Consider the following 55,881-nt stretch of genomic DNA (forward strand, 5'->3'; position numbering starts at 1 on the left):
GCAGTCGCTGCTGAAAAGCTGTCGGTCATGCGCCCCGCCGTTTCTCGCGGCGGCCTTCGCTGCCGGTACCGCAGGAAGCGAAGGGGGCGAATCTTAACGCCCCCATGCCCGCGCCGCAAGGGGTAGGCGAAAAAAATCCGTCTGTCGCCAGCGGCTGCCACCCGCTCGCAGCCGCCAGCGCGCAACGTGTCGCCACTTATTTGTTCTTGAAGACGGGCTTGCGCTTCTCCACAAAGGCCGCCATCCCTTCCTTCTGATCTTCGGTCGCAAAGAGCGAGTGGAACATCCGGCGCTCGAAGTGCACCCCCTCGGCGAGCGTCGTTTCGTACGCGCGATTGACCGCCTCCTTGGCCATCATGACCGCAGGCAGCGAGTACTCGCTAATCGTCGTGGCCGCGGCGAGTGCTTCGTTCAGGAGATCCGCGGCAGGAATCACGCGAGACACCAGGCCCGCGCGCTCCGCTTCCGCCGCATCCATCATGCGAGCGGTCAGGCACAGATCCATGGCCTTCGCCTTCGACACCGCACGCGGCAAGCGCTGCGTGCCGCCGGCGCCGGGGATCACGCCCAGCTTGATTTCAGGCTGCCCAAACTTCGCGGTGTCCGCGGCAAGGATGATGTCGCACATCATCGCCAGTTCGCAGCCGCCGCCCAGCGCAAAGCCCGCGACGGCCGCAATGATCGGCTTGCGGATCGTGCGGATCGTCTCCCAGTTGCGCGTGATGTAGTCGCCCTTATAGACGTCCATGAAGCTATAGGTCGCCATCATGCCGATGTCGGCGCCTGCCGCGAACGCTTTCTCGCTGCCAGTGATGACGATCGCACCTATGCCCTCGTCGGCGTCGAACGCCTTCAGCGCCGCGCCCAGTTCGTCCATCAACGCGTCGTTCAGCGCGTTGAGCGCCTTCGGACGGTTCAACGTGATCAGGCCGACTTTGCCACGCGTCTCGACCAGGATGTTTTCGTACCCCATACGTCCTCCTTCCTTCAAAGAAAAGTCCCCAAAAAAATTTTTCACGCCGAAGTTTGACTAATGCTAACATTCACCAACCAACCGGTCGGTCAATTAATTGACACGGGCCTCCTCCAACCTCTCAATCAACGTTGAGCCATGACACATCCGTTGTTCGCCAAGCACGAAGCCATGCTGCAAAAAGCGCTTGCAGCCATCGAGACGCGCGGCTACTGGAGCCCGTTCGCCGAAATGCCGAGCCCCAAAGTGTACGGGGAATCCGCGACCGCAGACGGCGAAGCCACGTTCAAAGCTCACCTGAATCGCACCTTCGAACTCGACCAGCCGGGCACCGGCGAAACCGTCGGCAGCGAGACGTCGCCGTTCGGCTTCGCGCTCGGTGCGCGCTATCCGAAGTCGACGCCCGATCAACTCATCGAAGCCGCTCAAAAAGCGCAACGCGACTGGCGCGCCGCCGGCCCACAGGCGTGGGTGGGCGTGAGCCTCGAAATTCTCGAGCGCCTGAACCGCGCGAGCTTTGAAATCGCCTTTAGCGTGATGCACACGACGGGCCAGGCGTTCATGATGGCCTTCCAGGCCGGCGGCCCGCACGCTCAGGACCGCGCGCTCGAAGCGGTCACCTACGCCTGGGACCAGCTGCGCCGCATTCCCGCCGACGCGCACTGGGAAAAACCGCAAGGCAAGAACCCGCCGCTCGCGATGCAAAAGCGCTTTACCGTCGTGCCGCGCGGCACCGGTCTCGTGCTCGGCTGCAGCACGTTCCCGACCTGGAATGGCTACCCCGGCCTGTTCGCCGATCTGGCGACGGGCAATACGGTGATCGTCAAGCCGCACCCGGGCGCGATCCTGCCACTCGCAGTGACCGTGCGCATCGCGCGCGAGGTGCTGCGCGAAGCCGGCTTCGATCCGAACGTGGTCACACTGCTCGCAACCGACCCCAATGACGGCGCGCTGGTCCAGCAACTCGCTCTGCGCCCGGAGATCAAGCTGATCGACTTCACCGGCAGCACGCAGAACGGCGACTGGCTCGAACAGCACGCGCGCCAGGCGCAGGTCTACACCGAGAAGGCCGGCGTGAATCAGATCGTGATCGATTCCGCGGCCGACCTGAAGGCCGCCGCGCGCAACATCGCCTTCTCGCTCTCGCTCTATTCGGGCCAGATGTGCACGGCGCCGCAGAACATCTATGTCCCTCGCGACGGCATTCAGACCGCCGAAGGCCACGTGAGCTTCGAGGCCGTGGCACAGGCAATCGCCGGCGCGGTGCAGAAGTTCGTGGCCGATCCCGCCCGCGCCGTGGAAGTGCTCGGCGCGATCCAGAACGAAGGCGTCACGGCGCGCATCGACGAAGCGCGCAAGCTGGGCACCGTGCTCGCCGACAGCCAGTCGCTCGAGCACCCGCAATTCGCCGGCGCGCGCGTGCGCACGCCGCTCGTGCTCTCGCTCGACGCCGCGCGCGACGCTGCCTCGTTCACGCGCGAATGGTTCGGCCCGATCTCGTTCGTGATCGCCACTGACTCGACCGCGCAGTCGCTCGAGATGGCCGGCGCAACCGCACGCGACCACGGCGCGCTCACGCTCTCGGTCTACAGCACCGACGACGCCGTGATCGAAGCCGCCCACGAAGCCGCGATCACCGGCGGCGTGGCGCTGTCGATCAACCTCACGGGCGGCGTGTTCGTGAATCAGTCCGCGGCCTTCTCGGACTTCCACGGCACCGGCGCGAACCCGGCCGCGAACGCCGCGCTGGCCGACGCCGCGTTCGTGGCGAACCGCTTCCGCGTGGTTCAGAGCCGCGTTCATGTTGAACCGAAAGCGGCTCCCGTTGCAGTCGGCTGAACGGCCTATGCCGTTTGGCCGAATGGCGCCCCACTCCCCGTCCCCCTAGCATGCAAGGCATGAGCGCATTTCCGCGCTCATGCCGCAGGAATCCGAGATGACCGAAGCCTATATCTGCGACGCGATTCGCACTCCGTTTGGCCGCTACGGCGGCGCCCTGAAAGACGTGCGCGCCGACGACCTCGGCGCCGTGCCCATTCGCGCGCTCATCGAGCGCAACCCCGGCGTGGACTGGAGCGCGCTCGACGACGTGCTCTACGGTTGCGCCAACCAGGCCGGCGAAGACAACCGCAACGTCGCGCGCATGGCCGCACTGCTCGCGGGTCTGCCCACGGACGCGCCCGGTGGCACGCTCAACCGTCTGTGCGGCTCGGGTCTCGACGCCATTGGCAGCGCCGCGCGCGCCATCAAGGCCGGCGAGGCACGCCTGATGATCGCGGGCGGCGTGGAAAGCATGACGCGCGCGCCGTTCGTGATGGGCAAAGCCGCATCGGCCTTCTCGCGCGACGCCGCCGTCTACGACACCACCATCGGCTGGCGTTTCGTGAACAAGCTGATGAAGCAGCAATACGGCGTCGATTCGATGCCCGAAACGGCGGAAAACGTCGCGGTCGAGTTCGACATCAGCCGCGCCGATCAGGACGCGTTCGCCCTGCGCAGTCAGCAGAAGGCCGCACGGGCGCAGAAAGACGGCACGCTCGCAGAGGAAATCGTCGCGGTCGAGATCGCACAGAAGAAAGGCGATCCGGTGCGCGTGACGCTCGACGAGCATCCGCGCGAGACGTCGCTCGAAGCGCTCGGCAAGCTCAAGGGCGTGGTCAAGCCGGACGGCACGGTCACCGCCGGCAACGCATCCGGTGTCAACGACGGCGCCTGCGCCCTGCTGCTCGCCAATGAGGAAGCGGCGAGCCAGTACGGCCTGCGCCGCCGCGCCCGCGTGCTCGGCATGGCAACGGCCGGCGTCGCGCCGCGCATCATGGGCTTTGGCCCCGCACCCGCCACGCAAAAGCTGCTCAAGCAACTGGGCATGACGCTCGACCAGTTCGACGTCATCGAGCTCAATGAAGCGTTTGCGTCGCAAGGCCTCGCGGTGCTGCGCGCGCTCGGCATTGCCGATGACGACCCGCGCGTGAACCCGAATGGCGGCGCCATCGCGCTGGGCCACCCGCTCGGCGCATCGGGCGCGCGGCTCGTCACGACCGCGCTGCATCAGCTCGAGCGCACCCAGGGGCGCTACGCGCTTTGCACGATGTGTATCGGTGTCGGCCAGGGTATCGCGCTGGCGATCGAGCGCGTCTGAGCAGCAAGGCAAGAAAAGGAACGGTGTGGTACCCGCCGGGTGAGGCACGCGGCGAACCCGCCTCAGGAGACAGCTTTGCATGGGGTCGCACCAGGCGCTTTGCATGCGGCCGGCGCGAGTGCTGAAACACTCGCTCCGGCGGACAGCTAAAGCGCCAAGTGCGATCGACCGCTTTGCTTGGGGCCCACTCAGCGCTAAAGCGCCGCGTGCGGCCCACAAAGGAGACAACCGATGCCCTACGATGCGATCCGCGTCGAAATCGACACATCCACACGCGTGGCCACGATCACGCTGAACCGCCCGGACAAACTCAACAGCTTCACCCGCGCCATGCACCGCGAGCTCGCCGCCGCGCTCGACGAAGTCGCCGCTGCCGGCGCGCGCGCACTCGTGCTCACCGGCGCGGGCCGCGGCTTCTGCGCTGGCCAGGATCTCGCCGATCTCGACTTCACGCCCGGCGCGATGACCGATCTCGGCGCGCTCATCGAAGAGCATTTCAACCCGCTGATCAAGCGCCTGCAAGCGCTGCCGATGCCCGTCATCGCGGCCGTCAACGGCACTGCCGCCGGCGCGGGCGCGAATCTCGCGTTCGCCTGCGACCTCGTGCTCGCCGCGCGCTCCGCCAGCTTCATTCAGGCGTTCGTGAAGATCGGCCTCGTGCCCGACTCGGGCGGCACGTGGTTCCTGCCCAAGCGCGTGGGCATGGCGCGCGCGCTCGGCCTCGCCATGACGGGCGACAAGCTCGGCGCCGAAAAGGCCGAAAGCTGGGGCCTCGTCTGGCAGGTCACGGACGACGCCGAACTCGCGACGACCGCTACCGCGCTCGCTGCACAGCTGGCGAAGCAGCCCACGCGCGCGATCGTCGCCACGCGTGAAGCGCTGCGCGCCTCGGCAACGAACACGCTCGATCAGCAACTCGATCTCGAACGCGACCTGCAGCGCGAGCTGGGCGCGTCGCATGATTACGCCGAAGGCGTGCAGGCCTTCATCGAAAAACGCGCGCCGCGCTTCGAGGGGCGTTGAGATGAACGCATCGATGTCCACACAAGCCGCGGCGCTCGCCGACATGACGCCCGACGAACTCGCCCGCGCCACGGCGCAAGCCATGTACGAGGCCGACGGCTGCAGCCGCGCGCTCGGCATGGAACTGCTCGAGGTGCGCGCAGGCTACGCGCGCTTGCGCATGGCCGTGCGCCCCGAGTTCCTCAATGGCCACCAGATCTGCCACGGCGGCCTGATCTTCACGCTCGCCGACTCGACCTTCGCGTTCGCCTGCAACACGTACAACGTGAACACCGTCGCAGCGGGCTGCTCGATCGAGTTCCTGCGGCCGGTTCAGCCCGACGACGTGCTCACCGCCGAAGCCGTCGAGCAGGTGCTTTCCGGGCGCAACGGCATTTACGACATCCGCGTGACGAACCGCGCAGGCGAAACCGTCGCCATGTTCAGAGGCAAGTCCGCGCAGATTCGCGGCAACGTGATTCCCGTTGCGGAGTAACGCGGCGCGTCCCGATCCGCACGAACCGCATTCCATTAGTGAAGTTTGAGGAGACATCGATGACTACCCCGCTGCCGCTCGAGCCCATCGAAACGGCCAGCCGCGACGAACTCGCGGCGCTTCAGCTCGAACGGCTGAAATGGTCGCTCAATCACGCGTACGAGAATTCGCCCGTCTATCGCAAGAAGTTCGACGAAGCCGGCGTGCATCCGTCCGAGCTGAAGTCGCTCGCCGACCTCGCGCGCTTCCCGTTCACGACCAAGAAGGACCTGCGCGACAACTATCCGTTCGGGATGTTCGCGGTGCCGCAGGACCAGATCTCGCGCATTCACGCGTCGTCGGGCACGACCGGCAAGCCGACCGTCGTGGCCTATACGGCGCGCGACATCGACACCTGGGCGAATCTCGTCGCGCGCTCGGTGCGCGCGGCAGGCGCGCGGCGCGGCGACAAGGTGCACATCAGCTATGGCTACGGTCTCTTCACGGGCGGTCTCGGCGCGCACTACGGCGCGGAGCGCGCGGGCCTCACGGTGATTCCGTTTGGCGGCGGCCAGACCGAAAAGCAGGTGCAGCTGATCCAGGACTTCCGCCCCGACATCATCATGGTCACGCCGAGCTACATGCTCGCGATCGCCGACGAAATGGAGCGCCAGGGCATCGATCCGGCCACGTGCTCGCTGCGCATCGGCATCTTCGGCGCGGAGCCGTGGACCAACGACATGCGCGCGGCCATCGAGCAGCGCATGGGCATCACGGCGGTCGACATCTACGGTCTTTCCGAAGTGATGGGCCCGGGTGTGGCCTCCGAGTGCGCGGAAACCAAGGACGGCCCGACGATCTGGGAAGACCACTTCTATCCCGAGATCATCAATCCGGAAACGGGCGAAGTGCTGCCCGACGGCGAGTTCGGCGAACTGGTCTTCACCTCGCTCACGAAAGAGGCGCTGCCCATCGTCCGTTATCGCACGCGCGACCTCACGCGTCTGCTGCCCGGCACGGCGCGCACCATGCGCCGCATGGAAAAGATCACGGGCCGCTCGGACGACATGCTCATCATCCGCGGCGTGAACGTGTTCCCCACGCAGATCGAAGAACTGCTGCTCAAGCAGCACGCACTGGCGCCCCACTATCAGATCATCCTGACCAAGGAAGGTCCGATGGACGTCATGACGCTCAACTGCGAGCCCTGCCCCGAAACCGCGCCCGACTATGGCGCGCTCGATGCCGCGCGCAAGGCGCTCGCGTACGACATCAAGTCGCTGATCGGCGTGACGGCGCAGGTGAATGTGCTGGAAGTGAACGGCATCGAGCGTTCCGTCGGCAAGGCCAAGCGCGTGATCGACAAGCGGCCGAAGTAAGCTGCCCGTGCGCGCTCCGCACAGGGAGTCGCGCGCCCATCGTGCTGATCGCACTGCAAGCGTGAGATCGGCACGGTAACGAAAAAGCCGGCAACGTGTGCCGGCTTTTTCACATGCCCACTTCCTGCGCGAGACTTACGAGTTCGGGAACAGCAGCCACATGCGGCCACCCTGCTTCATCTTGCCGGCCAGATCGCCGGCGTCGTCGCCGAGGCCCCAGAAGTAGTCGGCACGCACGCCGCCTTTGATCGCCGTGCCCGTGTCCTGCGCGAACACGAGCCGGTTCAGCGGCGTGTTCGTGAGCGGACGCGTGGTCTGAAGAAAGACCGGCGTGCCAAGCGGAATCGACGACGGATCGACCGCGATCGAACGCTCCGGCGTGAGCGGCACGCCCAGCGCGCCGATCGGGCCATCGGCGCCGCCTTGCGCTGCGCCTTCGCCCGATGGCATCTCGCGGAAAAACACGAAGCGAGGATTGGTGTCGAGCAGCGCGTCGACGCGCGTCGGATTCGCGCGTGCCCATGCCTTGATGCCCTGCATGGTGGCCTGCGCCGGTGTCAGCTCGCCGCGATCGAGCAGCCAGCGGCCGATCGATTTATACGGCTGATTGTTGGTGCCGCCGAAGCCCACGCGCATCACGCTGCCGTCTTCCATGACGACGCGCCCCGACCCCTGCACTTGCAGGAAGAACGCTTCGATCGGGTCGTCGACCCAGACGAGCTCGTTGCCGTTCAGGATGCCCGCGCGCTCGAGCTGCGCGCGCGGCGGCAGCGCGGCACCCGCGCGATAGCCGGAAGGCCAGCGATACAGCGCCGTCTGATAGATGCCGTGACGCGTGCGCGAGCCGTGCAGCAGCGGCTCGTAGTAGCCGGTGACGAGACCGTCGAGCGTGCCGTCGTTGTTGGCGAACTGATAGGGCGTGAAGTAAGTCTCGAAGAATGCGCGTGTGCCGGCGGCATCGAGATCGTCGAGTTGCAAGGCCGCCGTGCACGCGCGCTGCCAGCGCGGGTCACGCGCGAGGCGCGAGCAGTTCTCGCGCAGCGCCGCCGTGGCGCCGATCAGTGAGTCGTCCTGCCAGCCCGGCACCTGCTGCCACGCAACCGGCGTGAGGCGCGCGGCGGCGATCTGCCCGGGCAGCGTGGGTGCGCCCTTGGGCGCGGTGGTGCGCACGTAGCTCGGGCCGCCGCACGCGGCGAGCAGCGCCGCGAGCGAAAGCGCGCCGAACCAGCCGCCAATCCGGCTGCCAACTCGACTACCCAGCCGCGTCGCACGACGGCTCGCGAAAAGGCGGCGCGCGCGTTCACGCACGGCCGTTAATCCCGGGATCACGCCGAAACGGCGGACCGATTCTGGCGCACAATCTGACGCCAACGCGCCCGCCGGTGACGGTGTCAACGCGGCCATCACGCCAGGCCCCCATTCGCGTCCCGAATCCCGCCTACAATCATTGTTCTCGATGGATGCCACCATGTCAGATCTGCTCGACGAATACCCGATGCTCATATTTGGACTGGAAGCGCTCCTTGCGCTGTTCCTGTTGATTTTCATCGTTGTGTGGACCGCGTCAGGCAGGAAAAAGCAAGCCTCGCGCGATAGGCGTGACTAGCAGACCCCGAATACGAATATCGGTTCAAAGACTTTCAGTGCAGCGTGCGCGGCATGCGTAGAACGAATTCAGGTACGGGCGCCTCGAAGCGCTCGGCGTCCTCGGCCACGCAGAAGTATTCGCCGCGCATCGTGCCCACGGGCGTGGCGATCACGGCCCAGCTCGTGTACTCGAACTGCTCGCCCGGCTTCAGAAGCGGCTGGTGCCCGACAACGCCGAGCCCCTTCACTTCCTGCACGTGATTTTCGCTGTCGGTGATGACCCAATGCCGTGCGATGAGCTGCGCGCTCACCTGCCCGGTGTTGCGAATGGTCAGCGTGTACGCGAAGGCGTATTGCCTGCGCTCCGGGTCCGATTCTTCGGGCAGGTAGCGCACCTGCGAGGTCACGCTGAATTCGTACTGGCTCATCCCTGTTCCAATTGCCGGGCCTTTCGGCCGGTATTACGGTCGGCGCACGCGCACACCCGGCGCGCGTGGCCATCATCGTCGAGACGCCCTCTGCACAAGGCGCCGGACGCGCATGGCGCCCGCCCTGCGGGGCACATGGAAGTGCATTCTGCTTGATGCGGACGGCACCCGCAACCCGGCACAGCCCGGGCGCGGACCCGCGGCACACCGTAAAGCCACGCGCGAGAGCGCGCCGCATGCCGCCCGCAACCGGGAAACCCAGCAGGCAGCTCGCCCGCACGCGCGCGGCCTGCGTGGCGCCCGAACGTTCCGCTCTCGCCAACCGATCAACAACACAGGAAACTGGCGCGCGGCGCCCTGACGGTAAAATACGGTTTTTCCGTCAGTTTTCCGATTGCCGCCATGACGCAATTCCGCATCGCCCCCAGCATCCTTTCCGCCGACTTCGCGCGTCTTGGCGAGGAAGTCCGTAACGTCGTCGAAGCCGGCGCCGACTGGATCCACTTCGATGTGATGGACAACCATTACGTGCCGAATCTGACCATTGGCCCGCTCGTGTGCGAGGCGATCCGCCCGCACGTGAACGTGCCGATCGACGTGCATCTGATGGTGCGCCCCGTCGACCGCATCGTGCCCGACTTCGCCAAGGCCGGCGCCAACCTGATCAGCTTTCACCCCGAGGGCTCGGACCATATCGACCGCACGCTCTCGCTGATCCGCGACCACGGCTGCAAGGCCGGTCTCGTGTTCAACCCGGCCACGCCGCTGAACTACCTCGACCACGTGATGGACAAGCTCGACCTCATCCTCATCATGTCGGTGAACCCGGGCTTCGGCGGCCAGTCGTTCATCCCCGAGGCGCTCAACAAGCTGCGCGAGGCGCGCGCGAAGATCGACGCCTACACCGCGCGCACGGGCCGCGAGATCCATCTGGAGGTCGACGGCGGCGTGAAGGTCGACAACATCGCCGAAATCGCGGCGGCGGGCGCGGACACCTTCGTGGCCGGCTCGGCGATCTTCGGCAAGCCCGACTACAAGGCCGTGATCGACCAGATGCGCGCGCAGCTCGCCAGCGTGAGCGCCAACGCCGGCAACGCGCAATGAGCGCGGCCGTCCAGTTCAAGGCGCCGCGCATCGAAGCGGCGCTGATCGACCTCGACGGCACCATGGTCGACACCGCCGACGACTTCGCCGCGGGCCTGAACGGCATGCTCGCGCAGCTCGACGCGGAAGAGACCACGCGCGAGGAAGTGATGGGCTACGTGGGCAAAGGCTCGGAGCATCTGATCCGCAGCGTGCTCGCGCCGCGCTTTCACGCCGAGCACGTCGAGGCGCGCTTCGAGGAGGCGCTCGCGCTCTACCAGGACGAGTACGCGAAGATCAACGGCAGCTACACGCGCCCCTATCCAAACGTGGAAGCGGGTCTCGCCGCCCTGCGCGACGCGGGCATCAAGCTCGCGTGCGTGACCAACAAGCCGCATCGCTTCGCCGTGGAGCTGCTGCAGCAATACGACCTCGCGCGGTACTTCGAGGTCGTGCTGGGCGGTGACAGCCTGGCGAAGAAAAAGCCCGATCCGCTGCCGATGCTCACCGCATGCGAGCGTCTGGGCGTGGCGCCGCAAGCGGCGGTCGCCATCGGCGATTCGGAGAACGATGCGCTTGCGGGCCGCGCGGCGGGCATGGCCACGCTCACGGTGCCGTACGGCTACAATCACGGCCAGCCTGTACAAAAAATTGAGTCGGATGGTATAGTTGCCTCGCTGCTCGACGCCGCCAAGGCTGTCGCAGCGCACAATCTTCTGACCTGAGTCCTGTACTTAACGTCACCTTATCCTCATGTTTCTGAATAAAAAACGGAGTCTGAGCAGCATCGACCGGGGAGCCTGGCCCTGGCGTCGCTGGTCGCGCTAACCTCTCCCGAGGTTCGCTGAAGTCGCGCGCAAGCCCTTCTTCAGCTCCGTTTTTTACTTCGCTGCGCTTTCGCGCGTGTCTCGACTCTAAACTGTTGCGCTAACCCGTCGGCTGGTCTGGCCGTGGTGTTTCGCTGTCCTTGCGTGTGGTTTCGTCGTCCGTAAGTTGTCCTCGACGCGGCCCACCTGCCAGGGCACGCTAACGCCTACGCCTCGCACCCGTCGCCGCGATGCCGCAACCGGCCTGGCAAGCGTTTTCGCGATGCCGGGCAACCTGAGCCACATGAGCCACGAACGTTTCGCCAGCGCAATCAAGCACTCAAAACAGACGCCATCGCGCACACGCCGCGCCCCTTTTTGAGCCGCACTGGGCCCGCACCCGACGTCGCGACCGGCAGCACGCACAGGATCGGAACATGACCGAACTCGAATTTCAGTCCCTCGCCAACGAGGGCTACAACCGCATCCCGCTGATCGCCGAAGCGCTCGCCGATCTCGAAACACCGCTCTCGCTGTACCTGAAGCTCGCGCAGCCCGAGCGCGGCGGCGCCAACTCGTTCCTGCTCGAATCCGTGGTGGGCGGCGAGCGCTTCGGGCGCTACTCGTTCATCGGCCTGCCCGCGCGCTCCTTGATCCGCACGCGCAACGGCGTCTCGGAAGTCGTGCGCGACGGCCAGGTCACGGAAACGCACAACGGCGATCCACTCGAATTCATCGCGCAATACCAGGCGCGCTTCAAGGTCGCACAGCGCCCCGGCCTGCCGCGCTTCTGCGGCGGTCTCGCCGGCTACTTCGGCTACGACGCGGTGCGCTACATCGAGAAAAAGCTCGCCGATACCTGCCCGCCCGACGACCTCGGCCTGCCCGATATCCAGTTGCTGCTGACCGAGGAAGTCGCGGTCATCGACAATCTCGCGGGCAAGCTCTACCTGATCGTCTACGCCGATCCGCAAACGCCCGAGGCCTACACGAAGGCCAAACACCGCCTGCGCGAGCTCAAGCAGCGCCTGCGCGCGACGGTGCAGCCGCCGGTGACCTCGGCGAGCGTGCGCACCGAGACGTATCGCGAGTTCAAGAAGGACGACTACCTCGCCGCCGTGCGCAAGGCGAAGGAGTACGTCGCCGCGGGCGAGCTGATGCAGGTGCAGGTGGGCCAGCGCATCTCCAAGCCGTATCGCGACAATCCGCTCTCGCTCTACCGCGCGCTGCGCTCGCTGAACCCGTCGCCGTACATGTACTACTACAACTTCGGCGACTTCCACGTGGTGGGCGCCTCGCCGGAGATTCTGGTGCGCCAGGAACAGCGCGGCGAAGACCGCATCGTGACGATCCGTCCGCTCGCGGGCACGCGCCCGCGCGGCAACACACCCGAGCGCGACGCCGAGCTCGCGACCGAGCTGCTCAACGATCCGAAGGAAATCGCCGAGCACGTCATGCTGATCGACCTCGCGCGCAACGACGTGGGCCGCATCGCCGAGATCGGCTCGGTGGCCGTGACCGACAAGATGGTCATCGAGAAGTACTCGCACGTGCAGCACATCGTGAGCTCGGTGGAAGGCAAGCTCAAGCCCGGCATGACGAACTACGACGTGCTGCGCGCGACCTTCCCCGCCGGCACGCTCTCGGGCGCGCCCAAGGTGCGCGCGATGGAGCTGATCGACGAGCTCGAGCCCGTGAAGCGCGGCCTCTACGGCGGCGCGGTCGGCTATCTCTCGTTCAACGGCGAGATGGACCTCGCGATTGCGATTCGCACCGGCCTCATCCACAACGGCAATCTGTACGTGCAGGCCGCGGCGGGCATCGTCGCGGATTCGGTGCCCGAGTCCGAATGGCTGGAAACCGAGAACAAGGCGCGCGCCGTGCTGCGCGCCGCCGAGCAGGTGCAGGACGGCCTCGACAGCGACTTCTGAGCGGAGACAAGACCATGTTGCTCATGATCGACAACTACGATTCGTTTACCTACAACATCGTCCAGTACTTCGGCGAGCTTGGCGAAGACGTTCACACGTACCGCAACGACGAAATCACCCTCGACGAAATCGCGAAGCTCAACCCGGCGCGCATCTGCCTCTCGCCGGGACCGAGCAACCCGCAGCATGCCGGCATCACGCTCGACGTGCTGCGCGAATTTTCCGGCCAGATTCCGATTCTCGGCGTGTGCCTCGGCCATCAGGCCATCGGCGAGGCATTCGGCGGACGCGTCGTGCGCGCGAAGACCATCATGCACGGCAAGGTGAGCCAGATCGAAACCGACTGCAAGGGCGTGTTCGCCGACCTGCCGAAGCATTTCAACGTCACGCGCTATCACTCGCTCGCCATTGAGCGCGAGTCGCTGCCCGATTGTCTCGAAGTCTCGGCATGGACCGAGGACGGCGAAATCATGGGCGTGCGTCATCGCGAACTCGAGGTGGAAGGCGTGCAGTTCCATCCGGAATCGATCCTCTCCGAGCACGGCCACGCGCTCTTCGAGAACTTCCTGAAGCAGTCGAAGGCGCGCAGCGCATAACCGGAGCAAAGGAGCCACGACCATGTCCATTACCCCGCAAGAAGCGCTGCAACGCACGATCGAGCACCGCGAGATCTTCCACGACGAGATGCTGCACCTCATGCGCATGATCATGCGCGGCGAGCTCTCGCCCGTGCTCTCGGCGGCCATCATCACCGGCTTGCGCGTGAAGAAGGAAACCATCGGCGAGATCGCGGCGGCCGCGACCGTGATGCGCGAATTCGCGAATCACGTCGAGGTGAAGGACAACTCGAACTTCATCGATATCGTCGGCACGGGTGGCGATGGTTCGCACACCTTCAATATCTCCACGGCCTCGATGTTCGTCGTGGCAGCGGCGGGTGCGAAGGTCGCCAAGCACGGCAACCGCGGCGTGTCGAGCAAGTCGGGCAGCGCGGATGTGCTCGAAGCGCTCGGCGTGAACATCGACCTGCAGCCCGACCAGGTGGCCGCCTCGATCACCGAAACGGGCATGGGCTTCATGTTCGCGCCCAACCATCATCCGGCGATGAAGAACATTGCCGCCGTGCGCCGCGAGCTGGGTGTGCGCACGATCTTCAACATCCTCGGTCCGCTCACGAATCCGGCCGGCGCGCCCAATCAGTTGATGGGCGTATTTCACCCGGACCTCGTCGGCATTCAGGTGCGCGTGATGCAGCGCCTCGGCGCGAAGCACGTGCTCGTGGTCTACGGCAAGGACGGCATGGACGAAGTCTCGCTCGGCGCGGCCACGCTCGTGGGCGAGCTTAAGGACGGCGAGATCCGCGAGTACGAGATCCATCCCGAAGACTTCGGCATGCAGATGGTCTCGAACCGCTCGCTCAAGGTCGAAAACGCCGACGAATCGAAGGCCATGCTGCTCGGTGCGCTTTCGAACGAGCCTGGAACGGCGCGCGAGATCGTCACGCTCAATGCGGGCACGGCGCTTTATTCGGCCAACGTCGCGAACTCGATCGCCGACGGCATCGCGCTCGCGCGCGAGACCCTCGCGAGCGGCCGCGCGCGCGCCAAAGTCGACGAACTGGTACGCTTCACGCAACAGTTCAAACGCTGATCGAACACTGTTTTTGCCCGTATTTGCCCGAATTTCTCCGATAGCCATGAGCGACATCCTCGAAAAAATCATTGCGGTGAAGCGCGAAGAAGTGCGCGCCGCCGAGCAGAGCGCACCGCTCGAAGAACTGCGCCTCCAGGCGAGCGCGCGCGACTTGCGCGACTTCGTCGGCGCTTTGCGCGCGAAGCACGAGAACGGCCAGGCGGCCGTGATCGCCGAAGTCAAGAAGGCGAGCCCCTCGAAAGGCGTGCTGCGCGAGAACTTCCAGCCCGCCGAAATTGCGCGCTCGTATGCCGAACACGGCGCGGCGTGCCTTTCCGTGCTCACCGATGTGCAGTTCTTCCAGGGCAGCGTCGCCTACCTCGAAGCCGCACGCGCCGCGTGCGACCTGCCGGTGCTGCGCAAGGACTTCATCGTCGATCCGTACCAGATCGTTGAAGCGCGCGCGATGGGCGCCGACGCGATCCTGCTGATCGCCGCCGCACTGCAGCCTGGCGAGATGCGTGACCTCGAAGCGCTCGCGCATTCGCTGGGTCTTGCGGTGCTCGTCGAAGTGCACGACCGCGAAGAGCTCGAGCACGCGCTCACGCTGAAGACGCCGCTCATCGGCATCAACAACCGCAATCTGCGCACCTTCGAGACCACGCTGCAAACCACCATCGACATGCTCGACGACGTGCCCGAAGATCGCATCGTCGTGACCGAGTCGGGCATTCTCTCGCGTGCCGATGTCGAGAAGATGCGCGCGCTCTCGGTGCACACGTTCCTCGTGGGCGAAGCGTTCATGCGCGCGGAGCAGCCGGGCGCGGAACTCGCGCGCATGTTCTTCTGATCGCGGGTAAGTGAAAAGCAGCAATGGCTATCGAACGCGAAATCAAGCTCGCGCTGCCGCGCGACCAGGTGCAGGCGGCGTTGCGTCTCTTCGAGGCGCGCGCCGGCGTGCCGGGCCGCGCGGTGCGGCTCGAGAACATCTACTTCGACACGCCGTCGCTCACGCTCGCGCGCGCGAAGAGCGCGCTGCGGCTGCGCCGCGCGCCTGAAGGCTGGCTGCAGACGTTCAAGACCGTGGGCGTCGCGCAAAGCGGGCTGCACGAGCGGCACGAGTGGGAAATGCCCGTCGCGGGCGAGGCGCTCGAGATCGAGCGGCTGTTGCAGGAGTGCGATGAAGCGGGTGTCTCGACCGCCCTCACACAAGCCGCCGCCGCGCTGATCCCGCTCTTTCACACCGATTTCACGCGCACGCTGTGGGTGCTCGAAGTCGATGGCGCGCAAGTGGAAGCCGCCATCGATCAGGGTGAGATCACCGCGGACGTGAACGGCACGTTGCGCCGCGCGCCGATCTGCGAAATCGAGCTCGAGCTGAAAGGCGGTGACGAGGCCGCGCTGCATACGCTCGCCGAAACCCTGACGAAGGCGCTGCCGGGCCTCGCGCCCGACGATATCAGCAAGGCGCAGCGCGGCTACAAGCTGCGCGAAGGCTGAGCACGGCGCGACACGCGGTGTGCCCTTCGCGAACCCAGCCGGATTGAATCGCCGCGCGATTCTTGCGACACTTGCCGCCCATGACCTCCACGAAATCCACGCGCGCCGCGGCGCCAGCGCAAGCCTCGCTCTTCGATGACGAAGCGCCAGAGGCGGCGCTGGCCACGCTCGACGAAACGTCCGCGCCCGAAGTCGATCCGCGCCAGATCACGATCTTCTCGCTGTTCGACGACGACGAATTCCCCGCGCCCGCAGCAGCCCCGCTATCCGCCAGCCAATCCGCAGCAGCCATGCCTGATACGCCCCCAATGTCCCAAGCGGTGTCCAAAGCGGCGTCCAACGCGAACCCCGCGATCACGCGTCTCGAAGACCAGTTCGCCGCGCTGCCCGCCGCGTGGCGCGAGTTGCTCTCGCCGTTCATCGCGAGCGACACCTACGCGCCGCTGTGCCGCTTCGTCGACGACGAGCGCGCCGCCGGCAAGACCGTCTATCCCGCCGATGTGTTCCGCGCGCTGCGCCTCACCTCGCCCGACGAAGTGAAGGTGGTGATCCTCGGCCAGGACCCCTACCACGGTGAGGACCGCGGCACGCCGCAGGCCCATGGCCTCGCGTTCTCGGTGCCGCCGGCGGTGCGCACGCCGCCCTCGCTGCGCAACATCTTCAAGGAGATCGCGGCGAGCCTCGGCATCGAGGCGCCCGCGCACGGCTGCCTCGACGCGTGGGCACGTCAGGGCGTGCTGCTGCTCAACACGGTGCTCACCGTCGAGCGCGCCAACGCCGCGAGCCATGCGAAGCGCGGCTGGGAGCGCTGCACCGACACGCTGATCCACGAGCTCGCGACGCGTCACGAGCATCTCGTCTTCATGCTGTGGGGCGCCCATGCGCAGAACAAGCGCGCGCTGCTCGGCGCGGGCCAGCATTGCGTCCTGGAGGCGCCGCATCCGTCGCCGCTCTCGGCGCACCGCGGCTTCCTCGGCTGCGGACATTTCGCGCAAGCCAACGACTATCTGGCCGCGCATGGCCGCACGCTCATCGACTGGCGCCTGCCGGACACCGCCGAAGTGCTCGCCTGAAGCGCGCCACGCACAACGAAAAACGCCACGAAGCTCGCTTCGTGGCGTTTTTGCTTTACGGCACGCGATGCAGCGCAATGAAGCACTGCTTCGCGGAAAGCGCAGCCGCTCAGGCCGCTGCGATCGCCTCACGCGCGCTCGCGAGCGCTGCGCTGGCTGCTTCCGGGCCCATGTTCAGGCCTTCGGCGTAGATAAAGCTCACGTCGGTCATGCCGAGGAAGCCGAGGAACGACTTCAGGTACGGCGTCTGGCTGTCGTGCGGGGTGCCATGGTACTTGCCGCCGCGCGCCGAAACCACGAACACCTTCTTGCCCTTCACGAGGCCTTCGGGGCCATTCGCCGTGTATTGGAAGGTGATGCCGGCACGTGCGATCCAGTCGAAGTAGGTCTTCAGCTGCGACGAGATGCCGAAGTTGTACATCGGCGCACCGATCACGATGATGTCCGCGGCTTGCAGTTCGGCGATCAGCGCTTCGCTGCGTGCGGCGATGGCCTGCTGCTCCGGCGTGCGCTGCTCGGCCGGCGTGAAGAACGCGCCGAGCACGGCGTCGTCGAGGTGCGGCAGCGGTTGGGCTTGCAGGTTGCGCGCGACAACCTTCGCGCCCGCGTTCGATTGTTGCAGCTTGTTCGTCAGTTCGTTGACGAGTTGCGTCGACTGGGCGCCTTGCGAGCGGGCGGCGGAATTGATTTGCAGGATCGTGGTCATGGTGGCTCCTTCGGGGTCTCAGTTGCGCAACGTTGCGCGAGTGAAGGCATTGTGTTTTTTTGCTGCGCGCCGAAAAAGTAGGCCGCCGATGACGGATTGTTGCAACGATAGAACAATCGCGAAGGCAAAAAGAAAGGCGGCGGGCCGGATGGCCTCGCCGCCTTGCTTGCCGGGAGCGGGCCGTGCGCCCCGCCGCTCCTGCGATCAGGCCGCCAGCCAGCGCTCGCGCAGCGCGCGCGGCGCCGGGCGCTTGTCGGTGACGCTGAGCTTGTAGCGCGCGATCTCGGGCGTATCGAGGGTCAGACGCGCGACGCGCAGCTCATCGCGGCGGAACGCGTGGATCTCCACCTTGGCGCCGGGCTGGTAGCGCGCGAGCAGCGTGTCGAGATTCGCGCCGGTGACGCGCAGGCCATCGAGCGCCACCAGCGCGTCGCCGGCCGAAAGCCCGGCCTTTTGCGCCGCGCCGCCCTCGTAGACGACCGCGAGCGTCGCCTCGGCGCCGCCGCGCAGGCGCGCGCCCAGCGACGGCTTCGCGCCGCGCTCGGGCTCGCCGTCGAGCTGCACGCCGAACGGCTCGAACAGCGTGGCGAGCGGCAGGTCGCGCGTGCCGTGCACGGCATCGGCGAACAGGCCGCCCAGTTCCACGCCCGTGGCTTCGGCGATCAGCGCCTCGACATCGTCCTCGCCCACGCCCACCGGCTTGCCGCGATAGAAGTCGCGGCCATAGCGCTGCCACAAGAGGCGCATCACGTCGTCGAGCGACTTGCGGCCATTGGTTTGCGCGCGGATGGCGAGGTCGAACGCGAGCGCGACGAGCGAGCCCTTCGTGTAGTAGCTCACGATCGCATTCGAGGCGTTCTCGTCCTGGCGGTAGTACTTGACCCATGCGTCGAACGAGCTTTCGGCGACGCTCTGCTTCAGGCGGCCCGTGCCGCGCAGCACGCCGCTGACGGTCTTGCCGAGGAGCCCGAAGTAGTCGTCGACGGAAATGAGGCCGCTGCGCAGCAGCATCAGGTCGTCGTAGTAGGAGGTGAAGCCCTCGAACAGCCACAGCAGCGAGGTGTAGTCCTCGCGCGTGAGGTCGTACGGCGCGAACGCGTCAGGCTTGATGCGCTTCACGTTCCACGTGTGGAAGTACTCGTGGCTGCACAGGCCGAGATAGGTGCGATAACCGTCCGTCATCTCGGGCTTGCCCTTCACGGGCAGATCGGTGCGATTGCAGATGAGCGCCGTGGACGCGCGGTGCTCGAGCCCGCCGTAGCCATCGCTCACGGCCTGCGTCATGAACACGTAGCGCTCCATCGGCGCGCGTTTCGTGCGCGGCTCGAAGAGCGCGATTTGCGCCTCGCAGATCTTCTTCAGATCGGCGGCGAGGCGTTCGGTATCGAGCGCCACCACGCGGCCCGCGATCACGATGTCGTGCGGCACGCCGTGCGCCTTGAAGCTCGCGAGCGTGAATTCGCCGAGCGTGACGGGGTGGTCGATCAGCTCGTCGTAGCCCGACGCCGTGTATTCACCGAAGCCATAGCGCTTGGTGCCGCGTGCCTCCGCGAGCGCGGTGCCGACGCGCCAGTGGCGATACGCGTGGCCGTCGGGGCGCTGGATGTCGACCACGTGTTGCGCCCCCTCATGGCCGAGCGCCGCGAGAAACACGCTCGTGCCGTTGAAGAAGCCGACCGTGTCGTCCAGATGCGCCGCACGCACCGACATGTCCCACGCATAGACCTCGTAGCGCAGCGTGAGCGCGCCTTTCACGGGCGCGGCCTGCCACGTGTGCTTGTCGGTCTTGCCGATACGCACCTTGCGACCCGCTTCGTTGGTGGCGCGCACCGTGACGATGTTGCGCGCGAACTCGCGCACCATGTAGCTGCCCGGAATCCAGACGGGCAGCATGAAGCGCTGGCCGTCCGGCGCGGGATCCTCGACGGTGAGCGTCACTTCGAACAGGTGCGCGGCGGGGTTCTTCGGGATGATGGTGTATCGGATCGGCTTCATCGGCAGGATCAGTGACGGGTTTGGTGAGCGATTGAGGCGAGCGCTGCGCCACTGGCAACCAGTGTCTGCAAGGCGCGCTCATGCGCGGCAATCGCGAGCATTCGGAATAATCGGTGGACAAAAAAGGCACCGGCCGCAAAAGCGGCCGGCAGGTTCGGTCGGGGCTTCAGCGCGCGGCGCTCAAGGCGCTTTCGAGCCGGTCGGCGCTAACCGCGCCCGGCAGCCGCGTCCCGTCCGCCAGGATCACGGTGGGCGTGCCGGTCACGTTCATCCTCGCGCCGAGCTTCAGATTGCTGTCGATCGCGGCGGTGTTGCAGTTGCCCGAGGCGGTGGGCGCTTTACGGTCGACCATCCACGATTCCCACGCCTTCGCGCGGTCGGTCGAGCACCAGATCGACTTCGCCTTCACCGTGGAGTCGTTGGACAGCACGGGGTACAGGAAGGTGTAGACCGTCACGTTGTCGATGGACTTGAGCGTGCTTTCGAGCTGATGGCAGTACGGGCAGTTCGGATCGGAGAACACGGCCATCTGGCGTTTGCCGTTGCCCTTCACGACCTTCACCGCGTTCTCGAGCGGCAGCTTCGAGAAGTCGACCTTGTTGAGCTCGGCGAGGCGCGCTTCGGTCAGGTTACGGTGCGCCTTGGTATCGACGAGGTCGCCCGTGAGCACGTAATCGCCGTTGGCATCGCTGTAGATGATCTGCGTGCCGAGGTTCACCTCATAGAGGCCGGCCACGGGCGCCTTCGTGATGCTCTTGATGTCGCCGCCGTCCACCCCGAGGCGCGACTGCAGTGCGGCCTTGATCTTGTCGGTGGTCTGGTCGGCCTGCGCCGAGCAGCCGAGCACCGAGGCGAGCGCCGCGAGAACGATCGCGGCAATGCGAATACGCTTTTGCATGTGATGCTTCCTGAATCTGGGACGCCTGGCGCAAACCGCGCACATTGCGTTCCGGGTGAAATTCGGGCATGGCCAGATATACGCCCATTCTAAGCTGCCCTGAACTGGAGCAACCGAAATACCCGCTGTGACCGGCGCAGTTGATGGCGCAACGGGTGGAGTTCGACGGGGTGGTGCCGAGAGGGCCAGCGCCGAGACGGCGAGCTCGCCGCTGCGCCGCGGCTTCGTTGCTCAGCCGAGCGCCGAAGCCACCAGCCAGCGCTTGACGAGTGGCTGCGCCCCGACGAACGCCATGCCCGTGTTGCGCAGCACGCGCGCGAGCGTGCCCGGCACCGAGAAAAGCCGCTGCAAACCGTCGGTGGCAATGACGAGCTTCTGGATGTCTTCGCGGCGGCCGCGCTCATAGCGGCGTAGCAACACCGTATCGCCGAGGTCACGAAATGCTTCCTTCTGCGTGATGACGTCGACGAGCGCGGCCACGTCGCGCAGCCCCAGGTTCACGCCCTGCCCCGCGAGCGGGTGAATCAGGTGCGCGGCGTCGCCGACCAGCGCGACACGGGGCGCGATCAGGCGGTCGACGGTCTGCAAGGCCAGCGGGAAACCGCGCGCGGGCGTGACGCACTCGAGCGCGCCGTGCAGCTTCTGCGTCACGCGCTCGACTTCGGCCGCGAGCTGCTGCGGATCGAGCTTGAGCAGTTCATCGGCGTGCTCCGTCTGCGCCGACCAGACCAGCGAGACGTGCTGGTCCGGCAGCGGCAGCAGCGCAACGATCTCGCCGTCGCGGAACCATTGATACGCACATTCGCCGTGCGGCCGTTCGGCGCGGAAGTTGGCGACCACGCCGGTCTGCCGGTAGTCGCGCCGCTCGACCTTCGAGCCGATCTGCGCGCGCACCCACGAATGCGCGCCGTCGGCGCCCACGGCCAGATCGGCCTCGATCGTGCGGCCGTTCGCGAGACCGATCACGGCGGCGTCGGGCTTCACGTCGAGCGTCTGCGCACGCGCGTCGATCCACGTGAGATTGGGCTGGAAATGCAGCGCGGCATCGAGCGCGCGCTCCACCAGCGACGACTCGGCAATCCAGGCGAGCTGCGCCACCGAAGCCTGATACGCGGAAAAGTGCAGCTCCGCGGCGGCGTCGCCGAACACGCGCATGTCGTAGACGGGCGTGAGGCGCGCGGCGTCCACGGCCTGCCAGACCCGCAGCCGCTCGAACAGCGCGTGCGAGCTGCGCGAGAACGCATAGACGCGCGCATCGAAAACGGCGCCGGCGGGCAGCGGCGCGCACGGCTGCGCGAGCAGCGCCACGCGCAGGCCGCCCTGAGTCAGCGCGAGCGCCGCCGCCTTGCCGACGAGCCCGCCGCCGATCACGGCAACGTCAAAGGTCTGGTTGGTTGAAGTCATCCGCGCATTATAGCTGCGGGGGGTAGTCTGACAGGGCCGGATGGGCGGCCCGCCAAGTGGTCAGTTGCGGTGGGGCAAGAGCGCGGTGAGGTGTCGCAGGTCTCATGCTGTGCAGCCCGGGGAGACCCCGGTTTCCCCTTCCCACGCGTCGCAGCCGGCGAGGACCGGCTGCGTCCTTGAAGTCGCCCCGCCCCACGGCGATCAACGCCGCCGAACGGGTTACAATTGCCACTTTTCGAGCACAAAATCCGTACGAATTCGTGGGCCTCGTGGCCGCATGCGTACGTTTTGTCTCGTCCCCGAATTCCCCTTGCGGCTGTCGCGTTCCGGTCATCGCCGGACTGCAAACGACACGACGACCAGCCGTAACCAACTGATTCAAAAAGGTTTTCCATGAGCCTCAAATGCGGCATCGTCGGCTTGCCCAATGTCGGGAAGTCCACCCTGTTCAACGCGCTGACCAAGGCCGGCATCGCGGCTGAAAACTACCCGTTCTGCACGATCGAGCCCAATGTCGGCGTGGTCGAAGTGCCGGATCCGCGCCTGAAGGCGCTCGCCGAGATCGTCAAGCCCGAGCGCGTCGTGCCGGCCGTGGTCGAGTTCGTCGATATCGCGGGTCTCGTCGCCGGCGCGAGCAAGGGCGAAGGGCTCGGCAACCAGTTCCTCGCGAACATTCGCGAAACCGACGCCATCACGCACGTCGTGCGCTGCTTCGAGGACGAAAACGTCATCCACGTCGCAGGCAAGGTCGATCCGCTCGCCGACATCGAAGTCATCAACACCGAACTCGCGCTGGCCGACCTCGGCACCGTCGAGAAGGCGCTCACGCGCTACTCGAAGGCCGCCAAGTCGGGCAACGACAAGGAAGCGGCGAAGCTCGTGGCCGTGCTCGAGAAGGTGCGCGCGCAGCTCGACCAGGCCAAGCCCGTTCGCGCGCTCGACCTGAACGAGGACGAACAGGCGCTCCTCAAGCCGTTCTGCCTGATCACCGCGAAGAAGACCATGTACGTCGCGAACGTGAAGGACGACGGCTTCGAGAACAACCCCTACCTGGACACCGTGCGCAAGCACGCCGAAGCCGAAGGCTCGCCGGTGGTGGCCGTATGCGCGGCGATCGAAGCCGAAATCGCCGACCTCGACGACGAAGACAAGATCGCGTTCCTCGCCGACATGGGCATGGACGAGCCGGGCCTCGACCGCGTGATCCGCGCGGGCTTCAAGCTGCTCGGCCTGCAAACGTACTTCACGGCGGGCGTGAAGGAAGTGCGCGCGTGGACGATCCATGTGGGCGACACGGCACCGCAGGCAGCGGGCGTGATCCACACCGACTTCGAACGCGGCTTCATCCGTGCGCAGACCATCGCCTTTAACGACTATGTCCAGTTCAAGGGCGAAACCGGCGCGAAAGAAGCCGGCAAGATGCGCGCCGAAGGCAAGGAATACGTCGTGCACGATGGCGACGTGATGAACTTCCTGTTCAACGTTTAAGCGCGACGCCCTTTTTCCTCCCGTTTCCAAAGACACTCTCATGGCCCAATACGTCTTCACCATGAACCGGGTCGGCAAGATCGTGCCGCCCAAGCGCCAGATCCTGAAAGACATCTCGCTGTCGTTCTTCCCGGGCGCGAAAATCGGCCTGCTCGGCCTGAACGGCTCGGGCAAGTCCACGCTCATCAAGATCATGGCCGGCGTCGACAAGGACATCGAAGGCGAAGCCACGCCGATGCCGAACCTGAACATCGGCTATCTGCCGCAAGAGCCGCAGCTCGACCCCGAAAAGACCGTGCGTGAAGCGGTCGAAGAGGGTCTGGGCGACGTGTTCAACGCGCAGAAGAAGCTCGACGAGATCTACGCCGCTTATGCCGAGCCGGACGCCGACTTCGACGCCCTCGCCGCCGAGCAGGCGAAGTACGAAGCGATCCTCGCGACCACCGATGGCAGCGCGGAACAGCAGATCGAAATCGCCGCCGACGCGCTGCGTCTGCCGGCATGGGACGCCAAGATCGGCAATCTTTCGGGCGGTGAAAAGCGCCGCGTCGCGCTGTGCAAGCTGCTGCTCGAAAAGCCCGACATGCTGCTGCTCGACGAGCCGACCAACCACCTCGACGCCGAATCGGTCGAGTGGCTCGAGCAGTTCCTCACGCGCTTCCCGGGCACCGTGGTCGCCGTGACCCACGACCGCTACTTCCTCGACAACGCCGCCGAGTGGATTCTCGAACTCGACCGCGGTCACGGCATTCCCTGGAAGGGCAACTACTCGAGCTGGCTCGACCAGAAGGAAGAGCGCCTGAAGCAGGAAGAAGCGACGGAATCGGCGCGCCAGAAGGCGATCAAGAAGGAACTGGAGTGGGTGCGCCAGAACCCGAAGGGCCGTCAGGCGAAGTCGAAGGCGCGTATCGCGCGCTTCGAGGAACTGTCGAGCTCGGATTACCAGAAGCGCAACGAAACGCAGGAAATCTTCATTCCGGCGGGCGAGCGTCTGGGCAACGAAGTCATCGAGTTCAAGAACGTCAGCAAGTCTTACGGCGACCGTCTGCTGATCGACGACCTCAGCTTCAAGATTCCGGCGGGCGCGATCGTCGGCATCATCGGCCCGAACGGCGCGGGTAAGTCGACGCTGTTCCGCATGCTCACGGGCAAGGAGCAGCCGGATTCGGGCGAGATCGTGCAAGGCCCGACGGTCAAGCTTGCATATGTGGACCAGAGCCGCGACGCGCTGGCCGCCAACAAGACCGTCTTCGAGGAAATCTCGGGCGGCGCCGACGTGCTCACGGTGGGCAAGTACGAAACGCCGTCGCGCGCGTATATCGGCCGCTTCAACTTCAAGGGCGGCGATCAGCAGAAGATCGTCGGCAACCTCTCGGGCGGTGAACGCGGCCGTCTGCATCTGGCCAAGACGCTGATCTCGGGCGGCAACGTCCTGCTGCTCGACGAGCCGTCGAACGACCTCGACGTCGAAACGCTGCGCGCGCTCGAAGACGCCCTGCTCGAATTCGCGGGCTCGGTGATGGTGATCTCGCACGATCGCTGGTTCCTCGACCGGATCGCTACGCACATCCTCGCGTTCGAAGGCGACTCGCAGGTCACGTTCTTCGACGGCAACTATCAGGAATACGAGGCCGACAAGATCAAGCGCCTCGGCGAGGAAGCGGCGCGTCCGAAGCGCCTGCGCTACAAGCCGATCAGCCGGTAATCGACGCGCCGGTGCATCCGGCGATCGAATCTGGCGAAGGTAAAGAACGGCGGCCCACGGGCCGCCGTTCTGCTTTGCGGCACGCGCGGCATGGCGGTTGCTCGAAGGCGTCTGCGGGTGTCCTGCGTGAGTCCTGCATTATCCCTTTCGTCCCCACCACCGCGAGGAAATCCCCATGGCGATGCTGCCCCGTAAAAGGACCTGGTTCTTCGCGGCGATCGCCGTCGTGCTACTCGCGCTGCTCGCGGCACTCGGCGCGCTCTATGCGCTGCAACGCGAGGCGAAATCCTACGTCGAGCGCGCGCTCGCACCCGTGGGCACGGCGGCGCACATCGAGGTGGCCTTCGACCTCAGCTCCATCGAGCTGACCGATGTGCGACTGAAGCCGCCGCCCAACTGGCCCACCGCCGACACGCTCCACGCCGCGCGCATCACGATCGCGCCCGATCTGCGCGCGCTGCTTGCGCATCGCGTGCACATCCGCGATGTGACCGTGCACGATTTCACGATGACGATCGTGCGCCGCGCGAACGGGTCCATCGCGCTGCTGCCGAATCTGCGCGCGGCCATGGCGCAAAGCGCCGCGCCCGTGTCCGGCACGAGCGGCGCAGCGGGCGAGAACATGCTGCCGCGCGAAAAGATCATCGACCACATCGGCTTCGAAAACGGCGTGTTCGAGTTCTACGACCGCTCAATCAGCACGCCACCGTGGCACGTGACGGTGAATCGCGCACAAGGCAGCGTCGACCACGTGCACCTGCCCGCGCTCGCGGAAGCCACGAACGTCTCGGTCACGGGCAGCGTCGTCGGTCCCGCGCACACGGGCCGCGTCAGCTTCGAGGGCTGGGTGCAGATCGCGAGCAAGGACTCGCAGACGCATACGACGCTGCGCGGCGTCGATATCCGGACGATCGATCCGTATCTGCTGAAGAAGGCCGGCGCGCAGGCCGACGTGACGAGCGGCACGCTCGACCTCGATCTGAGCGCGACCGTGAAGGACTATCGCCTGCACGCCCCGGGCGCCGTCACGCTGCACAACCTGCAGCTCACGGAGAGCGCCAACCCCGTCGACACCTTCCTGTCGATTCCGACACGCGCCGCCGTGGCCGCGCTCAAGACGCACAAGGGCGACATCACGCTGCATTTCGTCCTCGATGGGAATTTGCACGACCCGAAGTTCAAGCTCAACGAAAGCCTGATGACGGAGCTGCGCGCAGGCTTTGCGCAGGCGCTGGGTGTGAGCGCGGAAGGCGTTGCGAAAGGCGCCGGGCAGACCGCGAAGGGGATCGCCGACGCTTTGCGCAACCTGCTGGGGCAGCCGGCCGCGCCGGCGCCCGCATCGAAATAGGTCACTCGCCGGCCGCTCGCGCAGGCGCGCAGACGCGCCCTCAGACCGGCAAGCCGAGCTCGCGCAGCTTCGCGTCGGTGCTTGCGTTGCTCGTGTGATGCACGCCGTGCCAGCCGAGCGCCGTGGCGGCCTGGGCGTTGCGCGCGCTGTCGTCGATGAAGACGAGCTCGCCGGGCGTCACGCCCGGCAATTGCGCCTCGATGCGGCGGAACATTTCATGGAAGATCGCCGGATCGGGCTTCACGAGCTTCACGCGCCCCGAGACAACGACGTCGCGGCAGCGCCTCAGAATGCCGAAGCGCTCCCACGCCCACGGAAACGTCTCCGCCGACCAGTTCGTGAGACCGAAGATCGGCACGTTGGCGGCCTCCAGACGCTCGAAAGTCGCCACGCCGCCTTCGAGCAGCCCGCCGATCATCTCGTGCCAGCGCTCATAGAACGCGCGAATGCGCCCCTCGTGCTCGGGGTACCGGGCGACCAGCTCTTCGGTGCCCACGGCGATCGGCTCGCCGCCGTCCTGACGGACCACCCAGTCCATCGCACAGACATGGGTGAGAAACCAGCGGCGTTCGTGATCGTCGGGAATCAGCTTGCGATAGAGATACTCGGGGCTCCAGTCCACCAGCACCCCGCCGAAGTCGAACACCACCGCCTTGATCGCCATGCCTTTGCGCTCCGCTTTATGTTCCGCTCCAGGTTCCGCTTTGCACACCGCTTGATTGCACCAGCTTGATTGCACCAGCTTGATTGCACCCGTTCTGGCCCGGGTGCGTGCGTCGCATCAGATCGGCTGCGTGCGCTTTTCGAGCCACGCCAGCGCGTCGCCCGAGACATGCGGCGCGATGCGCACGCGCACCGTCTGGTGATACGCGTTGAGCCACTCGCGTTCGTCTTCGCGCAGGAGCGCCAGATCGATACAGCGCGTGTCGATCGGGCACAGCGTGAGCGTCTCGAAGTTCAGGAAGTCGCCAAATTCCGTGGTTTCGGCGCTCTGGTTCAACACGAGGTTCTCGATGCGCACGCCCCACTTGCCCGGCCGATAAATGCCCGGCTCCACCGAAGTGATCATGCCCTCTTCCATCGCGGTCCACGGTTCCGCCGGCGCGTAGTGCGAAATGACCTGCGGGCCTTCGTGCACGTTCAGGAAATAACCCACGCCGTGCCCCGTGCCATGGCCGTAGTCGGCGCCTGCTTCCCAGATCGGCGCGCGCGCGATCGCGTCGAGCATCGGTGAGCGGATGCCGCGCGGAAACTGCGCACGCGAGAGCGCCATCATGCCCTTGAGCACGAGCGTGAAGTCGCGCTTTTGCTCGGCGCTCGGCGTGCCCACGGGCACCACGCGCGTGATGTCGGTCGTGCCGTCCAGGTACTGGCCGCCCGAGTCGATCAGCAGCAGGCCGTTGCCTTCGATCACGCTGTGCGATTCGGGCGTGGCGTGGTAATGCGGCATCGCGCCGTTGGCGTTGAAGCCCGCGATCGTGCCGAACGAGAGCGAGACGAAGCCCGGGCGGCGCTGGCGCGCAGCCGTGAGCTTTTCGTCGATGGTGAGCTCGGTGATGGTCTCGCGGCCCAGCGCCGCCTCGAACCACGCGAAGAATTCGGCGAGCGCCGCGCCGTCCTGCTCCATGGTCGCGCGCACGTGCTCCGCTTCCGCGGCCGTCTTGCGCGACTTGAAGAACGTGCTCGGATTGACGGCCTCCACGAGCTTCACCGCCGCGGACACCGCCCGCAGCAGCCCGAACGTCACGCGGCGCGGATCGACGAGCAAGGACTCGCCCGCGGGCAGCGCCGCCAGCGCATCCGCGGCCTGCGCGTAAGGCGCGACGCGCACGTTGTCGCGCGCGAGCGATTGCTCGAGGTCCGACGGCACCTTGCCGTCGGCGACGAAGAGCGTGGCCTGATCCGGCCCGATCAGCGCGTGCGCGACGAACACCGGGTTGTAGTTCACGTCGGCGCCGCGCAGGTTGAAGAGCCACGCGAGGTCGTCGAGCGTCGAAATGAAGTGCCAGTGCGCGCCCTTCTCCTGCATCGCGCCGCGCACCTGAGCAAGCTTGCCGGTGCGCCGCGCGTCCGCGTGCGGCGCGACGTGCTCGTAGACCGGCGCGAGCGGCAGCGCGGGGCGGCCGCTCCAGACGGCGTCGAGCAGGTCGAGATCGGTGCGCAGCTTCACGCCGCGCGCGTCGAGCGCCTCGGCCAGCGCGCGCGCCGACGCCACGCCAAGCACCGCGCCGTCCACCGCGACCGTGCCGGCCGCCGGCACGTTGCGCGCGAGCCAGTCGATATGCGGCGCGCTCTGCTGGCCGCCCATCATCTTCATGAGCTCGATGCCGGTGCCGGCGAGCTGCCGCTCGGCCTGCACCCAATAGCGGCTGTCCACCCACACGCCCGCGAAGTCTTTCGTCACGACGAGCGTGCCCACCGAGCCCGTGAAGCCCGAGAGCCATTCGCGCCCCTGCCAGCGGCCCGGCAGGTACTCGGAGAGATGGGGATCGGCGGACGGCACCAGCGTGGCGTCGATGCCCGCGCTCGTCATCGCGGCGCGCAGCGCGGCAATGCGTTCGGGGATCGTGGACGTTTCGGGAAGTCGGGCGTTCATGTTTTCACCTGCGAGAGTAAGAGGCGCGCCTCGTGGGAGCGCTCCATTGCGAGAACGGTTGGTTATTCGTTAGCGACGCGCGCGCAGCGCGACCGACACAGCGACAAAGACAAAGGCGAGCGCCGTGCAAACGGGCCATTCGAGCAGTTCGCCATCGTAGAAGAGACCGGTGGCGCGGCCCGCGGCCTTCGCGAGCGCGGCGCCGGCCAGCGCGGCCGCGACGGCGAACGCGAGCGACCTGCCTGCGGGACCGGAGGCTCGGCGCAGGGGATGGAAGAACCATCCCGCGCAGCCAATCGCGAGCCCGAGCACAACGATGCCAGACCAGCCCATCAGCGCTCAGTCCTAAGGATTTTCGGAAGAGTCCGATAGGACTGTGGCAGTGCGGCGGATAGCATTCTTTAGTCTCATTTACAACAGTATTTTTACTGGAAAACGGTCGGCTCGACGCTTCACGCGTAGCGGTTGAGTGTAGGGGGCGGGATGGCGCAAGGCAAGCGCACCCGGCCTCAACGGCTGGACACTCTTATGCGAATCGCACTTGTCGAACCAGACACGCGCCAAGCCGAAATGATCGAGCGTCTGCTCATTTCAGGCGGCCATGCGTGCCGGCATTTCCACCAGGGGGCCCCGCTCGTCGAAGCGCTCGAAGACGACGCCTTCGACCTGTTGATGGCCGCCTCATGGTGCGGCGACCTCGGCGGCGACGAACTCATCCCCCGTGCGCGCCGCCTGCTGCCAGGCCTGCCCGCCATCGTGCTGATGGCTTCGCCGCACGAAAGCGAGATCGTCGCGAGCCTGCAAGCCGGCGCCGATGACTGCATCGCCAAGCCCGTGCGCGGCCCCGAAATGCTCGCGCGCATCGACGCCCTGCTGCGCCGCGCCGGCGTGCGCCGTCCGCGCAACCGCGCGCGCCACGGCTTCGGCGATTATCTGTTCGATTCGGCGCGCTATGCGGTGTCGTTCAGGGGCCAGACCGCCACGCTCACGCCGAAGGAATTCCGCTTCGCGCTGCTACTGTTCACCAACGCATCGCGCCCCGTTTCCCGGGCGCGCATTCTCGAAACCGTCTGGAACCTGAACCGTGACGTTCGGTCGCGCACGCTCGACACACACGCCTCGCGCCTGCGCAGCAAGTTGCAGCTCGGGCCCGAGCACGGCTGGCGTCTGACAACGCTGTATGGTTACGGCTACCAGCTGGAGAGGTTACCTATAACAAACGAGGAGGGGGCTGACACTGCCGACGCGAATGTCAGAAGCGCGGAAAAGTTATAATATCCGCCTAAATCATCGCCCCACGGTATGCAGCTTCTAACGATCGGAATCAATCACCACACCGCGCCCGTCGCCTTGCGCGAACGCGTGGCGTTTCCGCTCGAACAGATCAAGCCTGCTCTCGCGCTGTTCAAGGACGCGTGGTCCGGCGGGCGGCGCAGCCTGAACGCCCCCGAAGCCGCCATCCTCTCCACCTGCAACCGCACCGAGCTCTATTGCGCGACCGACGCGCAAAGCTCGCGCGATTCCGCGGTGGAATGGCTCTCGCACTACCACGGCATCCGCACCGAGGAACTCGCGCCCCACGTCTACACGCTGCCGCAGTCCGAGGCCGTGCGCCATGCGTTTCGCGTGGCATCGGGGCTCGACTCGATGGTGCTCGGCGAAACGCAGATCGTCGGCCAGATGAAGACGGCGGTGCGCACGGCAACCGAGGCCGGTGCGCTCGGCACCTATTTGAACCAGCTGTTCCAGCGCACTTTCGCGGTAGCAAAGGAAGTGCGCAGCACCACCGAGATCGGCGCGCAGTCGGTTTCCATGGCCGCAGCCGCCGTGCGCCTCGCGCAGCGCATCTTCGACAAGATCGCCAATCAGCGCGTGCTGTTCATCGGCGCTGGCGAGATGATCGAGCTGTGCGCCGCGCACTTCGCGGCGCAGCAACCGCGCGAGCTCGTGGTCGCGAACCGCACCGCCGAGCGCGGTAAATACGTTGCCGAACGCTTTGGCGGCCATGCCATTCCGCTCGCCGATCTGCCCACGCGCATGCACGAGTTCGACATCATCGTGTCGTGCACGGCGTCCACGCTGCCGATCATCGGTCTGGGCGCCGTCGAGCGCGCGGTGAAGGCGCGCCGTCACCGTCCGATCTTCATGGTCGACCTCGCGGTGCCGCGTGACATCGAACCCGAAGTCGGCCAGCTCGAGGACGTGTTCCTCTACACCGTCGACGACCTCGGCACGATCGTGCGCGAAGGCAACGCCTCGCGCCAGGCCGCCGTGGCGCAGGCGGAGACCATCATCGAAACGCGCGTGGCGAACTTCATGCAGTGGCTCGACTCGCGCAGCATCGTGCCGGTCATCCGCCACATGCATACTCAGGCCGACGCCCTGCGCCGCGCCGAGCTCGAGCGCGCGCGCAAGTTGCTCGCGCGCGGCGACGACCCCGCGGCGGTGCTCGAAGCGCTGTCGCAGTCGCTCACCAACAAGCTGATTCACGGCCCGACGCACGCGCTCAACACGTCGAGCGGCGAGAGCCGCGATTCGCTCATCGAGTTGATGAGCGGCTTCTATCGCCATGGCCAGCCCGCCAGGGGCGGCGATGCGGCATCCAACGCATCGTCCGAAGCCGCTGAATCAAACGATTCGAACGACCTGAACGCGCCGGACGCCTCCGCAGGCTCCTCCGACCGTTACCGTTAGCGGCTCTCGCCGCCAGCGCCAGCCGCGCCACAAGCGCGGCATGCATCCGCAAGACAGGGTTCCCAGCCCGCCGCCCCTTTCCCGCAGTCCTTTCCGGAGCCCGCTCCGCACCGCCCGATGAAAACGAGCATGCAATCGAAGCTCGACCAGCTGACTACCCGCCTGGCCGAGCTGAACGACCTGTTGAGCCGTCCCGACGTGACGTCCAACCGCGACCAGTATCGCAAGCTCACGCGCGAGCATGCGGAATTGGGGCCGGTGGTCGAGCATTACGCGCAGTGGCGCGGTGCGCTCTCCGACGAAGCCGCAGCCAAAGAGCTGCTCGCCGATGCGTCGATGCGCGACTTCGCCGAAGAAGAGGTGAAGGCGGCGCGCGAGCGCATGGCGCGGCTGCAGCACGAGTTGCAGATGATGCTGCTGCCCAGGGACCCCAACGACGAGCGCAACGTGTTCCTCGAAATCCGCGCGGGCACGGGCGGCGACGAGTCGGCGCTGTTCGCGGGCGACTTGCTGCGCATGTACCTGCGTTATGCGGAGCGCAACCGCTGGCAGATCGAGATGATGTCGGCGAGCGAGTCGGATCTGGGCGGCTACAAGGAAGTAATCGTGCGCATCGCGGGCGAGGCGGCCTATTCGAAGCTCAAGTTCGAATCGGGCGGCCATCGCGTGCAGCGCGTGCCGGCCACCGAAACGCAGGGCCGCATTCATACCTCGGCGTGCACGGTGGCGGTGATGCCCGAAGCCGACGAGATCGGCGAAGTCGAGATCAATCCCGCCGACCTGCGCATCGACACGTTTCGCGCCTCGGGCGCGGGCGGCCAGCACATCAACAAGACCGACTCGGCCGTGCGCGTGACGCACCTGCCGACCGGCATCGTGGTCGAGTGCCAGGACGACCGCTCGCAGCACAAGAACAAGGACCGCGCGCTCAAGGTGCTCGCCGCCCGCATCAAGGACAAGCAGTACCAGGAGCAGCACGCGAAGGAAGCGGCCACGCGCAAGAGCCTCGTGGGCTCGGGCGACCGCTCGGAGCGCATCCGCACCTACAACTTCCCGCAAGGGCGCCTCACCGATCACCGCATCAACCTGACGCTCTATCGCCTCGAAGCGATCATGGACGGCGATCTCGACGAGCTGATCGGCGCGCTGGTGTCCGAGCATCAGGCCGAGCAGCTGGCCTCGCTCGGCGACGCCGATTGAGCGCGCTTTGAGCACGGCCCGCACCGCCGCCACCGTCCCATCGTGAGCACGACCGCCATCACCGCCGATTTCCTGCTGCGCGCCTCGCCGCTGCCCGCGCTCGAGACGCGCATCCTGCTCATGCACGTGCTGGGCTGGCGCCGCACCGAGCTGATCACGCGCGGCGAACGCCCACTCGAAGCCGCGCAGATCGATGCGTATCGCGCGCTCGAAGCGCGCCGCGCGCAGGGCGAGCCCATCGCGCAGCTCGTGGGCTCGCGCGAGTTCTACGGGCTCGACTTCGACGTCACGCCCGACGTGCTGATTCCGCGCCCGGAAACCGAGCTCCTCGTCGAAACCGCTCTGGCAGCCATGGAAGGCCGCGCGCAGCCGCGCGTGCTCGACCTGGGCACGGGCAGCGGCGCCATCGCCGTGGCCATCGCCTCGGCGCGGCCCGATGCGCGCGTGTGGGCCGTCGACCGGTCGCAGGCCGCGCTCGACGTGGCCGCGCGCAACGCCGCGAGGCTGCTCGATGCGCGTCGCCCCGGCGGCGCGCTCACCTTCGTGGCCGCCAGCTGGTACGACGCGCTCGATCCCGCGTTGTGCTTCGATGTCATCGTGAGCAATCCGCCCTATATCGCGAGCGGCGACCCGCATCTCGCACAGGGCGACCTGCGCTTCGAGCCGCGCGGCGCCCTTACCGACGAAGCCGACGGCCTCACGGCCCTGCGTGCGATCGTCGCCGGCGCTCCGGCGCGCCTCGTGCCGGGCGGCGTGCTCTGGATGGAGCACGGCTACGATCAGGCTGCGGCCGTGCGCGCGCTGCTCGAAGCGCAAGGTTTCGCCGAAGTGGGCTCCAAAGAGGATCTGGCCGGCATCGAGCGCATCAGCGGCGCACGCCAGGCGGGCTAGCCGCGAGCGGCCCCGGCGCGCACGCCGGCAAGAAGTAGCGAAGCGGCCGCGCCGCCAGGGTGCGGCCGGCCCGCGCAGGCGAAATCCGCTATCATTTCACTCTGCATTCATCGTTTTCAGCATCTATCAATCCCAAGGTCAGACATGGACACCCAACAGCGCATCAAGCAAATCGTCGACGAAAATGCCGTCGTCCTCTTCATGAAGGGCAACGCGCAGTTTCCGATGTGCGGTTTCTCCGGCCGCGCGGTGCAAATCCTGAAAGCCTGCGGCGTCGAAGAATTCAAGACCGTCAACGTGCTCGAAGACGACGCGGTCCGCCAGGGCATCAAGGAATTCTCGAACTGGCCGACCATTCCGCAGCTCTACGTGAAGGGCGAATTCATCGGCGGCTCGGACATCATGATGGAGATGTACCAGAACGGCGAACTGCAGCAACTGTTCGCCGCGGCGTAAAGCCATTCGAAGCGAAGCGGCGTGGCCCATGCCCGCCGCTTTCGTTTGCGCCCTGCTTCGCCTCGTTCATTCAGCGCGTTTTCGAGTCGCTTCCGCGCCGAAGACACGCCATCTTTCGCGATCTTCTCGCGCCTTGCCCCTCGTGAACGCCACGCCCTTTGCCCCGCCCTCCCATCCGCAGACGGCTCCGCGCCGGCTGATCATCGCGATCACGGGCGCCACGGGTGCAATCTACGGCGTGCGCATTCTCGACACGCTACGGCGCCTTGGCGGCGTGGAAACCCATCTGCTGATCTCGTCGGCTGGCTGGCTCAACATCCAGCACGAGCTCCAGCTCACGAAAGACGACCTTCACGCGCGCGCCGACGTCGTCCATTCGGTGCGCGATGTGGGTGCCACGATTGCCTCGGGTTCGTTCGCGACCGACGGCATGATCGTCGCGCCCTGCTCGATGAAGACGCTCGCGAGCATCGCGCACGGCCTCTCCGACAACCTGATCGCCCGCGCCGCCGACGTCACGCTCAAGGAGCGCCGCCGCCTCGTGCTGCTTGTGCGCGAGACGCCGCTCAATCTTGCGCATCTGCGCAACATGACCGCCGTGACCGAGATGGGCGGCGTGATCTTTCCGCCGCTGCCGGCGTTCTACAACCAGCCCGCCAGCATCGACGAGATGGTCGATCACACGGTCGCGCGCGTGCTCGATCTGTTCGCGCTCGGCCCGGCGCTCTCCCCCGCGTGGCCCGGCCTGCGCGGCGCCGCGGACTGACTTTCGCGCGACGCATTAACAGCGCCGCAATCGCATGCCGATTATCAACATCGGCGACACAATCAATTCCCTGATGCCCCGTTTAATTCACGCGGGTAGAGTCTTATATTGATCGCAACACGAAACTTCCCGGCTGCCTGACGCAGCCCAAGCCGCCCACGATCATGACCACCCGTACGCCCACCCTGTTTCTCTCGCACGGCGCGCCCACGCTGCCGATCGACCCGTCGCTGCCGTCGGGCGGCTTTACGACGCTCGCGCAGCATCTGCCGCGTCCGAAGTCCGTGCTGATGCTCTCGGCGCACTGGAACACGCTCAAGCCCACCGTGAGCACGGCGGTGCAGCCCGAGACCATCCACGACTTCTACGGCTTCCCGCGCGCGCTCTACGAGATTCAGTACCCCTCGCCCGGCGCGCCCGAGACCGCGCAGCGCGCGGCGGCGCTGCTGCGCGCGCAAGGCGTCCCGGTCGACGAAGAGGCGCACGGCCTCGACCACGGCGCCTGGGTGCCGATGCTGCTGATGTTCCCGGACGCCGATGTGCCCGTCACGCAGCTCTCGATCCAGCCGCGCGCCGACGCCGCCCACCACTTCGCAATCGGCCGCGCGCTGCGCGAGTTGCGCGATGAAGGCGTGATGGTGATCGGTTCGGGCCAGATCACCCATAACCTGCGCGCCGCGGACTTCTCGGCGCGGCCGGAAGACGCCGATCCGCGCGTGGCCGAATTCACCGACTGGTTCGAAGCGCGCCTCGCCGCCCGCGACATCGACGCGCTGCTCGATTACCGCCGCCAGGCGCCGCACGCGGTGCTCATGCATCCCACCGACGAGCATCTGCTGCCGGTCTTCGCCGCGCTCGGCGCCGCCGACGACGACTACACGCTTGGCGTCCAGTCGCTCGGCACCTACCAGCGCGCGCTGGCGATGACGAACTACGTGTTCGGCTCGGCGGTCCAGTAACGCGCCGACGCACCATGCAACAAGGCCCGCCTGGATCGCTTCAGGCGGGCCTTGTGTTTTGTGGCAGGCCCGCATCAGCGGGCCGCTCAACCGGACAGGGTGCGCTGCTTAGTGCGCGCCGATGCCTTCGAGCACTTCGTCGTGCTCGTCACGCTCTTTCAGATACGGCGTGCGATAGCCCGAGTTCACGCCCCAGTAGTAGAAGCCGAGCGAGAAGATCGCGACCACCAGCATGTCCCAGCCGTACGGAATGAGGTCGTGACCGCCGAACTGCTTGCTGCCGATCAGCGAGAGGAGCGCCATCACCGGCAGGTAGGCGCACAGCCACCAGGCCGCCTTCAGGTCCTGGCCCCAGCCGGCCCAGCCTTCCTTGCCCTGGAAGTAGAAGTACACCGGCAGCGCGACGATCATCAGCAGAATGATTTCGCCGGTCAGCGGCCACTTCGCCCAGTACAGGATCATCGACGCGCACACGAACGCGAACGGCGCGATCACGTTCATGAACGGCACGGTGAGCGGGCGCTCGAGCTCCGTCGCGGCGCGCTTGAGCGCCATCAGGGCGATCGGGCCGGTGAGGTACGAGATCACGGTTGCCACCGAGATCACGGCCGCGAGCGAGCTCCAGCCGCGAAAGAAGAACATGAAGATGAACGAGACGAGCAGGTTGAACCACATCGCCTGACGCGGCACGCCGTAGAACGGGTGCACGTTGCCGAACATCTTCGGCATCGTGTTGTTGCGCTCCATCGCGTAGATCATGCGCGAGGTCGTGGCCATGTAGGTCGTGCCGGTGCCGCTCGGGCTCACGAATGCGTCCACGTAGAGCAGGATCGCCAGCCAGTTCAGGTTCAGCGCGATCGCGAGCTCGGCGAACGGCGACTTGAAGTTGAACGTGTTCCAGCCTTTCATGACGTCCGACGGGCTGACCGCGCCGATATAGGCGATTTGCAGCAGCACGTAGATCACGAGCGCGCAGAGGATCGAGCCGATCACCGCGAACGGCACGCTCTTCGACGGATTACGCGCTTCGCCTGCGAGGTTGATCGGGCTCTGGAAGCCGTTGAACGCGAACACGATGCCGCTGGTGGCCACGGCCGTGAAGACCGCCGACCAGCCATACGGCGCGAAGTCGGTCGACTGGCCGAAGTTCTCGTGATGGAAACCCGTCGCCATCAGGCCCGCGATCGTGAGACCGGGGATGATGAACTTGAAGATCGTGATGGCGCTGTTGGCACGCGCGAAGAGCTTCACACCCCAATAGTTGAGCATGAAGTAGATGATCACGAGCAGCGCCGAGAGAAATAGCCCTGAATGTGTCAGTGATCCGTCGACGAACAGCGCGTGCGCCCAGGGATAGGGCCAGGTGCTCATGTACTGGATCGAGGCCTCGGCTTCGATCGGAATCACCGAAACGATGGCGATCCAGTTCGCCCAGGCGCTGATGAAGCCTACGAGCGCGCCGTGCGAGTAGCGGGCATAACGGACCATGCCGCCCGATTCGGGGAACATCGCGCCGAGTTCGGCGTAAGTGAGCGCAATCGCGAGAATGACCACGGCGCCGATGATCCATGCGCAGATGGCGGCGGGACCGGCGATCTTGGCAGCCTTCCACGCGCCGAACAGCCAGCCCGAACCGATGATCGACCCGAGGCCGGTAAACATCAGCGCGAACGGGCCGATGTTCCGTTGAATAGAACTTTTCACGTCTTCTCCTGTTTCAAGAGCAGTTCGACTCCGCTTGCCCCGTCTGTTGTGCGGGCGGGGTTCCCACGGCGGTCGCACCTGCGCGCGGTCAGATTGCGCCCGAAGGCGCAACTCGTGCGCGGCGCGTAGTTTAACGGTTGCACCATCAAAAGGCGTCAAAAATCTACTGGCACTACAAAAAAAACAGCCCCTTAGCAAGCTTTGTAAGACATTGTTTCGACCCCGGTGTAAAAAAATATGGAGATTCCCTGGGTGCTAGTTGACCTTCCTGCCAATAAGCCGTATAAAGTCCGAGCAGGATTTCAAGCGGCGAGTGTGAATAGGTCTTTCGTAGTTCGCCCATCAACGGTACTCCGGCTGGTCCCATCCCCCTTCCTTGATTTTCATGCACCTCTTTGGCTTCGGCCTTCATTCATTTTTAGGAAAGTAATATGGAAACCGGTACCGTCAAGTGGTTCAATGACGCTAAGGGCTTTGGCTTTATCACCCCGGACGGCGGTGGCGAAGATCTGTTCGCGCACTTCTCGGAAATCAAGGTTGACGGCTTCAAGACGCTGCAAGAGAACCAAAAGGTTCAATTCGAAGTCCGCACGGGCCCGAAGGGCAAGCAAGCCGCAAACATCAAGCCGGTCTAAGTACCCGCTCTGATCGTCGGCTCTGACCGTCGGGGCACCAACCTCTGGTCCTGACTGGCAAGCTTACCGAAAAACCCCACGCTTCTTCTCGAAGGTGGGGTTTTTTATCGCCTGGTGGTTTTGCTGAGAGACTTCGGGGGCTCAGCCGAACAAACGCTGAGCGTGAATGCCCAGCCCTGTCGCCACGCTGGCGAGGCGATCGCCGAACACGGGCTGCGCCTGCGGGAAGGCCTCGGCGAGCGCCTGAGTCAGGAACAGCAGGCCCGTCGAGCCGCCCGTGAAGTAGAGCGCGTTCACCGCGCCCGGCGCCACGCCGGCCGCCTGGACGGTGTCGCGCGCGGCCTGCACGATGCGGCGCGTTTCCTCGCGGCCGGCATCGATCAACTGCGCGTCGTCGAACGCGAGGCGCAGGTCGGCTTCCACCTGCTCCAGATCGATCATCGTCTCCCCGCCCGCCGACACGCCAATCTTCGCTTCCTCCGCATGCGCGGCCAGCGCGTGCCCCAGGCGCCACTCGACCACGCGCATCAGGCGGTCGTGGTACGCGGTGTCGCAATACAGGTGGCGCATGAGCTTGAGCTCGGCCGCCCGCTTTGGGGTATAGACCGTGTTGATGAGGTGCCACGTCGCGAGATCGAAATAGACGCGGTTCGGCACCTCGCGCCCCTCCGGATCGAGCGACTGGTAGCCGAGCTCGCGCAGGATCGTTGCCAGCTCCACGCGGCGGTCGAAATCCGTGCCTGCCACGTGCACGCCATGGTGGGCGAGCACGTCGTCCTTGCGCTCGAGACGCGTCATGCGCTGCGGCCCGACGCGCACGAGAGAGAAGTCCGAGGTACCGCCGCCAATGTCGGCCACGAGCACGAGGCCCTCGTCGGTCAGGCGCGACTCGTAGTCGAACGCCGCCGCAATCGGCTCGTACTGGAACTCGATCTCCTTGAAACCCACGGAACGCGCAGCCGCTTCGAGCTGATCCTGCGCGAGCTGGTCGGCGCGCGGATCTTCGTCGACGAAGAACACCGGGCGGCCCAGCACCGCTCGTGAGATCGACGCTCCCGAGCAGCGCTCGGCGCTGCGCTTCAGGTGATCCAGAAAGATCGCGATGATTTCCGTGTAGCGGATCGCGCTGCCATCGCCGAGATCCGTCGTGCTCTCCGCGAGCGGCGAGCCGAGGATGCTTTTCATCGAGCGCATCAGGCGCCCATCGAAGCCATCAATATAGGAGGCGAGCGCCGCGCGGCCGAATTCGCGGGTGTGCTCGTCGGTATTGAAGAACACCGAGGTGGGCAGCGTGGTGTGCGTGCCTTCCACGGGCGCGAGGCGCATGGCCTCGCCCGGTGCGACGCCTGGAAGCGCCACGGCCGAATTGGAAGTACCGAAGTCGATCGCGCAAAACGGGGTCATGGCAATGACGCGCAGCGGACGCGCGCAAGGAGGAAGGCTGGGAGGACCGGCTTTGTATCATGAAAGCGCGGCGCGGGGCAACCGATGGGCGGTGATGCGTCCCCGCAAGGAAAAAACGCGCGGCTCGTGCCGCGCGTTTTTTCTTCTGCTGCGTTGCTGCTGCGGCGCCTGCTGCTGTCTTTATTGTCGAGTTTGCGTCCGCCTTTGCTTCATCAATCAGCAGCGAACCGCTAGCCTCAGCCCTTGAACGGCTGCTTCCACGCGTTCGCGTAAGCGATCTCGCCTACCGCCGAGCGCGTGCGCTCCGCCTTCTCGCGCTCGCGCAGCACGGGATCGAGCTTATCGGCGTCGCCGTAATGGCCGATCGAGATGAACGCGAGCGGCTCCACATCGTTCGGCAGCGCGAATTCCTTGCGGAACGCGTTCACGTCGAAACCGCTCATCTGGTGCGCGGCCAGTCCCAGCGCGTGGGCCTGCAGCACCAGCGACATGGCCGCCGCGCCGGCGTCGTACTGCGCCGTGCGGTTCACTTCCCCCTTCGCGTTGAGCGTCTGCGCCGTCACCGCGATCAGGATCGGGGCGGGCGCATTCCATTGCTGGTTGAACGGCACGAGCGTCGAGAAGGCACGCTTGAACGCGACTTCATCGGCCGTGCGGTCGAATACGATGAAACGCCACGGCTGCAGGTTGTAGCCCGACGGCGCCCAGCGCGCGGCCTCGATCACGGCGTGCAGCGCCTCGCGCGAGACGGGCTCGCTCGAGTAGGCGCGCGGGCTCCAGCGGCCAGCAATCAGTTCGTGGATGGGCACGGCTGTCGGTGCGGGTTTGTGCTTCGTCATGCCTTGTCTGTCCTGGAAGGTTGCGGGCGCTCGCCCGGGGCCAACAGCATACCTGTGCCGAGTGAAACGCGCTTGAGCGTCTAAAGTGCCGCATCGACTTCGGCGTTTTGGCGTACCGGGCTGCGGCGCGGCGCCCGAGGGTACCGATCGCGCCTGCGCCTGGCGCCTTCGCCCCGCTTCAGGCCGTCTGCACGCCAACAGCCCGCGGCCCGCGATTGATGCGCAGCACGAGGAACGAGGCGATCAGACAAAGACCGCCCGAGATCATCGAAGCCACCGTGTACGTGCCGAGGCTCGAGCGCAGCAGCCCCGCGCCGAACGCCGCGAACGCCGCGCCGAGCTGGTGGCCCGCAACCACCCAGCCGAAGATGATCGGCGCCCGTTCCTTGCCGTAGACGTCGGTGGCAAGGCGCACGGTCGGCGGCACGGTCGCGATCCAGTCGAGCCCGTAGAACACGGCGAAGATCGGCAGTCCAAAGAAGTCGATCCCGAACGCGTGCGGCAGATAGATGAGCGACAGGCCGCGCAGCCCGTAGTACCAGAACAGCAGCACGCGGGCGTTGAAGCGGTCGGAGAGCCAGCCCGAGAGCGTCGTGCCGAAAAGGTCGAAGATGCCCATCGTCGCGAGCAGCGAAGCGCCCTGCACCTCCGTCATGCCATAGTCGCCGCACATGGCGATCAGGTGCGTGCCGACATAGCCGTTCGTGCTCGCGCCGCAGATGAAAAAGCTGAAGAACAGCAGCCAGAAGTCGCGCGTGCGGCTGGCCGACGTGAGCGCGCCGAACGCGAGCTTGATGGGGTTTTGCTGCGGCGCCGGCGGCGCGATGGGCGCGTCATGCGGCTCGCCGTACGGGCGCAGCTGCATGCTGGCCGGCCGCTCCGGCAACAGGAACGCCACGAGCGGCAGCACGACGGCGGCCGCCACCGCGACCACCAGCACCACCGACTGCCAGCCGTGCTTCTCGGCGATCGCGGCGAGGAACGGCAGGAACACGAGCTGCCCCGTGGCCGAGCTCGCCGTGAGAATGCCCAGCGCGAGACCGCGATGCGTGGTGAACCAGCGCGTGACGACGGTCGCCGAAAGCGAGAGCGCCGCGACACCCGTCGCGCCGCCCACCATCACGCCCCAGATCAGGATCATCTGCCACGGATGCGTCATCAGCGCGGACAGCGCCACGCCCGCCGCCATCGTTGCGAGCGCCGCGAGCAGCGTGGGCCGGACGCCGAAGCGCTGCATCGCGGCCGCCGCGAATGGCCCCATGAGCCCGTACAGCGCGATGTTCACCGAAATCGCCAGCGAGATCGTCGCGCGGCTCCAGCCGAATTGATGCTCGAGCGGCACCATCATCACGCTCGGCGTCGCACGCGTGCCGGCAGCCGCCAGCAGCACGAGGAACACCACCGCCACGACGAGCCATCCGTAATGAAAACGCCCGCCGACCATTCTCGCTGCCCAGTTCATCCGTGCTCCCGTCGCTCCGTCTGGAGCCCGCTTCGTTGACGTTCTTCTGCCCTGCCAATTCGCAGACCGCACGGATTGTTACCGATCGGTCACAAGTGTGTTGCGATAGTAGTGACCGCTCGGTAACATGTCAAGCGTAACCCCGATGACGAGATGCCCAAAATGTCCAACCTGCCCAAGCGTGAGGACGCCGCCACCATCCCCTCCGCCGTGCCCGACGCCGCGCGCCGCACGAGCCGCGCACGCACCCAGACGGCCGGGCCGCGCGCCCAGGAGCATCTGCTGCTCGCGGCGGATGAGTTGTTCTATCGGGAAGGGGTGCGCGCGGTTGGCGTCGAAGCCGTGGTCGAGCGCGCGGGCGTCAACAAGATGAGCCTCTACCGGCAGTTCTCATCGAAGGACGATCTGGTGGTCGCATATTTGAAGCGCTGCGACGAGCGCTTCTTCGAACGCTTCGAGGCGAGCATCGCGAAGCATCCCGGCGATCCCAGAAGGCAATTGGTCCAGTATTTCGAGGACCTCGCGCAGCGCGCGTCGGCACCGGACTACCGTGGCTGCCCGTTCGTCAACGTTTCGACCGAGTTTCCGGACGCCACGCATCCGGCGCGGCAAAGCGTGACCGAGAACAAGTCGAAGCTGGTCGCGCGGCTTGGCGAACTCGCGCGCGCCGCCAATGCGGCCGATCCCGCCGCGCTCGCCGACGCACTCGCGTTGCTGATCGAAGGCATCTACGCGGCCAGCCAGACCTACGGGCCGGGCTGCGGGCCGATCCTCGCCGCGCCGCGCATGGCGAAGCTGTTGATCGATGCCGCGTGTGGGGCGTCGGGTGCCGTCGCAGCCACCGGTAAAATGCCGTCATGACCGACACCGCCGCTCCCCGCGCCACGGGCGCCCAGCCCGAACACGCCGAAATCCTCGCCGCCACCCGCCATTGGCTCACGCGGGCCGTGATCGGCCTGAATCTCTGTCCATTCGCGAAGAGCGTGCACGTGAAGGGCCAGATCCGTTACGCGATCAGCGAGGCGACCGACCTGGAAGGCGTGCTCACCGACCTCGAAACCGAGCTGCGCACCCTCGCGGATGCCAATCCGGAGCAGCTCGACACGACGCTGCTGATCCTCCCGCACGCACTCGCCGACTTCCTCGACTACAACGACGCGCTCCATTTCGCCGACCTGCTGCTCGGCCAGTTGCGTCTCGAAGGCACGCTGCAGATTGCGAGCTTCCATCCGGACTACCAGTTCGAAGGCACCGAGCCCGAGGACATCGAGAACTACACGAACCGCGCGCCGTATCCGATCCTGCATCTCCTGCGCGAGGCCAGCATCGAGCGCGCCGTGGACGCGTTCCCCGACGCCGCCGACATCTACGAACGCAATCAGGAAACGCTGCGGCGCCTCGGCCTGGACGGCTGGCGCGCCTGGATGGCGAAGCGCGACGAGGACTGAGCCTCGCCGCATTCTTGAAGGCTGCCGGGTGAGCGCCCAGGGCCTGTTCACGCTAATTACAGGCCCTAGCCTGCGCTCGAGGTATCGGCGGGCTCCACTGCATCGTCGCCATCGACGAAAAACCGCTCGCGCAGCTCGGCAAGCCCGAACGTGTCGAGGATCTCGTTGAGACGCTCAGTGGGCCGGCGCCGCGGCAAATTCTTGTACTGGGCGATGATGAGCTCGTTCTTCATCGAGTGCTCCCAGCCCACCAGCTCCGTCACGCTCACCTGATAACCGTGCGCCTCCAGTTGCAGGCAGCGCAGCACGTTGGTGATCTGGCTGCCGAACTCGCGCGTATGCAGCGGATGGCGCCAGATTTCCGTGAGCGCCTGGCCGAGCGACTTGCCCTTGTTCCGGCGCAGCACACCCGCCACTTCGGCCTGGCAGCACGGCACCACGACGATGTAGCGCGCGTGCTTCTTGAGCGCGAAGCGCAGGGCGTCATCGGTGGCGGTATCGCACGCGTGCAGCGCCGTGACGATATCGACCGTGGGCGGCAGTTGCGCGGACGTAATCGAATCGGCCACCGAAAGATTGAGAAACGACATGCCGGGAAAGCCGAGCCGCTGCGCGAGCTCGCGCGAACGCTGCACGAGCTCGTCACGCGTCTCGATGCCGAAGATCTGCGACTTGTCCCGCAGCGCCTTGAAAAAGAGGTCGTACAGGATAAAACCAAGATACGACTTACCCGCGCCGTGGTCGACGAGCGTCACGTCATGGCCGTCCTGCTTGAGCTCATTGAGCAGAGGCTCGATGAACTGATACAGGTGATAGACCTGCTTGAGCTTGCGGCGGCTGTCCTGGTTCATCTTGCCGTCGCGCGTCAGGATATGGAGCTCCTTCAGGAGTTCGATCGACTGGTTCGGACGGATTTCGTAAGTCTTGCTTGACATCGGGGCGGCACTAAAAAGGGGCGTCAATTACCCCGAAACGTGCGGAAGGCGACGGAACGAGGCAACCAGATCTGACATTTTACGTAAAAAGCTCAAAGAGGCCGCAGTCCAGAGGGGACGGCCCGAATGTCGTACTGCTGGAAGACTCAAGCGTCCGGATCGCTGACCCACGTCCGGACGGCAGGGAGGGGTTGATTAAAAGAGACGCGGCGGCGCTGTGTGCTGCCGCGTCCAGAAAGGACCAATTTGGGGCGCGACTCACCGGCGACGGACCGGGAATGCGCGCATGGGAGGTCGCTCCGGGTTCACAGGAAGCGATGACACAGGTACGGCGCAGACCCCGCTGCGCGATGACGCACGGTGCTGCGCGACCCTGCATGGGGCATGCAATGAACACGATACCGGACGGTAATGCGGAGCAAAAATTTCAGGAACTGCTGGCCAGGCTCGTAGAAGTGCCCGAGTGGACAGAAAAGCAGCAACTGGAGCTGGAAATGGCCCGCGACATCTCAGTCGAGATGCTGCGGCTTGCTGAAGAAATGCGCGATGGCGCGGCGGATCTCGAGAGCTGCCTGATCCTGCTGAAGTACGCCAAGGTGCTCGATTTCGTGATGTCCGCGCTGGCAGCGCGCAGGGACATCAAGCCGCAAACGCTCAGGGTGATCTTCAAGCTCGCCGGCCTTAGGGTCGATGAGGCTTACCCAGGCTAGTCTGGCTGATCTGGCCTGGCTGGCCAAGGGCCGTCGAAGCGCGCCGCGGAAGCGGCTTTTCGGGCAGGCGGCAGCGCCTGCCACAGTCGGGCCCGGCACTTCGCCGGGCCATCTCCTTTTTTGGCCGCCCTAATCGGCATGCGGCGGCTTTGCCTTTGTTCTCCCTTTGCCCCCTTAACCGCTTTACGACCCGGTACGCACTTTCAGACGCCACAGTGATGTGAGTTCCGCCGCGCGCGCCCGATGAAGCGGGTCGGCGGGGTCGCTCGCCTTGGGATGGCGCGGCCGGATGTCTTCGCGCCCGGCCACCTCGAGGCCGGCCTGGGCGATCATCTCCATCAGCGCTTCGCGCGTGCGCAAGCCAAGGTGCTCCGCAAAATCGGAGAGAATCAGCCAACCCTCGCCGCCCGGCTCCAGATGGTCCTTCAAGCCGGCGAGAAAACCGCGCAGCATCCGGCTGTCCGGATCGAACACGGCGTATTCGATGGGCGACGCCGGCCGCGCCGGCACCCAGGGCGGATTGCAGACCACGAGCGGCGCGCGCCCTGCCGGGAACAAGTCGGCCTCGATCACGTCCACACGTTCGCCATAGCCGAGTTGTGTGAGGTTCTCGCGCGCGCAGGCCAGCGCTCGCGCATCCTGATCGGTGGCGATGACGTGCTTCACGCCGCGCGCGGCCAGCACCGCGGCAATCACGCCCGAACCGGTGCCGATATCAAAAGCCCGTTCCAGCGACGGCAACGGCACACGCGCCACCAGATCGAGGTACTCGCCGCGCACCGGCGAAAAGACACCGTAGTAGGGGTGGATGCGCGCACCGCCCAGCGCGGGAACCTCCACGCCCTTCTTGCGCCACTCGCAGGCGCCAATCAAGCCGAGCATTTCGCGCAGCGACACCGCCGAAGGCGCCCCATCGGGCGCGCCCCATGCCTGCTCGCACGCGAGCTTGACATCGGGTGCGCGGCGCAGCGGGATCGAGTAATCGCCTTCTAGCGGGAGCAGGACCATGCCCAGCGTGCGCGCACGCTGCGCCTGCGCCTGGCGATGCAGATGAAACGCCTCGAGCGGCGTAGCCGCCGGCTTCGGCGCGGCGGAGGCCTTGCGCGGCTTGTGCTCCGCGCGGCGCGCCATGGCCTGCAGCAGTTGCCGCGCGTTCTGGTAGTCGCCGCGCCACAACAGCGCGGTGCCTTCGCAGGCGAGACGGTAGGCGGCGTCGGCCGTCGTGCGGTCGTCGGCAACGACCACGCGCCTGGGCGCCGGCACGCCCGCCTCCGAACGCCAGCGAACGGTGCGCGGGCCGTCCGTGTCGGGCCAGCTCAAGGTGGGAAAGTCGGTCATAGGATTCGGATGCTTAACGGCTCGCCGTGACGGCACGCCTCGATATGCGGCGCCATCATATAGCAGAGCACGGCCATGCGTTGCGCCGGGACGTCCATCGTACCGGCATGCCGGCATCATCGCGCGGTGCCGCCCTTATGTCGACCGGGCCAAACAGCGGCGCCCCCCCAGTAAAATGAGCGGCAATCCGCGCAGGGGCGCATAACCAGAACATGGCAGAGACGAATCAGACGAGTCGTGCAAAACGCGCGAGCAGGACCGGTCCACGAAGCGCGAGCACAAGGAGCGCGAGGCGCGCCGGACTCGACGCGGATTTCTACGCCGGGCTGCTGCGGATTGCCGGCCTGGACGAAGGCGTGGCAAGCGGCAAGACCGTCGTTGCGCGGTGCGCGCGGGATGAGCGCCGGCCCGGCGCGCTTGTCGAGCTGACAATCGCCCGCATGGAGGCAAGCGAAGCGCAAACGTTGAACACGGCGAGCGCGCACCATCATGCTTGTGCGCTGGATCGAGAAGCGCTCACCTTTCGCACGGCGCTGCGGCTTTGCATCGCCTGGATCGGCCGCGTCATGTTCCTCAAGCTGCTGGAGGCCCGCCTGCTGGTGCTGCACGACGGCGATCCCGCTTATGCCTTCCTGCGCAGCGAGCGCATCCGCTCATTCGCCGATCTCGATTCGCTCTGCCGCGAAGTACTCGGCAATAGCGTGGCCGAAGACGGGACACCGCGTCGCTACCCGCATTTGCCGCGCTTTGACGGCTCGATGTTCGAGCCCGCGGATCTCGCGGAGCATGCGATCACACTCGGCTCGCTCGATTCCGCGCTGCCCCCTCACGCGCGCAATACGGTCACTGAGCTGCTTGATTTCCTCGATGCGTTCGAGTTCGGATTCGACGCGAATGCGGACACAAAGGCGCGCGCGGACAAAAAGCGCGTCGACGCCGCAACGCTCGGCCTCGTCTTCGAGAAGCTCAATGGCTACCGCGACGGCGCGTGGTACACGCCGGGCAGCATCGCGATGTTCCTTGCGCGCGAAGCCATCGCGGGCGCGGTGCTCGGGCGCTTCAATCGCGTCAAGGGTTGGCATTGCACGACCATCGATCAGCTATCCAAATCAATCAAGGATCGCGAAGAAGCGCGCGCGATATTCGCTGCGCTGCGCGTGTGCGACCCTGCTGTGGGCACTGGGCATCTGCTCGCTTCCGCACTGGACGAATTGCTCGCGATAAAGTCGCGGCTCGGGTTGTTCGACGACCGGGAAGATCATGCGCTCGCGGGATTGCGTCTCGAAGCGCTGGAGGACCGCCTTGTCATCGAACATGCCAATGACGGCACGCGTGCACAGCAACCGCGCATCGACGCCGCGCTATATCGCGAGAAGCGCGCGATCGTCGAATGCAACCTTTTCGGCGTGGATATCGATGCTCAAGCGCTCGGCCTGGCACGCCTGCGCCTCGCGTTCGAATTGCTCGCGCATGCCGCGTACGACGACGAAGGTTCTTTCGCCACGCTGCCTGATCTCGAAGCCCATTTGAAACAGGGCAATGCCGTGCTGTCCTGCATCGCTTTCGATGCAGAACGGGAGGACTCTACGCCTGCCGATGCCGCGCCGCGCCTTGCCCCCGCCGCCGGGTCTGACGCCTTCGAATGGCAACGCGAATTCCCCGCGATTTTCGTCGGCGATCACGCGTGCGCAGGTTTCGATGCCGTGATTGCCAACCCGCCGTACATCGATTCCGAACGCATGATCAACGAAGGCCAGAAGCCGCTGCGTGAAGCACTCACCCAGCGCTGGCCGAGCGCACGCGGCAACTGGGACCTCTATATCGTTTTCATGGAGTTGGGCCTCGCGCTCACCGCACCACACGGGACGATGGCCTTCCTCACGCCCGACAAATGGCTCGCGAAGCCCTTTGGCGCCGCGTTCCGCACGCACCATCTCGACAAGATCGCACGCGTCGTCGCGCTGGGTCGCGACGTGTTCGAACGCGCGATGGTCGATTCAATCGTGACCGTTTATCGCAAATGCGGCACGGACTGCGTAGAAACGGCTTGCCTCGAAGGCACAACGCTGACGCCGCTCGCGCGTGTGCGCAAACGCGACCTGGAAGCGCCATGGGCGCTCGATGCGCTGCTCTCGCCGCACTACGCGTTCGTACAGCGGCTCATACGCGCGCACCCAGCGCTGGGTTCGTTGCTGCGCTGCGAGAACGCGTGCGCGACATCGGACGCTTACCGGCTCGCGCCGTTGATCGATGAAGCGCAGGAGGGTTTCGATGCGCGTCGTCACTATCGCGTGGTCAACACCGGCACGTTGGGTCGTTACGCCTCGCGCTGGAACAGCAAGCCGATGACCTATCTCGGGCGCCGCTACGCGCAGCCCACGGTCGAGCGTTCGCGTTTCGCGGCAACCTTTGCGAATAGCTACCGCACAAGGGCGGACGCGAAAAAGGTGATCGTGAAAGGGCTCACGCACCTGCACGCGACGCTCGATCTCGCCGGCGATACGATCCCCGGCAAGACGACCCTGATCCTGTGCTCCGGCGATGAGAATCTGCTGAAATTCGCGGCCGCGGTGCTCAATTGTCCGCTAGCGGGATTTGTCACGCGCGCACGCTTTGGGGCGTCGAGCTATAACGGCGGAGTGGCGTTCACCAAGGCGATGATCGACGCATTGCCGGTGCCTGCGGATGCGGGAGTGCGGGCGGAAGTTGTGCGCATGGTGGACGTATTGCTGCGGTTGAACCAATCGGGCGATCAAGCGCAATGCGAAGCGCTAGCGCGGGAGATCGACTTTGTGCTTTACGCGGCGTATGGGTTGGGAGAGAAAGAGATCGCGCTGATCGAGAGCCTCGGCGGGAGACGCTAGCGAAGCGATTGCCGCGCCATTGCTTGTGTGTCTCCGTCCTGCATGTGCTTGCTGCTTTGGGCATTGTCGAAACACCGCAACGACGTAGCGAGAAGATGCAGTAGGCCATGGCAACCGCCGCCTCACTCACAGGGGCCGCACTGGAATACACCCAGGAAACCCACCCGGCCTGGATTGCCAGCCGGACCATGAAACCGCCTGTGGCAAATCAACACCTGAGAATGGGGTGATACCGTTCGTCGTAGAGGCTCAATTCATCGTACGATTGAAATCCGTAGCTCCATTGAGTATGCGCAATGACTCTATTCCGGCGAGATCGCCAGACAGGGAGCGCTAGTCGGCGCTGGCGCTGTCGGAGGCTGGGCCGTCGGCTCCGCTGCGGTAGCGACCGGTGTATGTGCCGCTACCGCACCCGTCTGCGTAGGCGTTGCAGCGTTTGCGGGCGGCTTGTTGGCTGTCTACGGAGCGGACGCCGGGTTTGGTGCGATGTACCCACGGCCGAGTCGGTGAGGTCCCGTGAGCGAATCGTTGAACATTGAACGCCGCGCACCTGTATGGGAAGCGCTTTCGGAGCTGTTCGTGGGAAAGGAGCTGCATGACTATGACTACGCAGCGATCACCAAGGCACTGCGCGAGTCGGGGTATTCACTCGATGAACTCGAACACGTGCTTTATCAAGAAGTCGCGCCGGTCTTCCGCAGCAATCTCTCCCCTTTGGCCGTCCCTGAAATGGAAGGATGGTCACAGGATGCAGTGACCACCGAAGTCCGCGCCTATCTAAAACACAAGCCACGCGGTCTTTCACACGTATTGAGGCGCCTTGTTTCGACAAAAGCGCTGCCAGAACTCGCCAGCGAGCGCTGGACCAAAGTCCGAACGCTACTTCTCTAACGTGCGTGTCGAAGGGCATCGCGGAACGCGATCCCGAACCCTCTCGACTTCGATCCGACAGGCTCAATCCTCGGCGTCGTGTTTGGTGCGGACATTTTGGCCGTAGTCGGCCAATCATTCTTGCAAGCGACCGCCTTCCACGTCCCGGAAGGTGTCTTGCGATGGTTGCCATGTACCTGTTCTGCGAGCTGACTCTACTGAAAATGCACTTTTCAGCGCTCAGAAAGCACAAGGGGTTACGTGAACCTCACGTAACCCCTTGGTCTGACTGGTGCCGGCTGCAGGACTCGAACCCGCCACCTGATGATTACAAATGCCTCGTGAACTGGCACTATAGGCCACTATCGCTTACTACACGGGCGTGGAGTCGCGCACGGATCACTTCATGCCCTCGTTCGCTAACTATTGCGTTGACAGCTCGTTGACGCACGGCTGATCGTTACCCGAGGCATCGGCCACCTGACAGCATTAGACGAAAGAATGGAACCATCGGTCAGCGTAGCATCTATCGCAGTGAAGAGCACGGTATCGGCAATCTGGAGCTTGCTGAAAAAGCCCCTCGAACTCGTCACTCAGATCCTGTTTCGTGCAGCCTACGAGCTATCCACACGGCATAAGTCCTATCGGGACGTTAAAGGGCTTTGGCTGGACGAACTAGGCGATTACTTCTCATACAGTGTGAACTGGAGAAAGGTGTTTCTCGGGAAAAAGCAAGAGGCATGCACGTTATGGATCAAGGCGAAGGAAGGGAGGTCGTTTAAGCGGGTCACACTGTGCGTAACCGCATCGCTCGAAACGCTTCGCTATCAATCAACCGTGGTCCTTTACGACGTTGGCGAAACGCCGACTGTCGCGGCCGTCCCAAGCATCCCGCTGCGACAAGTCGAGGTCCGGGGCAATATGGTCCATGTTCCCTATGACACCGTGCGAACCGAATTGAAAGAGCTGATCAATGAAGATGGCGAACCAATTCCGCTGCCGCGCGACGTGTCGGATTACGGCCACCCCTTCGATAACCTCGAAGCGGCGATGGGCCTCCGCAAGAGCGACGTGTTTCGGTGGGGGAAATGGTGGAACCTCGACTTCCTAGAAGGCGAGAAGCACGAATTCCGCGTCAATTATCGTGGCATGGCATTCCTCTCGGAGTTTCACGGTCAAAGGGTTGCTCACGCCTGGTACTCTTTGCTGGCCTGGCTTTCCAAGCGGGATTGGTTTCTCGAAATCTGCTTTTGGTCGAGAAATCTTGTTACTGCAAAGCAGTTGAGGCTGGCCTTTGAGGAAAGCTTCAGCGCAGAGTGAGCCGTCCTATGCGAGCGACACGTTTGGCAGAGTCAGATTACGAGCCAGATCACGCCATCACTCTCAGTGATTTTTCTTGACAACGGCTCGGCAGGTACATATAGTCTGCAATCAAGGGTGAGCGCTATCGCTCACACGTTCTTTGATTTGGAGATGGTTCCAGCTAGAAGGGCTTGGTTTGCTAGCTGCCGGGCAGTAGCCGGCGCTGGATGCAGCCAACATCCGGCTCTCGTGCGGGGCAGGTGCCGTAGGGCGTAGCGCTTAGCGTTGTGCCCGCAGGCATCCGTTCGCGGCATGTCGACGCGTCGTCCGTTGGGGCGGCTGATCGAAATGTGTAGGCGGTGGTGGGCTTCCGGGGCATCAGCAACTCCTTTCCGGCCTTGCTTTCTGGCGGCTGGGCATGTGCCCGGTTTTAGGAGCCCGTATGTCTACCAATTTGAAGAAACTCGTTGGCGAGCTCGAACACGTTCTCGCACAACGAGGTGGTTCGCTTGATGCCCCCGCTCGGGATGCATTTCAAGCTCGGATCGATAGCCTCAAAAGGGCGATCGATGAGGCAGATGCCGCCGAGGCTAGTCGGTTGTGCTACGACGCCCTCAACGTACTTGCGGCGCTGCTCAGCGTCATCACGAATGTAATGACGCTTCTGCGGTGACGAATGTTGCTGAGCAAGAAGCCCTACCTCTGGTGGTTGTTATGGAAATCGGACGTGCTCTAAAGGTCTGCCGCTCGGCCAAGAAGTTGTCGTTGGACGAGTTGGCAGAGCGCGCGGGACTATCCCAGTCGTACCTCTCGATGATCGAATCTGGTAAGCGGGAACCAACCTTGTCCAGCATCGAAAAAGTCTCGAACGCACTCGGCGTGCCGACGCCAATCCTCCTTTTCCTCGCGGCGGAAAAGGACGAGCTCAAGGGGCTTGACGAAGAAACGTCGCGCAGATTGGCGGAGGCCGTGCTTGACGTAGTACGCGGATGACCCCAATGGATCACCCTATCTATAAGCATCGTCCTGTTCAGACAATTAGCTCCCTCGCGCGAGCGCTACGCATATCCGAGTCTCTGCTGTTGGGAATTGCTGGGCGCGCAACCGACCTCTACATCGGCCCCAAACCGAAGCCGAAAAAGAACGGCGGAATTAGGTACGTGTTCGATACGAAGCCGCCGTTGAAGTCTTTACTTCGACGAATCAACGCCACGTTCTTCAAGCACACCCAGTTCCCGAAGTACCTGACGGGATCACTCTCAGGTCGCGATTTCGTCGCCAACGTCGAAATTCATAGGGACGCGCGCAATGCCGTTACAGAGGACATCGCTCAGTTCTTCGACTGCATATCCGCAGATTGCGTCTATCGAATCTGGAAAGACTTCTTCCACTTTGGCGACGAAGTTGCGGCGCTGCTGACCAAGCTGACGACAAAGGACGGGCGCGTATTTCAAGGGACGCCGACGAGCTCCTACTTGGCTAACCTAGCCTTCTGGGACCGCGAGTTCGCCTTGGTCGAAAAGCTCAAGGCCCGGGGCATCCGATACAGTCGATATGTTGACGACATTACGATCTCGACCGTAAGCACCCTAGCAGAAGGGGACAAGCGATGGGCTATTAGCCAAATATACGCAATGATCGGTGCGGCAGGATTCAAGCCCCAGCGGTCGAAGCACGGCTCATTCTCCGCTAATTCCCCAATACGGATCATGGGCCTCAATGCTAATCGCGCGCCGACGCTGCCGAAGCAAGAACGCTCCGCAATCCGCGCGCAGGTCTACCAACTTGAACAACGAGTCGCACAAGCCGATCAAAGTGTCGATCTTAGTGCCGCACTTAGCGCGGCAATAGGCAAAGTGGGGCGACTGAAACGCCTCCATCCCAGCGAGGGCGCCGCGCTACGCCTACGGTTGGACGCTATCCGCCGCACCTTGGACGCGCAGCCGGTAGTAACTCACGCCACGACACCAATCCAAGCCAGTAATGAAGTGGACACTGCCCCATTTTGACGTTCGATGCCGTATTTCCTGCACATACGGGATGCGACAATAATCAGTGAAGCTGCGGCCGGCCCTGATGGAATTTGGGAGAGAAATCAAACCCAGTCACGCACAACCGGTGTACGTTCGACTTTACTCGCGTCCGGGTGAGTGTCGAGTTCTTCATCGGTGACGTAGTAACCACACTGAACATGTGCAAACGCCTGATTCGCGCGTGCAATTTGCCGCTCCAGTCGAGCGGCGTTTTGATCCGAGTCGGCATCAGATGCGTTGATGTTCATCGGTGACTCATCCTTGTAAGGCGAATGCAGACGGTCAAAGGCGCTCAGAGCCATTCGTTACCGTCGTCATCCAGTGGACGACGCGGTGCGCGGATCAACTCTTCGTCGTCGAGCTCGACATCGGTAACGTAATAGCCGGAGTCGATGCGTGAAGCGGCTTGGCGGGCGCGCTCGATTTGTTCGTTGAGCGAGAACTGGTCAGCATCTCCATTGATGTCGGCATCGGCGCAGCTGATGTTCATCAGTCCCTCATCCTTGTAACAGCAGTGGAGCCCGCATCGGCGTCACCTGCGGTTAATTGTGACATTCCGGCACCGTGCTTTCGTTCTCGGTACCCCACGTGTCTAGCCATCGCCATACCTCCTCACCAGTGAGGTGCAAGCCCGTCTTTTGGAACTCCAGCCAGGAATTCACGGCCTCTTGCTGGAATCGCGCGCGTGCCGCCACTCTCTGACCGAGCTCGACGTCAGACGCGTGGCTCACATCGTGAGCTCCAGATGACGGTAATCGCGATTTCATAGCATAACGTAACGTATCAATCGTATCGTAACGTACCAAGCGACGGTCTAGACGCGCGTTGCTACGTTTGCGGCGGGAGCCGCCGCCGAGGGCCACGCCCTCGCCTCTACGATACTCGGTTTCGTTCGTCGGCCTCGCGCGGGAGCGCGAGGCAATCAAAGGAACGTTGGATGCGCGGACGCGAGCCGGTGTTCAAAGTCCCTCATCCTTGTATTCGCTAAAGCTTGGAGAGTTCGACCGGACCAAACATGAACACCATCAGATAACCAGTGGAGGTCTTGAATTTCCCCGCCGTAAAACCGGGCTGGACCTTTGCCACAAAGGCGACCCTCGTTTTCAGCCCGATGAATGGACCGTTCACCGAGCCGCCGACCAATTTTTCAAACTCGTCCTTGGTCACCGGCTGCGCCAAGTCAGAGCCGGATCGCCAGCTTCCATTGCTGTAATCATCGAACACATAGCCGGCGGCCGTCTTTTCCACCTTGATCACCGGTTCGACTTTTCCGTTTTGCATCGCGCCGTACATCCCCTCCAGCGTATCCGGCGAATTCCTGTTGCAGCCGGAAAGTATCGCCACAAGTAGTCCAAGCACAATACCCAAGAGCTTCTTCAATTTTTCGTCCTCTATATCGGTCAGCACATAAGGGAGTTTTAGCCAGCGCCTATAGCCCCTTGACGCTGTTCATGCGGAATCGACTCGTCGCAGCGCGAGCGGCAGCCTGGCCGGCGCCAATAGCATGGCGCGCGCCAGCTTGCGCACCACCCAGTGCTTTACCGCCCGCCCATTTCGAGCCTTGACCAGCCGCGCGCGCGATGATGCGCGACGCACCGCCAGTCGCTGAAGATACGACCCAGTTCCCGAAGCCGGTGCCGATCGGCGCACCTCCGGCGAGGCTAGATGCCACGTGGGTAACACCCATGATGACGAGCACGTCGATGATCGCAATCAGCAGCAAACCCAACGCACTGCCGAGGCCGGAGGTCGGAGTCATCGAATCCATGTACTGCTGAAATGCGACGTACGTGAACGACAGCACTGTCACCGCAAATACGTTGACGAAAACGTAGTTGACGATCAGACCTACCCACGCATCGAAGAACCGCTTCGTAACGTCGAAAATCAGGCAGCCGATGAAAATCGGACCAAAAGCCAACAGTACGGTCAACATGCCCTTTGAGAGCAGGATGAGGTAGGCGGCATAGACGGTCATGATGAGCCCAGCCCCGTAATACACTATCCCCGAAAAGAAGAATGAAAATCCGTTAGAGGTTAGCAAAGAACCCCGAGAGAACGCATCGCTCCCGAGCGACCATGCCTGACCCAGTTGTTGATCGAGGATCGATGGACCGGCAACGGTGTCAGCGGTCTGCCCAGTAACGATGCTCGTGAGATCTGTCGGCAAATTCAGCACGGGATCGAGCACGTACTGCCCGTACCCAGCGATGGAAAAGCCGA

53 protein-coding genes and 1 pseudogene (1 of these 54 only partly in view) are annotated in these 55,881 nt (G+C 64.9%); 34 read left to right on the forward strand and 20 right to left on the reverse strand.

All coding sequences use genetic code 11. The features are described from left to right. Positions 1–196: 196 nt before the first annotated feature. The gene (locus BO1_RS15855; RefSeq protein ID WP_028218380.1) at positions 197–973 is read right to left on the reverse strand and encodes an enoyl-CoA hydratase; all 777 of its coding nucleotides are present in this window, start codon (positions 971–973) and stop codon (positions 197–199) included. A 138-nt stretch (positions 974–1,111) separates the two neighbouring features. On the opposite strand from BO1_RS15855, the gene paaN reads away from it, so the two are divergent. From paaN to paaK, 5 genes are all read left to right on the forward strand, one after another. After that, positions 1,112–2,812, forward strand: a complete 1,701-nt coding sequence (gene paaN / locus BO1_RS15860) for a phenylacetic acid degradation protein PaaN (protein ID WP_028218381.1) — start codon at positions 1,112–1,114, stop codon at positions 2,810–2,812. A 97-nt stretch (positions 2,813–2,909) separates the two neighbouring features. Next, positions 2,910–4,112, forward strand: coding sequence for a 3-oxoadipyl-CoA thiolase (gene pcaF / locus BO1_RS15865; protein ID WP_028218382.1), 1,203 nt, complete (start codon positions 2,910–2,912; stop codon positions 4,110–4,112). Positions 4,113–4,343: 231 nt separating this feature from the next. After that, on the forward strand, positions 4,344–5,135 hold the full coding sequence (paaG, locus tag BO1_RS15870; protein ID WP_028218383.1) for a 2-(1,2-epoxy-1,2-dihydrophenyl)acetyl-CoA isomerase PaaG: 792 nt from the start codon (positions 4,344–4,346) through the stop codon (positions 5,133–5,135). Positions 5,136–5,148: 13 nt separating this feature from the next. Further along, complete coding sequence (gene paaI / locus BO1_RS15875) at positions 5,149–5,610, forward strand: hydroxyphenylacetyl-CoA thioesterase PaaI (protein ID WP_028218384.1); 462 nt, start codon at positions 5,149–5,151, stop codon at positions 5,608–5,610. 59 nt (positions 5,611–5,669) lie between these two features. Then, the gene (gene paaK / locus BO1_RS15880; protein ID WP_028218385.1) at positions 5,670–6,968 is read left to right on the forward strand and encodes a phenylacetate--CoA ligase PaaK; all 1,299 of its coding nucleotides are present in this window, start codon (positions 5,670–5,672) and stop codon (positions 6,966–6,968) included. 135 nt (positions 6,969–7,103) lie between these two features. Here the strand turns inward: paaK and mltA are convergent, their stop codons facing one another. Then, entirely contained in the window at positions 7,104–8,228 is a 1,125-nt protein-coding gene (gene mltA / locus BO1_RS15885; protein WP_028218386.1) for a murein transglycosylase A, read from the reverse strand. 208 nt (positions 8,229–8,436) lie between these two features. On the opposite strand from mltA, the gene BO1_RS60215 reads away from it, so the two are divergent. After that, complete coding sequence (locus BO1_RS60215; protein WP_028218387.1) at positions 8,437–8,574, forward strand: hypothetical protein; 138 nt, start codon at positions 8,437–8,439, stop codon at positions 8,572–8,574. Positions 8,575–8,608: 34 nt separating this feature from the next. Here BO1_RS60215 and apaG read toward each other — a convergent pair whose 3' ends face one another. Continuing rightward, positions 8,609–8,983 (reverse strand): Co2+/Mg2+ efflux protein ApaG, encoded by a 375-nt coding sequence (apaG, locus tag BO1_RS15895; protein ID WP_028208771.1) that lies wholly within the window; start codon positions 8,981–8,983, stop codon positions 8,609–8,611. 402 nt (positions 8,984–9,385) lie between these two features. Here apaG and rpe point away from each other — a divergent pair, with 402 nt between their 5' ends. From rpe to BO1_RS15935, 8 genes are all read left to right on the forward strand, one after another. After that, on the forward strand, positions 9,386–10,087 hold the full coding sequence (rpe, locus tag BO1_RS15900) for a ribulose-phosphate 3-epimerase (protein WP_028218388.1): 702 nt from the start codon (positions 9,386–9,388) through the stop codon (positions 10,085–10,087). Further along, positions 10,084–10,791 carry a phosphoglycolate phosphatase gene (locus tag BO1_RS15905; protein ID WP_028218389.1) on the forward strand — a complete coding sequence of 236 codons (708 nt, stop codon included), beginning with the start codon at positions 10,084–10,086 and terminating at the stop codon, positions 10,789–10,791. The genes rpe and BO1_RS15905 overlap by 4 nt, the downstream gene beginning before the upstream one ends. A gap of 518 nt (positions 10,792–11,309) precedes the next feature. Next, positions 11,310–12,803: an anthranilate synthase component I gene (gene trpE, locus BO1_RS15910; RefSeq protein WP_028218390.1), complete on the forward strand. Its 1,494-nt coding sequence runs from the start codon at positions 11,310–11,312 to the stop codon at positions 12,801–12,803. Between the two features lie 14 nt (positions 12,804–12,817). Beyond that, positions 12,818–13,399, forward strand: a complete 582-nt coding sequence (locus BO1_RS15915) for an aminodeoxychorismate/anthranilate synthase component II (RefSeq protein ID WP_028218391.1) — start codon at positions 12,818–12,820, stop codon at positions 13,397–13,399. Positions 13,400–13,421: 22 nt separating this feature from the next. Continuing rightward, complete coding sequence (gene trpD / locus BO1_RS15920) at positions 13,422–14,453, forward strand: anthranilate phosphoribosyltransferase (RefSeq protein ID WP_028218392.1); 1,032 nt, start codon at positions 13,422–13,424, stop codon at positions 14,451–14,453. Positions 14,454–14,499: 46 nt separating this feature from the next. Next, positions 14,500–15,285, forward strand: a complete 786-nt coding sequence (gene trpC / locus BO1_RS15925; protein ID WP_028218393.1) for an indole-3-glycerol phosphate synthase TrpC — start codon at positions 14,500–14,502, stop codon at positions 15,283–15,285. Between the two features lie 23 nt (positions 15,286–15,308). After that, on the forward strand, positions 15,309–15,935 hold the full coding sequence (locus BO1_RS15930) for a CYTH domain-containing protein (RefSeq protein ID WP_028218394.1): 627 nt from the start codon (positions 15,309–15,311) through the stop codon (positions 15,933–15,935). An 80-nt stretch (positions 15,936–16,015) separates the two neighbouring features. Continuing rightward, a complete protein-coding gene (locus BO1_RS15935) occupies positions 16,016–17,008 on the forward strand; it encodes a uracil-DNA glycosylase (RefSeq protein WP_028218395.1) in 993 nt (330 codons plus the stop codon). A 109-nt stretch (positions 17,009–17,117) separates the two neighbouring features. Here BO1_RS15935 and BO1_RS15940 read toward each other — a convergent pair whose 3' ends face one another. From BO1_RS15940 to BO1_RS15955, 4 genes are all read right to left on the reverse strand, one after another. Continuing rightward, positions 17,118–17,714, reverse strand: a complete 597-nt coding sequence (locus BO1_RS15940; protein WP_028218396.1) for an FMN-dependent NADH-azoreductase — start codon at positions 17,712–17,714, stop codon at positions 17,118–17,120. 204 nt (positions 17,715–17,918) lie between these two features. Continuing rightward, positions 17,919–19,709: a M61 family metallopeptidase gene (locus BO1_RS15945; protein WP_028218397.1), complete on the reverse strand. Its 1,791-nt coding sequence runs from the start codon at positions 19,707–19,709 to the stop codon at positions 17,919–17,921. 166 nt (positions 19,710–19,875) lie between these two features. Then, positions 19,876–20,607, reverse strand: coding sequence for a DsbC family protein (locus tag BO1_RS15950; protein ID WP_028218398.1), 732 nt, complete (start codon positions 20,605–20,607; stop codon positions 19,876–19,878). Between the two features lie 231 nt (positions 20,608–20,838). Further along, positions 20,839–22,011, reverse strand: coding sequence for a UbiH/UbiF family hydroxylase (locus BO1_RS15955; RefSeq protein ID WP_028218399.1), 1,173 nt, complete (start codon positions 22,009–22,011; stop codon positions 20,839–20,841). A gap of 393 nt (positions 22,012–22,404) precedes the next feature. Here BO1_RS15955 and ychF point away from each other — a divergent pair, with 393 nt between their 5' ends. The 3 genes from ychF to BO1_RS15970 all read left to right on the forward strand — a co-directional run bounded on the left by ychF (position 22,405) and on the right by BO1_RS15970 (position 26,552). Beyond that, positions 22,405–23,499: a redox-regulated ATPase YchF gene (gene ychF, locus BO1_RS15960; protein WP_028218400.1), complete on the forward strand. Its 1,095-nt coding sequence runs from the start codon at positions 22,405–22,407 to the stop codon at positions 23,497–23,499. Positions 23,500–23,539: 40 nt separating this feature from the next. Next, positions 23,540–25,204, forward strand: coding sequence for an energy-dependent translational throttle protein EttA (ettA, locus tag BO1_RS15965; protein ID WP_028218401.1), 1,665 nt, complete (start codon positions 23,540–23,542; stop codon positions 25,202–25,204). A 175-nt stretch (positions 25,205–25,379) separates the two neighbouring features. After that, a complete protein-coding gene (locus tag BO1_RS15970) occupies positions 25,380–26,552 on the forward strand; it encodes a DUF748 domain-containing protein (RefSeq protein ID WP_028218402.1) in 1,173 nt (390 codons plus the stop codon). 40 nt (positions 26,553–26,592) lie between these two features. On the opposite strand, the gene BO1_RS15975 is transcribed toward BO1_RS15970, so the two are convergent. The 3 genes from BO1_RS15975 to BO1_RS15985 form a co-directional block, all read right to left on the reverse strand. Beyond that, positions 26,593–27,216 (reverse strand): HAD family hydrolase, encoded by a 624-nt coding sequence (locus BO1_RS15975; RefSeq protein ID WP_028218403.1) that lies wholly within the window; start codon positions 27,214–27,216, stop codon positions 26,593–26,595. Between the two features lie 117 nt (positions 27,217–27,333). After that, positions 27,334–29,148: an aminopeptidase P family protein gene (locus BO1_RS15980; RefSeq protein WP_028218404.1), complete on the reverse strand. Its 1,815-nt coding sequence runs from the start codon at positions 29,146–29,148 to the stop codon at positions 27,334–27,336. 69 nt (positions 29,149–29,217) lie between these two features. Continuing rightward, complete coding sequence (locus tag BO1_RS15985) at positions 29,218–29,481, reverse strand: hypothetical protein (protein WP_028218405.1); 264 nt, start codon at positions 29,479–29,481, stop codon at positions 29,218–29,220. 195 nt (positions 29,482–29,676) lie between these two features. Here BO1_RS15985 and BO1_RS51315 point away from each other — a divergent pair, with 195 nt between their 5' ends. The 7 genes and pseudogenes from BO1_RS51315 (at position 29,677) to BO1_RS16020 (ending at position 36,114) form a co-directional block, all read left to right on the forward strand. Beyond that, positions 29,677–30,423 (forward strand): response regulator transcription factor, encoded by a 747-nt coding sequence (locus tag BO1_RS51315; protein WP_043285052.1) that lies wholly within the window; start codon positions 29,677–29,679, stop codon positions 30,421–30,423. 27 nt (positions 30,424–30,450) lie between these two features. Then, positions 30,451–31,719: pseudogene (gene hemA / locus BO1_RS51320) on the forward strand (glutamyl-tRNA reductase); the annotation flags it as partial. A gap of 240 nt (positions 31,720–31,959) precedes the next feature. Beyond that, the gene (gene prfA / locus BO1_RS16000) at positions 31,960–33,042 is read left to right on the forward strand and encodes a peptide chain release factor 1 (protein WP_028218406.1); all 1,083 of its coding nucleotides are present in this window, start codon (positions 31,960–31,962) and stop codon (positions 33,040–33,042) included. Between the two features lie 42 nt (positions 33,043–33,084). Further along, positions 33,085–33,933, forward strand: a complete 849-nt coding sequence (gene prmC / locus BO1_RS16005) for a peptide chain release factor N(5)-glutamine methyltransferase (RefSeq protein ID WP_028218407.1) — start codon at positions 33,085–33,087, stop codon at positions 33,931–33,933. A 144-nt stretch (positions 33,934–34,077) separates the two neighbouring features. Then, positions 34,078–34,389 carry a Grx4 family monothiol glutaredoxin gene (gene grxD / locus BO1_RS16010; RefSeq protein WP_028218408.1) on the forward strand — a complete coding sequence of 104 codons (312 nt, stop codon included), beginning with the start codon at positions 34,078–34,080 and terminating at the stop codon, positions 34,387–34,389. Positions 34,390–34,531: 142 nt separating this feature from the next. Next, on the forward strand, positions 34,532–35,155 hold the full coding sequence (locus BO1_RS16015; protein ID WP_043285054.1) for a UbiX family flavin prenyltransferase: 624 nt from the start codon (positions 34,532–34,534) through the stop codon (positions 35,153–35,155). A gap of 164 nt (positions 35,156–35,319) precedes the next feature. After that, positions 35,320–36,114, forward strand: a complete 795-nt coding sequence (locus BO1_RS16020) for a DODA-type extradiol aromatic ring-opening family dioxygenase (RefSeq protein WP_028218410.1) — start codon at positions 35,320–35,322, stop codon at positions 36,112–36,114. Between the two features lie 108 nt (positions 36,115–36,222). On the opposite strand, the gene BO1_RS16025 is transcribed toward BO1_RS16020, so the two are convergent. Beyond that, positions 36,223–37,818 (reverse strand): APC family permease, encoded by a 1,596-nt coding sequence (locus BO1_RS16025; RefSeq protein WP_028218411.1) that lies wholly within the window; start codon positions 37,816–37,818, stop codon positions 36,223–36,225. A gap of 431 nt (positions 37,819–38,249) precedes the next feature. Here BO1_RS16025 and BO1_RS16030 point away from each other — a divergent pair, with 431 nt between their 5' ends. After that, positions 38,250–38,453 (forward strand): cold-shock protein, encoded by a 204-nt coding sequence (locus BO1_RS16030; protein WP_027797379.1) that lies wholly within the window; start codon positions 38,250–38,252, stop codon positions 38,451–38,453. Between the two features lie 141 nt (positions 38,454–38,594). On the opposite strand, the gene BO1_RS16035 is transcribed toward BO1_RS16030, so the two are convergent. The 3 genes from BO1_RS16035 to BO1_RS16045 form a co-directional block, all read right to left on the reverse strand. Then, a complete protein-coding gene (locus BO1_RS16035; RefSeq protein WP_028218412.1) occupies positions 38,595–39,857 on the reverse strand; it encodes an Hsp70 family protein in 1,263 nt (420 codons plus the stop codon). A 236-nt stretch (positions 39,858–40,093) separates the two neighbouring features. Next, complete coding sequence (locus tag BO1_RS16040) at positions 40,094–40,696, reverse strand: nitroreductase family protein (protein WP_028218413.1); 603 nt, start codon at positions 40,694–40,696, stop codon at positions 40,094–40,096. A 178-nt stretch (positions 40,697–40,874) separates the two neighbouring features. Continuing rightward, positions 40,875–42,158: an MFS transporter gene (locus BO1_RS16045; protein ID WP_028218414.1), complete on the reverse strand. Its 1,284-nt coding sequence runs from the start codon at positions 42,156–42,158 to the stop codon at positions 40,875–40,877. A 162-nt stretch (positions 42,159–42,320) separates the two neighbouring features. On the opposite strand from BO1_RS16045, the gene BO1_RS51325 reads away from it, so the two are divergent. Together BO1_RS51325 and BO1_RS16055 are read left to right on the forward strand one after the other, a co-directional pair. Next, positions 42,321–43,019, forward strand: a complete 699-nt coding sequence (locus tag BO1_RS51325) for a TetR/AcrR family transcriptional regulator (RefSeq protein ID WP_043285058.1) — start codon at positions 42,321–42,323, stop codon at positions 43,017–43,019. Next, positions 43,016–43,606 carry a DUF1415 domain-containing protein gene (locus tag BO1_RS16055; RefSeq protein WP_043285060.1) on the forward strand — a complete coding sequence of 197 codons (591 nt, stop codon included), beginning with the start codon at positions 43,016–43,018 and terminating at the stop codon, positions 43,604–43,606. The genes BO1_RS51325 and BO1_RS16055 overlap by 4 nt, the downstream gene beginning before the upstream one ends. Before the next feature lie 65 nt (positions 43,607–43,671). On the opposite strand, the gene BO1_RS16060 is transcribed toward BO1_RS16055, so the two are convergent. Then, entirely contained in the window at positions 43,672–44,541 is an 870-nt protein-coding gene (locus BO1_RS16060; RefSeq protein WP_028218416.1) for a class I SAM-dependent methyltransferase, read from the reverse strand. Between the two features lie 389 nt (positions 44,542–44,930). Here BO1_RS16060 and BO1_RS16065 point away from each other — a divergent pair, with 389 nt between their 5' ends. Then, positions 44,931–45,251, forward strand: a complete 321-nt coding sequence (locus BO1_RS16065) for a hypothetical protein (protein ID WP_028218417.1) — start codon at positions 44,931–44,933, stop codon at positions 45,249–45,251. Positions 45,252–45,434: 183 nt separating this feature from the next. On the opposite strand, the gene BO1_RS16070 is transcribed toward BO1_RS16065, so the two are convergent. Continuing rightward, positions 45,435–46,589, reverse strand: a complete 1,155-nt coding sequence (locus BO1_RS16070; RefSeq protein WP_028218418.1) for a methyltransferase — start codon at positions 46,587–46,589, stop codon at positions 45,435–45,437. Between the two features lie 212 nt (positions 46,590–46,801). Between BO1_RS16070 and BO1_RS16075 the strand changes: the two genes are divergently transcribed. The 6 genes from BO1_RS16075 (at position 46,802) to BO1_RS16095 (ending at position 53,634) form a co-directional block, all read left to right on the forward strand. Next, positions 46,802–49,453 carry a type IIG restriction enzyme/methyltransferase gene (locus tag BO1_RS16075; RefSeq protein ID WP_028218419.1) on the forward strand — a complete coding sequence of 884 codons (2,652 nt, stop codon included), beginning with the start codon at positions 46,802–46,804 and terminating at the stop codon, positions 49,451–49,453. Positions 49,454–49,969: 516 nt separating this feature from the next. After that, positions 49,970–50,344 carry a DUF7079 family protein gene (locus tag BO1_RS59185; RefSeq protein ID WP_156992282.1) on the forward strand — a complete coding sequence of 125 codons (375 nt, stop codon included), beginning with the start codon at positions 49,970–49,972 and terminating at the stop codon, positions 50,342–50,344. A gap of 480 nt (positions 50,345–50,824) precedes the next feature. Continuing rightward, positions 50,825–51,643, forward strand: a complete 819-nt coding sequence (locus BO1_RS16080; protein WP_028218420.1) for a hypothetical protein — start codon at positions 50,825–50,827, stop codon at positions 51,641–51,643. Between the two features lie 424 nt (positions 51,644–52,067). Then, positions 52,068–52,298: a hypothetical protein gene (locus BO1_RS16085; protein WP_028218421.1), complete on the forward strand. Its 231-nt coding sequence runs from the start codon at positions 52,068–52,070 to the stop codon at positions 52,296–52,298. A gap of 41 nt (positions 52,299–52,339) precedes the next feature. Next, a complete protein-coding gene (locus tag BO1_RS16090) occupies positions 52,340–52,618 on the forward strand; it encodes a helix-turn-helix domain-containing protein (protein WP_028218422.1) in 279 nt (92 codons plus the stop codon). A 5-nt stretch (positions 52,619–52,623) separates the two neighbouring features. Next, on the forward strand, positions 52,624–53,634 hold the full coding sequence (locus BO1_RS16095; RefSeq protein ID WP_043285063.1) for a reverse transcriptase family protein: 1,011 nt from the start codon (positions 52,624–52,626) through the stop codon (positions 53,632–53,634). Positions 53,635–53,720: 86 nt separating this feature from the next. Here BO1_RS16095 and BO1_RS59190 read toward each other — a convergent pair whose 3' ends face one another. The 4 genes from BO1_RS59190 to BO1_RS16115 form a co-directional block, all read right to left on the reverse strand. Then, positions 53,721–53,906, reverse strand: coding sequence for a hypothetical protein (locus BO1_RS59190; protein ID WP_156992284.1), 186 nt, complete (start codon positions 53,904–53,906; stop codon positions 53,721–53,723). 44 nt (positions 53,907–53,950) lie between these two features. Continuing rightward, a complete protein-coding gene (locus tag BO1_RS16100; protein WP_028218424.1) occupies positions 53,951–54,148 on the reverse strand; it encodes a hypothetical protein in 198 nt (65 codons plus the stop codon). A 494-nt stretch (positions 54,149–54,642) separates the two neighbouring features. Continuing rightward, complete coding sequence (locus BO1_RS16110; protein ID WP_084688003.1) at positions 54,643–55,038, reverse strand: hypothetical protein; 396 nt, start codon at positions 55,036–55,038, stop codon at positions 54,643–54,645. A gap of 49 nt (positions 55,039–55,087) precedes the next feature. Continuing rightward, positions 55,088–55,881 carry the 3' portion of a type IV secretion system protein gene (locus BO1_RS16115; RefSeq protein WP_028218427.1) on the reverse strand. The gene runs 226 nt beyond the window's last position, so only the last 794 of its 1,020 coding nucleotides appear in the window; its start codon lies beyond the right edge, outside the window — the gene reads right to left on this strand; the stop codon is at positions 55,088–55,090.

The sequence above is a fragment of the Paraburkholderia oxyphila NBRC 105797 genome (genome assembly GCF_000685075.1).
GTDB lineage: Bacteria > Pseudomonadota > Gammaproteobacteria > Burkholderiales > Burkholderiaceae > Paraburkholderia > Paraburkholderia oxyphila.

Excerpts from the sequence above, each read along its gene's own strand:
- BO1_RS15855 (WP_028218380.1), bottom strand. The coding sequence starts at position 973 with ATGGGGTACGAAAACATCCTGGTCGAGACGCGTGGCAAAGTCGGCCTG.
- paaN (WP_028218381.1), top strand. The coding sequence starts at position 1,112 with ATGACACATCCGTTGTTCGCCAAGCACGAAGCCATGCTGCAAAAAGCG.
- pcaF (WP_028218382.1), top strand. The coding sequence starts at position 2,910 with ATGACCGAAGCCTATATCTGCGACGCGATTCGCACTCCGTTTGGCCGC.
- paaG (WP_028218383.1), top strand. The coding sequence starts at position 4,344 with ATGCCCTACGATGCGATCCGCGTCGAAATCGACACATCCACACGCGTG.
- paaI (WP_028218384.1), top strand. The coding sequence starts at position 5,149 with ATGTCCACACAAGCCGCGGCGCTCGCCGACATGACGCCCGACGAACTC.
- paaK (WP_028218385.1), top strand. The coding sequence starts at position 5,670 with ATGACTACCCCGCTGCCGCTCGAGCCCATCGAAACGGCCAGCCGCGAC.
- BO1_RS60215 (WP_028218387.1), top strand. The coding sequence starts at position 8,437 with ATGTCAGATCTGCTCGACGAATACCCGATGCTCATATTTGGACTGGAA.
- apaG (WP_028208771.1), bottom strand. The coding sequence starts at position 8,983 with ATGAGCCAGTACGAATTCAGCGTGACCTCGCAGGTGCGCTACCTGCCC.
- rpe (WP_028218388.1), top strand. The coding sequence starts at position 9,386 with ATGACGCAATTCCGCATCGCCCCCAGCATCCTTTCCGCCGACTTCGCG.
- BO1_RS15905 (WP_028218389.1), top strand. The coding sequence starts at position 10,084 with ATGAGCGCGGCCGTCCAGTTCAAGGCGCCGCGCATCGAAGCGGCGCTG.
- trpE (WP_028218390.1), top strand. The coding sequence starts at position 11,310 with ATGACCGAACTCGAATTTCAGTCCCTCGCCAACGAGGGCTACAACCGC.
- BO1_RS15915 (WP_028218391.1), top strand. The coding sequence starts at position 12,818 with ATGTTGCTCATGATCGACAACTACGATTCGTTTACCTACAACATCGTC.
- trpD (WP_028218392.1), top strand. The coding sequence starts at position 13,422 with ATGTCCATTACCCCGCAAGAAGCGCTGCAACGCACGATCGAGCACCGC.
- trpC (WP_028218393.1), top strand. The coding sequence starts at position 14,500 with ATGAGCGACATCCTCGAAAAAATCATTGCGGTGAAGCGCGAAGAAGTG.
- BO1_RS15930 (WP_028218394.1), top strand. The coding sequence starts at position 15,309 with ATGGCTATCGAACGCGAAATCAAGCTCGCGCTGCCGCGCGACCAGGTG.
- BO1_RS15935 (WP_028218395.1), top strand. The coding sequence starts at position 16,016 with ATGACCTCCACGAAATCCACGCGCGCCGCGGCGCCAGCGCAAGCCTCG.
- BO1_RS15940 (WP_028218396.1), bottom strand. The coding sequence starts at position 17,714 with ATGACCACGATCCTGCAAATCAATTCCGCCGCCCGCTCGCAAGGCGCC.
- BO1_RS15945 (WP_028218397.1), bottom strand. The coding sequence starts at position 19,709 with ATGAAGCCGATCCGATACACCATCATCCCGAAGAACCCCGCCGCGCAC.
- BO1_RS15950 (WP_028218398.1), bottom strand. The coding sequence starts at position 20,607 with ATGCAAAAGCGTATTCGCATTGCCGCGATCGTTCTCGCGGCGCTCGCC.
- BO1_RS15955 (WP_028218399.1), bottom strand. The coding sequence starts at position 22,011 with ATGACTTCAACCAACCAGACCTTTGACGTTGCCGTGATCGGCGGCGGG.
- ychF (WP_028218400.1), top strand. The coding sequence starts at position 22,405 with ATGAGCCTCAAATGCGGCATCGTCGGCTTGCCCAATGTCGGGAAGTCC.
- ettA (WP_028218401.1), top strand. The coding sequence starts at position 23,540 with ATGGCCCAATACGTCTTCACCATGAACCGGGTCGGCAAGATCGTGCCG.
- BO1_RS15970 (WP_028218402.1), top strand. The coding sequence starts at position 25,380 with ATGGCGATGCTGCCCCGTAAAAGGACCTGGTTCTTCGCGGCGATCGCC.
- BO1_RS15975 (WP_028218403.1), bottom strand. The coding sequence starts at position 27,216 with ATGGCGATCAAGGCGGTGGTGTTCGACTTCGGCGGGGTGCTGGTGGAC.
- BO1_RS15980 (WP_028218404.1), bottom strand. The coding sequence starts at position 29,148 with ATGAACGCCCGACTTCCCGAAACGTCCACGATCCCCGAACGCATTGCC.
- BO1_RS15985 (WP_028218405.1), bottom strand. The coding sequence starts at position 29,481 with ATGGGCTGGTCTGGCATCGTTGTGCTCGGGCTCGCGATTGGCTGCGCG.
- BO1_RS51315 (WP_043285052.1), top strand. The coding sequence starts at position 29,677 with ATGCGAATCGCACTTGTCGAACCAGACACGCGCCAAGCCGAAATGATC.
- prfA (WP_028218406.1), top strand. The coding sequence starts at position 31,960 with ATGAAAACGAGCATGCAATCGAAGCTCGACCAGCTGACTACCCGCCTG.
- grxD (WP_028218408.1), top strand. The coding sequence starts at position 34,078 with ATGGACACCCAACAGCGCATCAAGCAAATCGTCGACGAAAATGCCGTC.
- BO1_RS16020 (WP_028218410.1), top strand. The coding sequence starts at position 35,320 with ATGACCACCCGTACGCCCACCCTGTTTCTCTCGCACGGCGCGCCCACG.
- BO1_RS16030 (WP_027797379.1), top strand. The coding sequence starts at position 38,250 with ATGGAAACCGGTACCGTCAAGTGGTTCAATGACGCTAAGGGCTTTGGC.
- BO1_RS16035 (WP_028218412.1), bottom strand. The coding sequence starts at position 39,857 with ATGACCCCGTTTTGCGCGATCGACTTCGGTACTTCCAATTCGGCCGTG.
- BO1_RS16040 (WP_028218413.1), bottom strand. The coding sequence starts at position 40,696 with ATGACGAAGCACAAACCCGCACCGACAGCCGTGCCCATCCACGAACTG.
- BO1_RS16045 (WP_028218414.1), bottom strand. The coding sequence starts at position 42,158 with ATGAACTGGGCAGCGAGAATGGTCGGCGGGCGTTTTCATTACGGATGG.
- BO1_RS51325 (WP_043285058.1), top strand. The coding sequence starts at position 42,321 with ATGTCCAACCTGCCCAAGCGTGAGGACGCCGCCACCATCCCCTCCGCC.
- BO1_RS16055 (WP_043285060.1), top strand. The coding sequence starts at position 43,016 with ATGACCGACACCGCCGCTCCCCGCGCCACGGGCGCCCAGCCCGAACAC.
- BO1_RS16060 (WP_028218416.1), bottom strand. The coding sequence starts at position 44,541 with ATGTCAAGCAAGACTTACGAAATCCGTCCGAACCAGTCGATCGAACTC.
- BO1_RS16065 (WP_028218417.1), top strand. The coding sequence starts at position 44,931 with ATGAACACGATACCGGACGGTAATGCGGAGCAAAAATTTCAGGAACTG.
- BO1_RS16070 (WP_028218418.1), bottom strand. The coding sequence starts at position 46,589 with ATGACCGACTTTCCCACCTTGAGCTGGCCCGACACGGACGGCCCGCGC.
- BO1_RS16075 (WP_028218419.1), top strand. The coding sequence starts at position 46,802 with ATGGCAGAGACGAATCAGACGAGTCGTGCAAAACGCGCGAGCAGGACC.
- BO1_RS16080 (WP_028218420.1), top strand. The coding sequence starts at position 50,825 with ATGGAACCATCGGTCAGCGTAGCATCTATCGCAGTGAAGAGCACGGTA.
- BO1_RS16085 (WP_028218421.1), top strand. The coding sequence starts at position 52,068 with ATGTCTACCAATTTGAAGAAACTCGTTGGCGAGCTCGAACACGTTCTC.
- BO1_RS16090 (WP_028218422.1), top strand. The coding sequence starts at position 52,340 with ATGGAAATCGGACGTGCTCTAAAGGTCTGCCGCTCGGCCAAGAAGTTG.
- BO1_RS16095 (WP_043285063.1), top strand. The coding sequence starts at position 52,624 with ATGGATCACCCTATCTATAAGCATCGTCCTGTTCAGACAATTAGCTCC.
- BO1_RS59190 (WP_156992284.1), bottom strand. The coding sequence starts at position 53,906 with ATGAACATCAACGCATCTGATGCCGACTCGGATCAAAACGCCGCTCGA.
- BO1_RS16100 (WP_028218424.1), bottom strand. The coding sequence starts at position 54,148 with ATGAACATCAGCTGCGCCGATGCCGACATCAATGGAGATGCTGACCAG.